33 protein-coding genes, 1 tRNA gene and 1 pseudogene are annotated in these 46,140 nt (G+C 71.8%); 28 read left to right on the top strand and 7 right to left on the bottom strand.

What is annotated here, in order from left to right:
• Positions 1–174: 174 nt before the first annotated feature.
• Entirely contained in the window at positions 175–2,037 is a 1,863-nt protein-coding gene (locus ABZ780_RS31450) for a hypothetical protein (protein WP_357488365.1), read from the bottom strand.
• Between ABZ780_RS31450 and ABZ780_RS31445 the strand changes: the two genes are divergently transcribed.
• Together ABZ780_RS31445 and ABZ780_RS31440 are read left to right on the top strand one after the other, a co-directional pair.
• Complete coding sequence (locus tag ABZ780_RS31445; RefSeq protein WP_357488367.1) at positions 2,026–2,982, top strand: Replicase polyprotein 1ab; 957 nt, start codon at positions 2,026–2,028, stop codon at positions 2,980–2,982. The two genes, ABZ780_RS31450 and ABZ780_RS31445, sit on opposite strands and share 12 nt — an antisense overlap.
• Positions 2,979–4,004 carry an HAD-IIA family hydrolase gene (locus ABZ780_RS31440; RefSeq protein WP_357488364.1) on the top strand — a complete coding sequence of 342 codons (1,026 nt, stop codon included), beginning with the start codon at positions 2,979–2,981 and terminating at the stop codon, positions 4,002–4,004. Before ABZ780_RS31445 ends, ABZ780_RS31440 begins: the two co-directional genes overlap by 4 nt.
• Before the next feature lie 12 nt (positions 4,005–4,016).
• Here the strand turns inward: ABZ780_RS31440 and ABZ780_RS31435 are convergent, their stop codons facing one another.
• Positions 4,017–4,355, bottom strand: a complete 339-nt coding sequence (locus ABZ780_RS31435; RefSeq protein ID WP_357012846.1) for an SCP2 sterol-binding domain-containing protein — start codon at positions 4,353–4,355, stop codon at positions 4,017–4,019.
• A 111-nt stretch (positions 4,356–4,466) separates the two neighbouring features.
• Here ABZ780_RS31435 and ABZ780_RS31430 point away from each other — a divergent pair, with 111 nt between their 5' ends.
• The 5 genes from ABZ780_RS31430 (at position 4,467) to ABZ780_RS31410 (ending at position 11,153) form a co-directional block, all read left to right on the top strand.
• Positions 4,467–5,093: a hypothetical protein gene (locus tag ABZ780_RS31430; RefSeq protein WP_357488363.1), complete on the top strand. Its 627-nt coding sequence runs from the start codon at positions 4,467–4,469 to the stop codon at positions 5,091–5,093.
• Positions 5,090–5,392 (top strand): hypothetical protein, encoded by a 303-nt coding sequence (locus ABZ780_RS31425; protein WP_357488362.1) that lies wholly within the window; start codon positions 5,090–5,092, stop codon positions 5,390–5,392. The genes ABZ780_RS31430 and ABZ780_RS31425 overlap by 4 nt, the downstream gene beginning before the upstream one ends.
• A gap of 37 nt (positions 5,393–5,429) precedes the next feature.
• Complete coding sequence (locus ABZ780_RS31420) at positions 5,430–6,290, top strand: TlyA family RNA methyltransferase (RefSeq protein WP_357488361.1); 861 nt, start codon at positions 5,430–5,432, stop codon at positions 6,288–6,290.
• A 100-nt stretch (positions 6,291–6,390) separates the two neighbouring features.
• Positions 6,391–7,275, top strand: coding sequence for an NAD kinase (locus tag ABZ780_RS31415; RefSeq protein WP_357012850.1), 885 nt, complete (start codon positions 6,391–6,393; stop codon positions 7,273–7,275).
• A gap of 158 nt (positions 7,276–7,433) precedes the next feature.
• Positions 7,434–11,153: a S8 family serine peptidase gene (locus ABZ780_RS31410; protein ID WP_357488360.1), complete on the top strand. Its 3,720-nt coding sequence runs from the start codon at positions 7,434–7,436 to the stop codon at positions 11,151–11,153.
• A gap of 49 nt (positions 11,154–11,202) precedes the next feature.
• On the opposite strand, the gene ABZ780_RS31405 is transcribed toward ABZ780_RS31410, so the two are convergent.
• The gene (locus tag ABZ780_RS31405; protein WP_357488359.1) at positions 11,203–12,222 is read right to left on the bottom strand and encodes a helix-turn-helix domain-containing protein; all 1,020 of its coding nucleotides are present in this window, start codon (positions 12,220–12,222) and stop codon (positions 11,203–11,205) included.
• 112 nt (positions 12,223–12,334) lie between these two features.
• On the opposite strand from ABZ780_RS31405, the gene recN reads away from it, so the two are divergent.
• From recN to ABZ780_RS31360, 9 genes are all read left to right on the top strand, one after another.
• Complete coding sequence (gene recN / locus ABZ780_RS31400; RefSeq protein ID WP_357488358.1) at positions 12,335–14,092, top strand: DNA repair protein RecN; 1,758 nt, start codon at positions 12,335–12,337, stop codon at positions 14,090–14,092.
• Between the two features lie 119 nt (positions 14,093–14,211).
• Complete coding sequence (gene steA, locus ABZ780_RS31395) at positions 14,212–15,390, top strand: putative cytokinetic ring protein SteA (protein WP_357488357.1); 1,179 nt, start codon at positions 14,212–14,214, stop codon at positions 15,388–15,390.
• Between the two features lie 27 nt (positions 15,391–15,417).
• Positions 15,418–16,362: a copper transporter gene (locus tag ABZ780_RS31390; protein WP_357012838.1), complete on the top strand. Its 945-nt coding sequence runs from the start codon at positions 15,418–15,420 to the stop codon at positions 16,360–16,362.
• 121 nt (positions 16,363–16,483) lie between these two features.
• Entirely contained in the window at positions 16,484–17,350 is an 867-nt protein-coding gene (locus tag ABZ780_RS31385) for a hypothetical protein (RefSeq protein WP_357488356.1), read from the top strand.
• A 1-nt stretch (position 17,351) separates the two neighbouring features.
• Positions 17,352–19,046, top strand: coding sequence for a lipid II flippase MurJ (locus ABZ780_RS31380; RefSeq protein WP_357488355.1), 1,695 nt, complete (start codon positions 17,352–17,354; stop codon positions 19,044–19,046).
• Positions 19,047–19,077: 31 nt separating this feature from the next.
• Positions 19,078–20,244 (top strand): glycosyltransferase family 4 protein, encoded by a 1,167-nt coding sequence (locus ABZ780_RS31375; RefSeq protein ID WP_357488354.1) that lies wholly within the window; start codon positions 19,078–19,080, stop codon positions 20,242–20,244.
• On the top strand, positions 20,244–22,772 hold the full coding sequence (locus tag ABZ780_RS31370) for a hypothetical protein (protein ID WP_357488353.1): 2,529 nt from the start codon (positions 20,244–20,246) through the stop codon (positions 22,770–22,772). The genes ABZ780_RS31375 and ABZ780_RS31370 overlap by 1 nt, the downstream gene beginning before the upstream one ends.
• Before the next feature lie 163 nt (positions 22,773–22,935).
• The gene (locus tag ABZ780_RS31365) at positions 22,936–24,687 is read left to right on the top strand and encodes a CTP synthase (RefSeq protein WP_357488352.1); all 1,752 of its coding nucleotides are present in this window, start codon (positions 22,936–22,938) and stop codon (positions 24,685–24,687) included.
• A gap of 37 nt (positions 24,688–24,724) precedes the next feature.
• Entirely contained in the window at positions 24,725–25,330 is a 606-nt protein-coding gene (locus tag ABZ780_RS31360; RefSeq protein WP_357012832.1) for an NUDIX hydrolase, read from the top strand.
• A 79-nt stretch (positions 25,331–25,409) separates the two neighbouring features.
• On the opposite strand, the gene ABZ780_RS31355 is transcribed toward ABZ780_RS31360, so the two are convergent.
• Entirely contained in the window at positions 25,410–25,742 is a 333-nt protein-coding gene (locus ABZ780_RS31355) for a TM2 domain-containing protein (RefSeq protein WP_357012831.1), read from the bottom strand.
• Between the two features lie 217 nt (positions 25,743–25,959).
• On the opposite strand from ABZ780_RS31355, the gene ald reads away from it, so the two are divergent.
• The 9 genes from ald to ABZ780_RS31310 all read left to right on the top strand — a co-directional run bounded on the left by ald (position 25,960) and on the right by ABZ780_RS31310 (position 34,710).
• Positions 25,960–27,075, top strand: a complete 1,116-nt coding sequence (gene ald / locus ABZ780_RS31350) for an alanine dehydrogenase (RefSeq protein WP_357012830.1) — start codon at positions 25,960–25,962, stop codon at positions 27,073–27,075.
• A 38-nt stretch (positions 27,076–27,113) separates the two neighbouring features.
• Entirely contained in the window at positions 27,114–28,079 is a 966-nt protein-coding gene (locus ABZ780_RS31345) for a site-specific tyrosine recombinase XerD (RefSeq protein WP_357012829.1), read from the top strand.
• A gap of 209 nt (positions 28,080–28,288) precedes the next feature.
• On the top strand, positions 28,289–29,212 hold the full coding sequence (locus ABZ780_RS31340; protein WP_088990243.1) for a ParA family protein: 924 nt from the start codon (positions 28,289–28,291) through the stop codon (positions 29,210–29,212).
• A 23-nt stretch (positions 29,213–29,235) separates the two neighbouring features.
• Positions 29,236–30,258 carry a segregation/condensation protein A gene (locus ABZ780_RS31335; RefSeq protein ID WP_357488351.1) on the top strand — a complete coding sequence of 341 codons (1,023 nt, stop codon included), beginning with the start codon at positions 29,236–29,238 and terminating at the stop codon, positions 30,256–30,258.
• A 397-nt stretch (positions 30,259–30,655) separates the two neighbouring features.
• Positions 30,656–31,411, top strand: coding sequence for an SMC-Scp complex subunit ScpB (gene scpB / locus ABZ780_RS31330; RefSeq protein ID WP_357488350.1), 756 nt, complete (start codon positions 30,656–30,658; stop codon positions 31,409–31,411).
• A complete protein-coding gene (locus ABZ780_RS31325; protein WP_357488349.1) occupies positions 31,398–32,168 on the top strand; it encodes a pseudouridine synthase in 771 nt (256 codons plus the stop codon). Before scpB ends, ABZ780_RS31325 begins: the two co-directional genes overlap by 14 nt.
• 194 nt (positions 32,169–32,362) lie before the next feature.
• Positions 32,363–33,043 (top strand): (d)CMP kinase, encoded by a 681-nt coding sequence (gene cmk, locus ABZ780_RS31320; RefSeq protein WP_357488348.1) that lies wholly within the window; start codon positions 32,363–32,365, stop codon positions 33,041–33,043.
• Positions 33,040–34,446 carry a ribosome biogenesis GTPase Der gene (gene der / locus ABZ780_RS31315; RefSeq protein ID WP_357012824.1) on the top strand — a complete coding sequence of 469 codons (1,407 nt, stop codon included), beginning with the start codon at positions 33,040–33,042 and terminating at the stop codon, positions 34,444–34,446. Before cmk ends, der begins: the two co-directional genes overlap by 4 nt.
• A gap of 190 nt (positions 34,447–34,636) precedes the next feature.
• Positions 34,637–34,710, top strand: a tRNA-Pro gene (locus ABZ780_RS31310).
• Between the two features lie 75 nt (positions 34,711–34,785).
• Here ABZ780_RS31310 and ABZ780_RS31305 read toward each other — a convergent pair.
• Both ABZ780_RS31305 and ABZ780_RS31300 read right to left on the bottom strand, forming a co-directional pair.
• Positions 34,786–36,069: a tyrosine-type recombinase/integrase gene (locus tag ABZ780_RS31305; RefSeq protein ID WP_357488366.1), complete on the bottom strand. Its 1,284-nt coding sequence runs from the start codon at positions 36,067–36,069 to the stop codon at positions 34,786–34,788.
• A 16-nt stretch (positions 36,070–36,085) separates the two neighbouring features.
• Positions 36,086–37,485 (bottom strand): annotated as a pseudogene (locus tag ABZ780_RS31300) (IS3 family transposase).
• 442 nt (positions 37,486–37,927) lie between these two features.
• Between ABZ780_RS31300 and ABZ780_RS31295 the strand changes: the two are divergent.
• Positions 37,928–38,215, top strand: coding sequence for an NIPSNAP family containing protein (locus tag ABZ780_RS31295; protein ID WP_357488347.1), 288 nt, complete (start codon positions 37,928–37,930; stop codon positions 38,213–38,215).
• Here the strand turns inward: ABZ780_RS31295 and ABZ780_RS31290 are convergent.
• Positions 38,210–41,731, bottom strand: coding sequence for a WD40 repeat domain-containing protein (locus ABZ780_RS31290; protein ID WP_357488346.1), 3,522 nt, complete (start codon positions 41,729–41,731; stop codon positions 38,210–38,212). The two genes, ABZ780_RS31295 and ABZ780_RS31290, sit on opposite strands and share 6 nt — an antisense overlap.
• A 534-nt stretch (positions 41,732–42,265) precedes the next feature.
• Here ABZ780_RS31290 and ABZ780_RS31285 point away from each other — a divergent pair.
• Positions 42,266–44,506 carry an AAA family ATPase gene (locus ABZ780_RS31285; RefSeq protein WP_357488345.1) on the top strand — a complete coding sequence of 747 codons (2,241 nt, stop codon included), beginning with the start codon at positions 42,266–42,268 and terminating at the stop codon, positions 44,504–44,506.
• 11 nt (positions 44,507–44,517) lie between these two features.
• Positions 44,518–45,696 (top strand): restriction endonuclease, encoded by a 1,179-nt coding sequence (locus ABZ780_RS31280; protein WP_357488344.1) that lies wholly within the window; start codon positions 44,518–44,520, stop codon positions 45,694–45,696.
• Positions 45,697–46,140 lie beyond the last annotated feature (444 nt).

Genomic DNA, 46,140 nt, shown 5'->3' with positions numbered 1-46,140 from the left:
TACATTCCGAACCCGGAAGCTAAGCCCTCCAGCGCCGATGGTACTGCACTCGTGAGGGTGTGGGAGAGTAGGACACCGCCGGACAATCTTCCAGTCGAGGGCCGCCCAATCCGGGTCGGCCCTCGACTGCGTGGCGCCATTGGTGGCGCAATCAGGAAGGATGTACCTGTGAGTTCAGGACCGCAGGGCGGAGATCGTCCCCGTCGTAACGAAGACCGCACCGAGGGCTCCGGCGGGCGCGACCGTGGTGCCCGGCGCGACGACCGACCCCCGTACCGGGGTGACCGCGACAGCGCTGGTGGCGCCCGAGGCGGATACACCGGCGGTTCCCGTGGCGGTGACCGGGACGGCTCGCGGTCCGGTGCTCCGCGCGAGGGTGGCTTCCGCGGCGGTGACCGCCGTGAGGGCGGTTTCCGTGGTGGCGACCGTGATGGTTCGCGCTCGGGTGCTCCCCGTGAGGGTGGCTTCCGTGGCGGCGACCGTCGCGAGGGTGGTTACCAGGGTGGCGGTGACCGTGGTCGTTCCGGTCCGTCCCGTGAGGGTGGCTACCAGGGTGGCGACCGCGGTGGTTCGCGCACGCCGCGTGAGGGTGGCTACCAGGGTGGTGACCGCCGTGAGGGTGGTTACCAGGGTGGCGGTGACCGTGGTCGTTCCGGTCCCTCTCGCGAGGGTGGCTTCCGCGGCGGCGACCGCCGCGAGGGTGGCTACCAGGGTGGCGACCGCCGTGAGGGCGGTTTCCGTGGTGGCGACCGTGATGGTTCGCGCTCGGGTGCTCCCCGTGAGGGTGGCTTCCGTGGCGGTGACCGTCGCGAGGGCGGCGGCTACCAGGGTGGTGACCGCCGTGAGGGTGGTTACCAGGGTGGCGGTGACCGTGGTCGTTCCGGTCCGTCTCGCGAGGGTGGCTTCCGTGGCGGTGACCGTGAGGGTGGCTTCCGCGGTGGCGACCGCCGTGAGGGCGGTTTCCGTGGTGGCGACCGTGATGGTTCGCGCTCGGGTGCTCCCCGTGAGGGTGGCTTCCGCGGCGGCGACCGCCGCGAGGGTGGCTACCAGGGTGGCGACCGTCGCGAGGGTGGTTACCAGGGTGACCGTGGTCGTTCCGGTCCGTCGCGCGAGGGTGGCTTCCGTGGCGGTGACCGCGAGGGTGGCTTCCGTGGCGGTGACCGCCGTGAGGGCGGCTACCAGGGCGGCTCCCGGCCTGGTGCACCGCGTGAGGGTGGCTTCCGTGGCGGCGACCGCGACGGCGGCTTCCGCGGTGGCGACCGTCGTGAAGGTGGTTTCCGTGGTGGCGACCGTGATGGTTCGCGCTCGGGTGCTCCCCGTGAGGGTGGCTTCCGTGGTGGTGACCGTCGTGAGGGCGGCTACCAGGGCGGGGGCGACCGTGGTCGTTCCGGCCCGTCTCGCGAGGGCGGCTTCCGTGGCGGCGACCGCGACGGCTCCCGTGCTCCGCGTGAGGGCGGCTTCCGTGGCGGCGACCGCGAGGGCGGCTTCCGCGGTGGTGACCGTGAGGGCGGCTTCCGTGGTGGTGACCGCCGTGAGGGCGGGTACCAAGGTGGCGGTGACCGTGGTCGTTCCGCCCCGCCCCGCGAGGGTGGCTTCCGTGGTGGCGATCGCGAGGGCGGCTTCCGTGGCGGCGACCGTGATGGTTCGCGCTCGGGTGCTCCCCGTGAGGGTGGCTTCCGTGGTGGTGACCGTCGTGAGGGCGGCTACCAGGGCGGGGGCGACCGTGGTCGTTCCGCCCCGCCCCGCGAGGGCGGCTTCCGTGGCGGCGACCGCGACGGCGGCTTCCGAGGCGGTGACCGCCGTGAGGGTGGTTTCCGTAGCGGGGATCGCGACGGCGGGTTCCGCGCCGACGACCGGCCGCGTCGCGAGGGCGACTTCCGCCGCGACGACCGTGGCGCGGGCTCCGAGTCGCCCGAGGGCGGCCGCAGTTCGGCCCCGACGTTGCCGGATGACATCGTCGCCACGGACCTCGACAAGGACGTACGCGCTGAGCTGCTCTCGTTGAACAAGCCGGTCGCCGAGACGGTGGCCCGGCACCTGGTCGCCACTGGCCAGCTGATCGACGAGGACCCGGCCGAGGCGCTGGCGCACGCGCTGGCCGCCCGCCGGCTCGCGTCGCGCATCTCCGCCGTCCGTGAGGCGGTCGGCTTGGCCGCGTACCACGCGGGGGAGTGGCAGACGGCGATCGCCGAGCTGCGCACGTACCACCGGATGAGTGGATTGCAGAGCCACCTGGCGGTGCTCGCGGACTGTGAGCGCGCTCTGGGTCGTCCGGAGCGGGCCATCGACCTGTTCCGTGGCGCCGACCGGGAGAAGCTGGACCAGGCCGTCGCGATCGAGCTGCTGATCGTCGCCGCCGGTGCCCGGGGCGACCTCGGGCAGAAGGACGCCGCGGTGGCGATGCTCCAGGTCCCGGACCTCACCAGTGAGGCGACGGTGCCGTGGACGGCCCGGCTGCGTTACGCGTACGCCGACGCGCTGCTCGCGGTGGGCCGGCGTGAGGAGGCCCGCGAGTGGTTCTCCCGCGCCGCCGACGTGGACACCGAGGGCGAGACCGACGCCGCGGAGCGGCTGCTGGAACTCGACGGCGTGGTCATCGAGGGCGACGACGAGGACGAGACGGCCGAGGAGACGGTCGCCGGTCCGGGTGCCCCCGGCGCCGTGCCGACCCAGCCCGACACCGAGCTGATCGACGACGAAGACGACGACGAAGACGACGACGACGACGACGACGACGAAGACGACGACGACGACGAAGACGACGACGACGAAGACGAAGACGACGAAGACGACGACGACGACGACGATGACGAAGACGACGATGACGACGACGACGATGACGATGACGATGACGACGACGATGACGACGACGACGAGCCGGCTGCTGAGGATCGGACTCCGGCAGCTACCGACGGCGACGCGGTGAACGGCGACGTGGCCGCCCCGGCCCGGGGCGACGAGTCGGAGTCGACGCAGCGGTGAGTACGGACGCCGGGGAGCGGCTGGTCGACGGGTACACCCTGGTCGTTTTCGACCTGGATGGGGTGATCTACCTGATCGACCGGCCGATCCCCGGCGCGGTCGACGCGGTGGCCCGCCTGCACGCCGAGGGGCGGGCGGTGGCGTACGCCACCAACAACGCCTCCCGGCGGTCCAGCGACGTCGCCGATCTGCTGACCGGGATGGGCGTGCCGGCCCGGCCGGAGGAGGTGCTCACCTCCGCTGCTGCCGCCGCCGAGTTGCTGCGTGACCGGCTGCCCGCCGGCGCGCCCGTGCTGGTGGTCGGCGCGGAGGCGCTGCGCGCCGAGCTGCGCGCGGTCGGGCTGACCCCGGTCAGCCGTGCTGACGAGAAGCCGGCTGCGGTGGTGCAGGGCTACGGCCCGCAGGTCGGCTGGGCCGAGCTGGCCGAGGCGTCGGTCGCGGTGCGGGAGGGCGCGATCTGGGTCGCCACCAACACGGACCGGACGCTGCCCAGCGCACGCGGACCGCTGCCGGGCAACGGCTCGCTGGTCGCCGTGCTGCGTACCGCGTTGGATCGGGACCCCGACCTGGTGGTCGGCAAGCCGGAGTCGGCGTTGTTCGAGACCGCCGCCCGGCGCAGTGACGGCGGGCGGACCCTGGTCGTGGGGGACCGGCTGGACACCGACATCGAGGGTGCCCGTCGCGCCGGGCTGGACAGCCTGCTCGTGCTCACCGGCGTCAGCGGCGTACCCGAGCTGCTGGCCGCCGAGCCGCAGCGGCGCCCGACGTACGTCGCGCGGGACCTGGCGGGGCTCTTCGACCCGGCCGCCGCCGTGCGCGTCCCGGGCACGACGGACGCCGGCGGTTGGTCTGTGACGGACCACGACGGGACGGTGGAGCTGACCGGTTCGGGCCGGCCGCTGGACGCGCTGGCCGCGCTCTGCGCGGCGGCCTGGTCGGCCCCGGCGCTGCCGAAGATCCGCGCCGGAGGGTCGGACGCGGCCCACGCGTTGGAGAGCTTCGGGCTGCCCACCGGCGACTGATGGGGGCGCTCGTCAGAGCAGTTTGCGCAGTTTCATGAGATCGAACGGATTGGCCTTGATCGACACCCGGCGGGAGGTGACCGCCTTGGTGACGTCCAGGTCACCACGGACCAGGGCGAGAAGGTCGTCGCTGGACGTGCTCAGCGCGATCTTGGCCTTCGGGTCGTCGCCATCGGCCAGCTCGACCAGCCGACCGCCGCTGATGCGCCCGTGAAACGCCGTTTCCAGGTCGGTGATCCTGCAGGCCAGCGTCCGCTCCAGGTCGACTTTCTCGCGTACCGTCTCGGCATTGCGGTCGAGGCGGGTGGCCAGGTCCTGCAACGCCTGCCGGCACTCGTCAACGCTGGCCACATCTCCCCCTCGCCGATCACCATGCCGTCCCCGGCACCGTACCGCACGGGACAGTCCGGGGTGCCCGGTAGCGTGACACCTGCACACCCCGCCCGATGGAAGGACTCAGGCATGCAGGACGCGTGGCGCGCCTACCTCGAACTGGCCATGGGCCTGGCGGAGGCGCCCCGGAAGAAAGCCCAGGACGCGGCGCGTCGCCTCGTCGGCTCCGGCGGCGCGACCGCCGCCCAACTGCAGGCACTCGGCGAGGAGTTGGTCACCACCGGCGCGGCCAACCGGGAGGCGCTGACCAAGCTGGTCCGCTTCGAGGTCGACCGGGCCCTCGGCGCGGTCGGTCTGGCCACCGCCGACGAGGTGGCCGAGCTGACCCGACGGGTCCGCGACCTGGAACGGCAACTGCGCGAGGCACGAGCCACCGAGCCGGCCCCGCAGCCAGCCACCGAGCCGGCCGCGGGATCCGCCAGCGGGTCAGCTGCTCCCGCCGGCCCCACGCCGCAGCCCGACCCGACCCTCGCCGCGCAGCCCGGCACCGGCCTGGTGCCCTCGGACGGCCCGGTCTCCGCGCCGGTGGCCAAGAAGGCCGTGGCCAAGAAGGCGGTCGCGAAGAAGGCCGTCGCCAAGAAGGCCGTCATGAAGAAGCCGCCGGCGACGATCAGCACCACCGACGACACTCCGACCCCAGCGGTCATGCCGGCCAAGAAGGCGGTCCGCAAGCGGCGTCCGGCCGGTGACTCGTGAGCGATGGCGCCCGCCCCGGGCCGCCGCCCGGCATCCGTCCGGGGCCGCCGACCGCCGCCCGGCCCGGCCCGCCACCCGGCGGGTCGTACGTCACCCGCCCGGCTCCACCGGTGAGCGCCCGCCCCGGCCCGCCGGATTTCGGGGAGGCCGGGGACGACTCGGCGCGGCACCCGGCGGTGGACGCCGCCGTGCGGGCCATGGCCAACGCGGCGATGCTCGCCCCGGCCGACCAGATCGCGCAGTACGAGGCGGCCTACGAGACGCTGCGGGAAACCCTCGCCACCATCGACCAGACCTGAGCGGGACGACCAGGCCTGACAGACCGGAGAACCACCCATGGCACGTCGCAACCGGCTGGACGCCGAACTCGTCCGCCGCGGTCTGGCCCGCTCTCGCGAGCAGGCCGCCGCGTTGGTGGAGGCCGGCCGGGTCCAGTTGCGCGGGGTGCGGGCGCGCAAGGCCGCCGCGATGGTCGACCCGGCCGATCCCCTGCTGGTCACCGGGGCCGACCCGGCCGAGGAGTACGTCTCAAGGGGCGGCCACAAGTTGGCCGGCGCGCTGGCCGCGTTCGGCTCGGGTGGGTTGCGCGTGGCCGGGCGGCGCTGCCTGGACGCCGGCGCGTCGACCGGTGGCTTCACCGACGTGTTGTTGCGCGCCGACGCCGCCGAGGTGGTGGCCGTGGACGTCGGCTACGGGCAGCTCGCCTGGTCGCTGCGCACCGACGAGCGGGTCCGGGTTCTGGAACGCACCAACGTCCGTACCCTCGAACCGGAGGCGATCGGCGGGCATGTCGACCTCACGGTGGCTGACCTGTCGTTCATCTCGTTGCGGCTGGTGCTGCCGGCGTTGGCCGGCTGCACCCGCGACGACGGTGACCTGGCGCTGATGGTGAAGCCGCAGTTCGAGGTCGGCAAGGAGCGGGTCGGCGCCGGCGGTGTGGTCCGCGATCCGGCGCTGCGCGCCGAGGCGGTGCTCGACGTGGCCGCCGCGGCGGCGCAGCTCGGCCTCGGCCTGGCCGATGTGGCGGCCAGCCCGCTGCCCGGGCCGAGCGGCAACGTGGAGTTCTTCGTATGGTTGCGCCGAGGCGTGCCATCGATCGACCCGCAGCGGGTGCGGGCCGTGGTGGCGGCCGGGCCGGACGGTCCGGCGACGGACGGCGACGTGCCGGACGTGCCGGCGGAGGAGGTCGCAGGGTGAACGCGTGGAGCGAGCGTCCCGCAACGGTGCGCGGGGCGCGCCGCCGCGGTGGGGCGATGGCGGCGGCCTGCCGCCCGGTCGTGCACAGGTGGTCGGGCCGGTGAGCCGGACCGCGCTGCTGGTGACCCACACCGGTCGTCGGCGCAGCACCGAGCACGCCCGGTCGGTCGCGGCCGATTTGATCGCCGCCGGTTTCGAGGTGCGGGTGGTCGCCGAGGAGGCCGAGGATCTCGATCTGCCCGGCGTCCTCCCGGTCGTCGGCCCGGAGGCCGCCGAGGGCGCCGAGATCGTCTTCGCGCTCGGTGGGGACGGCACCTTCCTGCGCGCGGCCGAGCTGGCCCGGCCGGCGAAGGTGCCGCTGCTCGGCATCAACCTCGGCAAGGTCGGCTTCCTGGCCGAGGCGGAGATCAACGACCTGGACATCGCGGTACGCGACGTGGTCGAGCGCAACTACACCGTGCACGAGCGGCTCACGCTGGACGTCACCGCCGAGTTCGACGGCGGCCCGACCATCGAGTCCTGGGCGCTCAACGAGATCAGCGTCGAGAAGGGCGAGCGCGCCCAGATGCTCGAACTGCTCGTCGACGTGGACGGGCGACCGCTGTCGCGCTACGGCTGCGACGGCGTGGTCTGCGCGACCCCCACCGGCTCCACCGCGTACGCGTTCTCCGGCGGTGGGCCGGTGGTCTGGCCGGAGGTGGAGGCGCTGCTGCTGGTGCCGATCAGCGCGCACGCGCTGTTCAGCCGCCCGCTGGTCACCGCCCCCACGTCCACCTTCGTCATCACCGTCGACCCGTTCACCACCCTCGCGGTGCTCTGCTGCGACGGCCGGCGGGTCTACGACCTGCCGCCCGGCGCCCGGGTGACGGTGCGTCGGGGCGCCCTGCCGGTGCGCATCGTGCGGCTGCGTGCCCGCCCGTTCACCGACCGGCTGGTCGCCAAGTTCGGGCTGCCGGTGCACGGGTGGCGCGGCAGCCGCCAGTGACCGTGGGGCACACCGTCGGTGCACGGCGGTTGTCCACCTGGCGACATGTCGCCGCTGCGGCGGCCGACGGCTAGTGACCTGGTGCTGCGTCGCGCCGCAGACTCCGATCGGTCCTCATCTACGGATGGCGGGCCTACCGGAGTGAAGGAGCGCATCGCATGCACTGGTCCCCTCGCTGGCTCACCGTCGGCGTGCTCGGCGCGCTGGTGGTCGGCCTCGCCGCACCGGCTTCCGCCGAGCCGCCCGGCCCGCCCACCGGCCCGAGCCTGGGCGCCCCCGCCCCGGGCGCCGAGCCCGTCCGTATCACCCTCATCACCGGTGACCAGGTGGAGCTGGCGCCCGCGGCCCCGGGTCGGGTCGCCGCCACCGTCCGCCCCGGCCCCGGGCGCGAGCGGATCATCTTCCAGACCCTTGAGGTCGACGGCGGGCTGCGGGTGCTGCCCAGCGACGTCCTGCCGTACGTCTCCAGCGGGGTCCTCGACGCGAACCTCTTCGACGTGCAGGAGTTGGCCGCCGATGGTTACGGCGACGCCGCGCAGGGCTTCGTGCCGCTGATCGTGCGCTACCAGGAGCCTGCCGCCGGCCGGGTCCGGCCGCTCGCCGGCACCACCGGGGCCCGACCGTTGGAGAGCATCAACGGCGCGGCGCTGCGGGTGGGCAAGGGCGACCTCGGCGGCCTGTGGACCTCCCTCGCCGGCAGCCCGGCGGCGCGGACCACCACCACCGCCGCACCTCGACTGGGCGGCGGCGTCGCCCACGTCTGGCTGGACGGGCGGGTCCGTCCCGCGCTGGAGCACAGCGTGCCGCAGATCGGCGCGCCGGCGGCCTGGGCGGCCGGCCGGGACGGTGCCGGCGTGAAGGTGGCGGTGCTCGACACCGGCGTCGACAGCAGCCACCCCGACCTGGCCGATCGGATCGTCGAGGCGCGGGACTTCTCCGGCAGCGGCAGCGCCCGCGACGGCCACGGTCACGGCACCCACGTGGCGGCCACCATCGCCGGCAGCGGCGCGGCGTCCGACGGGCTGCGCAAGGGCGTGGCGCCCGGCGCGCGACTGCTGGTCGGCAAGGTGCTCGACGACGGCGGCTCCGGCAGCTCCTCGGCCATCATCGAGGGCATGGAGTGGGCAGCCCGCTCCGGCGCGAAGGTCGTCAGTATGAGCCTCGGCGGCGAGCCCACCGACGGCACCGACCCGATGAGCCTCGCCGTCAACGACCTGACCGCCGAGACGGGTGCGCTCTTCGTGGTCGCCGCCGGCAACGCGGGCGAGCCGCGTACCGTCGGCTCGCCCGGCGCGGCCACGGCGGCGCTCACAGTGGGCGCTGTCGACCGCAACGACAACCTGGCGACGTTCTCCAGCCGTGGCCCACGCCTGGGCGACAACGGCCTCAAGCCCGAGATCACCGCGCCGGGCGTCGGCATCGTCGCCGCGCGGGCCGCCGGCACCACGATGGGTACGCCGGTGGGCGACGCGTACACGACAGCGTCCGGTACCTCGATGGCCACGCCGCACGTGTCCGGCGCGGCGGCGATCCTCGCCCAGGAACACCCCGACTGGCCCGCCGCGAAGCTCAAGGACGCGCTGGTCAGCACCACGAAGGCCAACCCGGCGCTCACCGTCTTCGAGCAGGGCGGCGGTCGCGTCGACGTGCCCCGGGCGCTCCAGCAGCAGGTGTACGCCTCGGCCACCGCCGACTTCGGCCGGGTCAGCACCGGCGGTGCGGCGGTCGAGCGGACCGTGACGTACACAAACGGCACGAAGGCCGCGCAGACCCTGCGGCTGGCGTTGGACCTGCGCAACGTCGACACCGGCGTGGCCGAGACCGACGGTGTCTCCGTCGCCGGTGAGGTGACGGTGCCGGCGGGTGCCAGCGCGGCGGTGCCGCTGCGCGCCGACCCGGCGAAGCTGGCCCGTGGGCCGCACGGTGGCTGGCTGGTGGCGACCGGCGCGAACGGCGTCGCCGTGCGTACCCCGGTCGGGCTCACCGTCAGCGGCCCGCTGCACGAGGTCACGGTGAAGGTGCTGGGCCGGGACGGGCAGTTGACGCTGTCGCCGGGGTTGACGCTCTTCGGTGAGCAGCCCGAGTCGGACTACTGGGGTTGGTGGCCGGGCGAGGGCACCCTGCGGGTCGAGGAGGGCACGTACCTGCTGACCGCGATGGTCGAGCACGGCGCCCCACTGGACGAGCAGTTGACGGAGGTCATCGAGCCGGAGTTGACAGTCGACCGGGACCTGACGGTGGTGCTCGACGCGCGCAAGGGCACGCCGGTACGCATCGAGACGCCGAAGCCCAGCGAGCAGCGGGCCACGCTCAGCTACTACGTGCACCGGGTGCTGGGCAACGGCCGGCAGATCGACCACGGTGTGATGGCTTTCAGCGCGGTGCAGCAGGTGAACGTCAATCCGACCCGGCGGGTACGTCAGGGCGAGTTCGAGTTCGCCTCGCGCTGGCAGCTCGTCGCGCCGATGGTGGACGCGAAGATCAGCGGGGTGTCCGGTCCGTCGGACATCAACCTCATGGGCACCTCGCCGGCGCCGACGGGCCGGCGCAAGCTGCCGCTTGTCTGGGCCGGCACCGGCAGCCCGGCTGAGCTGACCCGGGTTCGGGGAGCCGCCGCGCTGCTGACAAGCGACCCGGACCGCTCCGAGGAGGAGCAGGTCGCCGCGGCCGCGGGGGCCGGCGCCGCAGCGGTGCTGATCGTCCGGCCTGCGGACTTCAGCGCGTGGACGGTGTGGCGACCCGACGGGGACCGCCTCGCGATCCCGTCGATGGTGGTGGCGTGCGACGACGGGCAGCGGCTGATCGCGGCGGCCCGCAAGGGTCGGACGACGCTGGACCTGACGTTGACAGTGGACAGCCCCTACCTCTACGACGTGTGGCAGGTGTCGAAGGACCGGGTGCCGGAGCGGGTCGTGCACACGGTGACGGCGAAGAACACCGCCGAGGTGACAGCGAGCTACGGCGACATGGGCGCGGGCTGGGCCACCGAGCAGCGGTTCGGCTGGCGTCCCTGGCAGGAGTTCTCGTGGAACGACGACCAGCGCCTGGTCCGCAACGGCACCACCCGCCAGGAGTTCGTCAGCTCGGGGGACAGCTGGTGGCAGCACCGGGTGCTGCACAAGTCGATGTTCATGCAGTGGGGGCAGCTGATCGGCGGTCTGACCCAGGAGCCCCGGCGGTACGCCGCCGACGACCGGGAGGTCGAGACCTGGCACGCGCCGGTGGTCCGTCCGGCCGTACCGGCCAGCGGGGCGAAGGTGCCCAGCCGCACCGGTGACAACCTCGACCTGCGGGTGCCCGAGTTCGTCGACGCGGCCGGCCACGTCAGCGCGGGCGGCGCCAGCGAGGAGTCGGACACGGTCCAGGTCCGGGTCAGTCGCGACGGGCGGCAGATCGCTGACCTCTCCGACGGTTGGGCGTCGGTGCCCACCACGGCCGGGTCGGCCCGCTACCGCCTGGAGATGACCACCCGGCGGTCCTCGCCCGCGTGGCGTTACGCGACCCGCACCGAAACGGCCTGGCAGTTCAGTTCCGCCCGGCCGGCCGGTGACGCCGCCAAGCCGCTGTCGCTGCTGCAGGTGGACTACGAGGTGCCGGCTGACCTGCTCGGCACGGTACGCGGCAACAAGCCGCACCAGCTGGGCCTGACGCTGCGCCAGCCGGCCGGTGTTGCCGCGCCGAGCGGCGCCAGCGTGACGGTGCAGGTCTCCTTCGACGGCGGCGCCACCTGGCGCACCGTGCCGACCAAGGGGTCGGGCACCCGGTACACGGCAACTGTGCCGGCCGGGCGCGGAACTGTGTCGCTGCGGGTGCACGCCGCCGACCGGGCCGGCAACACCGTCGACCAGACAGTGCTCGAGGCGTACGGGCTGCGTTGATCCTGGACGGGGGCGGGACGGCCAGGTGCCGTCCCGCCCCTGTGCGCGTTCAGAGCCAGCCGCGCCGGGCGACCTGGAACGCCAACCCGGGTCGCGTGTCCACGCCGGCGGCGGCCATCAGGTCGGCGATCCTGCGCTGCACGGTCCGCCGGCTCACCCCGAGTTGGGAGGCGATGGACTTGTCCGGTACGCCGGCCACGAACAGCGACAGCAGCCGTGCCTCGTCGGCGTCCGGCTGGTAGCTGTCCGCGTGCCGGCCGTCGGCGTCGGCCCGCCGGCCGTCGGTGGCCGTGACGCCGAGTGGGTCGTCCAGCCGCAGCGGGGTGGCCACCCGCCAGTGGCTCTCGAAGAGGGCGAGCAACGCGTCGAGCAGTTGACTGCGGCCGATCACCGCGGCGCTCGGCTCGCCGCCGTCGCGGTCGGGCACCAGGGGGCAGATCGCGGTGCGGGCGTCCACGATGGCCAGCCGGACGGGCAGGCGGTCGAGGACCCGGGCCTGCTCGCCGGCGGCGACCCCCTTGGCCAGGTCGGCCAGCGCGCCCGGTTCCAGCAGCAGATCCCGCTCGTAGATGGCCCGGTAGCTGACCCCGCGGGCCAGCGCGTCGAACTCCTCGACGTTCTCCGGCCCGGCCATGGCCAGGGGGTTCGCCCGGCAGAACCAGAGCACCTCGGTACGCGCCGAGTTCTGCAGGTCCCGCAGCCGGTCCCGCAGCACCCGGGTGCCGCTGATCACCTCGACCAGGTGGTCGACGTGGTGGCGGCGCAGCCCGGAGCGGTACTCCTCGGCCAGTTGGGTGACCCGCCGCCGGGCCGCCTCCAGGTCCTCCTGGCGGCGCAGCAGCGTCGCGCCGAGGGCGACGTCCGGGGCGGTCGGGCGCAGCGGGGCGTCCGGGTCGCTGTCGGTGGGCTGCACGAGACCCTTGGCCCGCAACGTCTCGACCTGCTCGAGCACCTGTGCCCGCGGCCGTCGCAGCTGGTCGGCCAGCTCGTCAATGCGGGCCGTGGTGAGCTGGAGCAGGCAGCGGTACAGCTCCTCCTCGGCCGAGGTCAGGCCAATCACGTCCAACACGGGGCAAGACTGTACGTCGCCTGCGTGTCGGCCCTGCCGGGGCCTGTCGGGCGGGCCGTCGGCGGGCTCGTCGGCTGGTCACTGTCGGCCCACACGTCTACTGTCGGGTGCTGTGCTGGAAGAGCTGCGCATCACCGGACTCGGCGTCATCGAGGACACCACGCTGCCGTTGACCGGCGGGATGAACGTCATCACCGGCGAGACCGGTGCGGGCAAGACGATGGTGGTGACCGGCCTCGGCCTGCTCTTCGGCGGCCGGGCCGACGCCGGGCGGGTCCGTGCCCAGCCGGGCCGGGCGGTGGTGGAGGGGCGGCTGCGCCTGCGCGGTCGGGCCGCCGACGCCGTGCACGCCCGGATCACCGACGCCGGTGGCGAGCCCGACGAGGACGGGTCACTGCTGTTGAGCCGCACGGTGACGGTGGAGGGCCGCTCGCGGGCCCACGTCGGCGGCCGGAGCATGCCGGTGTCGATGCTTGGCGAGGTCGGCGAGCAGGCGGTGGCCGTGCACGGCCAGTCCGACCAGCTGCGGCTGCTGCGCCCGGCCGAGCAGCGTGCCGCACTCGACCGGTTCGCCGGCCCGGCGCACGAGAAGCTGCTCGACGCGCTGCGCGAGGCGTACACCGGGTGGCGGCGGGTGGTCGACGACCTGGCCGACCGGCGGCGCAACGCCCGCGAGCGCAACCAGGAGGCCGACCTGTTGCGGCTCGGCCTCGACGAGATCACCCGGGTCGATCCGCAGCCCGGTGAGGACGACGAGCTAAAGACCGAGGCGCAGCGGCTGGAGCACGCCGAGGGCCTGCGGACGGCCGCGCAGGTGGCCCAGATGTGTGTGGCCGGCGGCGCGGACGCGGCCGACGAGACACCGGACGCGGCGGCGCTGCTCGGCACCGCCCGGCGCACCCTCGAGGCGCAGGCCGGCACCGATCCGGCGCTCGGTGAGCTGGCGGCCCGGCTGGAGGAGGCCGCCACGCTCGTCACCGACGTCTCGGCGGAGCTGTCGACGTACCTGGCGGCGCTTGACGCGGACCCGGCCCGGTTGCAGCACGTCTACGAGCGGCGGGCCGCGTTGCGGGCGTTGACCCGCAAGTACGCCGACGACGTCGACGGGGTGATCGCCTGGGCCGAGCGGGCCCGTACCCGGCTGTCCGATCTGGACACATCCGACGATCTGCTCGACGAGTTGGCCGCCGAGGGGCAGCGGTTGGCCGTCGAGGTAGCCGACCTGGCGTCGCGGGTGTCGGTGTCCCGGCAGGAGGCGGCGGTCCGCTTCGCCGACCAGGTCACCGTCGAGCTGGCCGGGCTGGCGATGCCGCACGCCCGGATCGAGGTGGCGGTGCTGCCGCGGCCGGCCGGGCGGGCCGAGCCGACGCTTTCGGTCAACGGTGTCGAGGTGGGTGTCGCCCCGGACGGCGGTGACGAGGTGGAGCTGCGGTTGCTGGCCCACCCGGGCGCGCCGTCGTTGCCGTTGCAGAAGGGCGCGTCGGGCGGTGAGCTGTCCCGGGTGATGCTCGCCATCGAGGTGGTGTTCGCCGGTTCGGGTGGCCCACCCACGCTTGTGTTCGACGAGGTCGACGCCGGGGTCGGCGGTCAGGCCGCGGTGGAGATCGGCCGCCGGCTGGCCCGGCTGGCCCGCACCCACCAGGTGCTTGTCGTCACCCACCTGCCGCAGGTGGCGGCGTTCGCCGATCGGCATCTCGTGGTGGCAAAGGACACCGGCGGCGCGGTGACCACCAGCGGCGTCCGGGTGGTGGAGGACACCGAACGCGCCCGGGAGTTGGCCCGGATGCTCGCCGGTTTGCCGGACTCGGATCTGGGTATCGCCCACGCGGAAGAGCTTCTCGCAGTGGCGGCGAAGGAAAGGCGGTTGTGACGCCGCGTATTGTGAGCGCAAGCACACCGGCTTGTGCCGGTGTGTGCTTCCCTGGGTAGGCGGCCCTGCTCAGGCATGTCGCGACAGAAAAGCCTGCCTCACATGCCAGGATGGTCACGATGCGTCTACCCACGTTGCGCCGGAACCGACACGCGGAGCCGGGCCGAGTCCTCGGCACCGCTCGCCTCGACCGCCGGACAAAGCGCCTGGTCGGCCGGCTGCGTCCGGGTGACATCGCGGTCATCGACCACGTCGACCTGGACCGGGTGGCGGCCGACTCGTTGGTCGCGGTCGGTGTCGGGGCGGTGCTCAACGCCAAGCCGTCGGTCTCCGGCCGTTACCCGAACCTCGGGCCGGAGGTGTTGATCGCCGCCGGCATTCCGCTCCTGGACGACCTGGGGGAGGGCGTCTTCGAGCGGATCCGCGAGGGCGACCAGGTCCGTATTGAGGGCAACACGGTGTACGCCGGTGACGAGCCGGTGGCGCACGGCGCCCTGCAGGACGCCGAGTCGGTCGCCAAGGCGATGTCCGACGCCCGGGAGGGGCTGTCGGTGCAGTTGGAGGCGTTCGCCGCCAACACGATGGACTACCTCCGTCAGGAACGCGACCTGCTGCTCGATGGTGTGGGCGTACCGGACATCGAGACCCAGATGCAGGGTCGGCACTGCCTGATCGTGGTGCGCGGCTACGACTACAAGGCCGACCTGGACGTGCTGCGCCCGTACATCCGGGAGTTCAAGCCGGTGTTGATCGGCGTGGACGGCGGCGCCGACGCGCTGGTCGAGGCGGGCTACACCCCCGACATGATCATCGGGGACATGGATTCGGTCACCGACGACGTGCTGCGCTGCGGCGCCGAGGTGATCGTGCACGCCTACCCGGACGGGCGGGCGCCCGGCCTGCCCCGGGTCAACGGTCTCGGTGTGCCGGCGATCACCTTCCCGGCCGCGGCGACCAGCGAGGACCTGGCCATGCTGCTGGCCGACGAGAAGGGCGCCTCGCTGCTGGTCGCGGTCGGCACCCACGCCACGCTCGTCGAATTCCTCGACAAGGGTCGCGGCGGCATGGCCTCGACGTTCCTGACCCGCCTGAAGGTCGGCGGCAAGCTCGTCGATGCCAAGGGTGTGAGCCGGCTCTACCGGCAGAGCATCTCCGGGTCGTCGCTGCTGCTGCTCGTGCTCTCGGCGATCGCGGCGATGGCCTCGGCGGTGGCCGTCTCCACAGTCGGTAAGGCGTACCTGGGCGTGGTCGCCGAGTGGTGGGACAATTTCGTGTTCCAGCTGTACCGGCTCTTCTAGTTCCCGACCGATCAAGAGGCTGCAAGCGTGATCAACTTCCGCTACCACGTGGTGTCCCTCACCGCGGTGTTCCTGGCTCTGGCGATCGGGCTCGTGGTCGGCACAGCCGCCCTCAACGGCCCGGTCGCCGACTCCCTCAAGGAGCAGGTCACCGGGCTGCGCAAGGACAACCAACAGTGGCGCCAGCAGGTCAACAGCATGGAGAAGCAGCTCGCGCTCGAGGAGGAGTTCGCCGAGCAGGTGTCCCAGGTCGTCCTCCCGGGCACCCTCACCGGGCGCCGGGTCGTGGTGCTGAGCCTGCCCAACGGCCGTGACCACACCGAGGGTGTGCTCAAGAAGATCCAGCAGTCCGGCGCCACCGTCACCGGCCGCGTCGACCTGCAGGACAAGTTCATCAACCCGGACAACAACTCCAACCTGCTGGAGCTGGCCGTCACCGCCGCCCGCCCGACCGCGCAGACCACCGGCCTGCCCGGCAACGGGCACGGCGTGGAGACCTCCAGCGCGCTGCTGGCCAGCGTCCTGCTGGACCGGCCGCAGGGCACCGCGCCGGTCAGCGACGCCGACCGGCGGGCGGTGCTCGCCGCGTACAACAACGCCGGTTATCTGACCACCGACAGCAACAAGGTCACCGGGCCGGCGGAGGCCGTCGTCGTGGTCAGCGGCCAGCCGTACGTGGACAAGGACTCCGAGCGGCGGGACGAGTCGGTGGTCAAGGTCGTCGAGCAGTTCGACCGGACCGGAGCGATCGTGGTGAGCGGCAACGGCTCCGCCGGCGGCAACGTCGTGGCCGTGGTGCGCGGCGACCCGGTGCTGTCGCAGACCATCTCCACGGTCGACAACGCCAACACGGTGCAGGGCCAGTTCGTCAGCAGCCTCGCCCTGGCGGAGCAGCTCACCGACAAGAAGGCCGGCCAGTACGGCGTCGGCGACAACGCCGCCTCCGGTCTGTTGCCTACACTGCCCAAGTGAGCGAACGACGTACCCGTGTGTCCGTAACTGACGAGGTGGTGCGTGAGCGAGCGCAGCGAGTGAACCTGAGGCGCGGTAGGGCGGCGTCCCACGCCGCTGCCGAGCGGAGCGAGGTGGTGGCGTGAGGGCCCTGGGTCGACTGCTGATCGCCGGCGCCGGTGCCGCCGCCGCCCGGTACGCGCTGCGGGAGGTGCGTACCTCCCCGGCCGGGCCCACGCTGGAACGCACCAACTTCCGGGGCCGGACGGTGACCCTGGCCGCCGGGCCGGCGCTCGCCGCCGGTGCGACCGCCGTGGGCGCGTTCGGTGCCACCAGCGCCGCCTCCGGTGGTGCCGCCCTGGTCGCCGGCCTCGGCGCCGGCGGCGTCGGGCTGTACGACGACGTGGTCGGCTCCCGGCCGGAGCAGAAGGCGGCCAAGGGCTTCGCGGGCCACCTCGCCGCGCTCCGCGAGGGCCGGGTCACCGCCGGCATGGTCAAGGTCGTCGGGGTGGGCGCCGCCGGCCTGGGCGCCGCCGCGCTGCTCGCCGCGGACCCCCGGGTCGCCGCGCATCCGCGCCGCCGGCGGCACGGCGCGTTCGGCCGGGGCGTCGACGTGCTGCTCGGCGCCGGGGTGATCGCCGGCACCGCCAACCTGCTCAACCTGCTCGACCTGCGGCCCGGCCGGGCCATCAAGTCCGGCCTGCTGCTCGGCGCGCCGCTGGCCGGTGGCCCGCACGGCGGGATCGCCGCCGGTGCCGCCGGTGCCGCCGCCGGCCTGCTCCACGACGACCTGTCCGAGGACGTCATGCTCGGCGACAGCGGCGCGAACGCGCTCGGCGCGCTGCTCGGCGTCGCGCTCGCCGCCCGGACCGGCCCGCTCGGCCGCGCCGGGCTGCTCGCCGTGCTCGCCGGCCTCACCGCCGCCAGCGAGAAGGTCAGCTTCACGGCGGTGATCCAGCGGACGCCGGGGTTGCGGGAGCTCGACGCACTGGGCCGGCGCGCCGACTGACGTGACCAGACCGGCACCCCTCGCCGGCGCCGGCCGGCTGGCCGGGGCAGCCGCGCTCATCGCCGTCCTCACCGTGCTCAGCCGGCTCGCCGGCTTCGGCCGTACCGCCGTGTTCACCTGGAGCCTGGCCCCCACCGACCTCGGCGGCGCCTACGTGGTGGCCAACGCGGTGCCGAACTTCATCTTCGAGATCGTCGCCGGTGGGGCGCTGGCCAGCCTCGTCGTGCCGCTGCTCGCCGGGGCGGTCGAGGTCGGCGACCGGGCGGCGGTGGCGCGGACCACGGGCGCGTTGCTGACCTGGACGCTGGCCCTGCTGGTGCCGCTCGCGCTGCTCGTGGTGCTGTTCGCCGGGCCGCTGATCGGGACGCTGGGCGACGGACTGACCGCCGCCCAGCAGCAGAGCGGCGCCCGGATGCTGCGGGTCTTCGCACCGCAACTACCGCTGTACGGCATCGGCATCGTGCTCACCGGAGTGCTCCAGGCGCATCGCCGCTTCGCCTGGCCGGTCCTCGCCCCGCTGCTGTCCAGCCTCACCGTGATCGTCGTCTACCTGGGGTTCACCGCCAGCCAGGGCCGGCTGGCCACCGTCGGCGGGGTGAGCGCCGACGGCGAGTTGCTGCTGTCGGCGGGCACCACCCTCGGGGTGGTGGTGCTGTCGCTGTCGCTGCTCGTCCCGGTCCGCCGGCTACGCCTGGGGCTGCGGCCCGGGTTCGGGTTCCCCGGCGAGGCGCGGGCCCGGGTCGGTGGGCTCGCGGTGGCCGGCGCGGTCACCGTCACCACCCAGCAGATCGCCCTGATCGTCAGCCTGAACCAGGTCACCTACGGCGCGGCCACCAACCCGGGCGTCTACAACCTGGCCCAGACCGTCTACCTGCTGCCGTGGGCGGTGCTGGCCGTGCCCCTCGCGGTGGCGGCGTACCCGACCCTGGTCGCCGCCCAGGCCACCGGCGACGAGGACACCTACCGGGCGACCCTGGCGCCGGCGGTCCGGGGCGTGCTGCTCTTCGGCTGCCTCGGCGCGGCCGCGCTGATCGGCACCGCCGGGCCGGTCGGGCACTTCTTCTTCCCCGCCGCCACCGCGCCGACCGCCGCCGCCGCGATCATCGGGTTCGCGCCCGGCCTGCTCGGCTACGGCCTGTTCGCGGTCCTCACCCGGGCGCTCTACGCCCGGCGGGAGACCCGGGCGGCGACCGTCGCCACCGCGATCGGCTGGCTGGTGGTTCCCGCCGCCGTCCTGCTGCTCGGCGCGCTGCTGCCGCTGGGGGACCGGGTGCTCGCGGTGACAGCCGCCAACTCGGTCGGCATGCTGCTGCTCGGGGCGCTGCTCGTCGCGGCGGTGCTGCGCAGCGCCGGGCGTCCCGCACTCGCTGGCGCGGCCCGCGCCGGGTCGGCCGGTGTGCTGGCCGGGGTGGTCGCCGCGCTCGCCGGGCTGGGCCTCGGCCGGTTGCTCCACTCGGTGGGCGACGGCACCCCGACGATGGCCGCGGCACTCGGTCAGGGCATGCTGTCCGGAGTTCTGGTCGGTGTCGTGTTCCTCGTCGTGGTCTGGTTCGTCGACCGACGGGACGTACAGCCGCTGCTGCGCGGGGTGGCGCGCCGGCTCAACCGGCGAGGATCGCGGGACCGGACCGGCACGTCGGCACCGGACACGGCGCCCCCGGAGCGGGGCGACGGGAAGGAGACGGCGGTTCGGTGAACGCTGTGAACGGGGACCGACGGGGGTCGCGATGACGGAGCCCAGCCTGCCCACCCGCTGGACGGGGACGGTGGCGCTGCTGCTCGCCTCCAGCACCGGCGGGGTCGGCCAGCACGTCCGCTCGGTGGCGCGCGGGCTCGTCACCGCCGGCGCCACCGTGGTGGTCTGCGGGCCGGCGGCGACCCAGGAGCAGTTCAACTTCACCGGCGTCGGTGCGCGTTTTGCGCCGGTGGAGATCCCGGCCAGCCCCACCCCCGGCGACGCGCGGGCGGTGCTCGTCCTGCGGCGGGCGCTCGCCGACGCCCGGGTCGACGTGGTGCACGCCCACGGCCTGCGCGCCGGGCTGGTCGCCGTGCTGGCCCGTCCGGCCGCCCCGCTGGTCGTCACCTGGCACAACGCGGTGCTCGCCTCCGGGCTGCGCGGCGGCGTCTCCCGCCTCGTCGAGCGGGTGGTGGCCCGGGGTGCCCGGGTGGCCCTCGGCGCCTCCACGGACCTGGTGCAGCGGGCCGCCGCGCTGGGCGCCGCCGATGCCCGGCTCGCCCCGGTCGCCGCGCCGACCCTGCCCGCCCCGCACCGCCGTCGCGCCGCCGTCCGGGCCGAGTTCGGCGTGCGACCGGACCAGCCGCTGATCGTCTCGGTCGGCCGGCTGCACCCGCAGAAGCGCTACGACGTGCTGATCGACGCCGCCGCCCGCTGGCGTACGCGTACCCCACCGCCGGTCGTGGTGATCGCCGGCAGCGGCCCGGCGTACCTGCCGCTGGCCGCCCGGACCTCCGCGGCCCGCGCCCCGGTGACCCTGCTGGGGCACCGCACCGACGTGGCCGACCTGCTCGCCGGCGCCGACCTCGCGGTGGTGACCAGCGACTGGGAGGCCCGGCAGCTCTTCGCCCAGGAGGCGATGCGGGCCGGCGTGCCGCTGGTGGCCACCGGGGTGGGCGGTTTGCCGGAGCTGGTCGGCGACGCCGCCGCGTTGGTCCCCGCCGGTGACGTGGACGCGGTCGACACGGCGGTACGCGCGCTGCTGGACGACCCGCAGGCGCGGGCCGAGCTGGGCCGGCGCGGCACCGAGCGGGCCGCGACGTGGCCCACCGAGGCGGACACGGTGGCCGCGCTGGCCGCCCTGTACGCCGAGCTGGCGGCGGACCCCACCGGTCCGGCGGCCCCGGGCTCCGACGCGCCGATGACAGGACACCGGTGATGCTGCGCCGCCTCGCTCCCGCGCTGCTGACGGTGCTCGTGGTGGCGCTGGGCGTCGCCGCGCTGTCCGCCCGACCGCCCCGGGGCGCCCCGCAGCGCACGGCGGACTTCGTGGTGCTCGCGGGGGTCGCCGGGCTGCGCTGGGAGGACGTGTCTGCGCAGGACACCCCGACGTTGTGGCGGATGGCCCAGGACGGCTCGATCGGCTCGCTGTCGGTGCGGTCCGCGCACCGGCCAACCTGCCCGGTGGACGGCTGGCTGACCCTGGGCGCCGGCAGCTTCGCCGGGTGGAACGGCAGCCGAATCGCTGGCGGCTGCCCGCCCGCCGGGGTGGTCGTGGAGCAACCGGACGGCATCGGCGCGAACCTGCCCCAGCAGGAGAGCGTGGTCCAGTACAACCAGCAGCAGCTGCCCTGGGGCACCGTGCCGGGGTCGCTGTCGGAGTCGGTGCGCTGCTCGGTCGCGGTGGGTCCCGGCGCGGCCGTGGCCGCCGCCCGACCGTTCGGCCGGGTCGACCGGTACGCCGCCGGGCTGCCGGCCGATCCGAGCGCGCTGCTCGGCTCGTGCGTGCTGAGCATCGTCGACCTCGGCACCGTGGACGGGGTCGACCCGGCGGCGCGTGCCGAGCAGGCGCGGGAGGCGGACGCCCAACTGGCCCGGGTGCTGGCCGCCCGGCCGCCGCGGTCTCTGGTGCTGGTCGCGGGGATCTCCGACACCGCGCAGCCGTCGCGGCTGCACGTGGCGGTCGCCGACGGGCCGGGCTGGGAGCGCGGCTGGCTCACCTCGGCCAGCACCGGCCGGGACGGCTACCTGCAACTTGTCGACCTCGCGCCGACCGCGCTCGCCGCGTTGGGCCGGCCGATGCCGGAGCGGCTCTTCCTCGGCCGGCCCGCCATCAGCACCGGTGAACGCACCGGCGACCTCACCGACGCGATAAACGCGCCGGCCGACGCCGACCGGGAGGCGGCCGCCCAGCGGACCGTCTCCGGTGGTTTCTTCACGCTGCTCGCCGGGGTGCAGGTGCTGCTGGCCCTGGCGGTGCTGCCGTTGCTGCGGCGGGCTCGCCCGCACGCGGGGCCGACCGGCCCGACCCGGGTGTCCGCGCGGGTCGTGGGGGTGGTGGAGGTGTTGCTGGTCGCGGCCGCGCTGACCCTGCCGGCCGCGCTGCTCGCCGACGCCGTCCCCTGGTGGCGCGGCGAGCACCCCGGGTGGCTCTTCGCCGGGGTCACGGCTCTGCTGGTGGCCGGCGGCACCGCGGCGGTCCGGTTCGCCCCCGGGTACGCGAACACGCTCGGCCCGTTCGGCGCGGTGGCCGGCCTCACCACACTCGTCGTCGGGCTGGACGTGTTCACCGGAGCCCGCCTGCAACTCAACGGCGTGGTCGGCTACTCGGCGTTGCAGGGCGGCCGGTACTCCGGGCTGAGCACGGTCGGGCTGGGCGTGTTCCTCGCCGGTGCCCTGCTGACCGGCGGTTGGCTCGCCCAGCGGGTGCACCGGGGCTGGCGACCGGCGGTGATGGTCGCCGTGGGTGGCCTCGCCGTGGTGGTGGTGGGCAGCCCGTACCTGGGCGCCGACCCGGTCGGGGCGATCGCGTTGACCGCCGGGCTGAGCGTGGCCGCGGTGATCAGCGCGGGCGGCTGGTTGACCATCAGCCGCCTGGCGTGGGCCGCCATGGCCGCCCTGGCGGTCGGGATCGGCTTCGCCGTGGTGGACCTGCGCCGCCCGGCGGCCGAGCGCGGCAGTCTGGGACGCTTCCTGTCCGCCGTGGGCGACGGCACCGGCGGGTTCACCGTGCACCGGTCCAGCACCGCCAACTTCGAGACGCTGGTGAACAGCCCGTTGACCGTGCTGGCCCTGGTCGGCGCGCTGGTGGTGTGGTTCGCCCTGCTACAGCCCTGGGGTGGGCTGATGCGGCTGTTCGGCATCTACCCGGCCGTGCGGGCCGCGCTGGCGGGCACGGCGGTCGCGGCGGTGCTCGGTGGCCTGCTCGACGGCGCGGCACTGGACGTGGCCGGCGCCGCCGCCGCCCTGGTGGTGCCGATGGCCGCGCTGGCGTCGCTGCGGGTCCTGGGGCACGCCGCCGACCGGACCCGCCCCGGCACGGGCCGTACCCGTGATGACGGCGCCGACGACGATCGAGGGTCCGGCGGCGCCGGCCCGGCCGGTGGGGGCGACGGTCCGACGGGCGGCGGAGGGCCCCTCGGGGCGGTGCACCCCCGGCCGATCAGCGGCCCACCCGCCAGCCCACCACGGTCCGTGACGCCGCCGCTCACTCCCGCCCCGGACACCCTGGACGCCCCGGACCGGCCGGACGCCCCGGACCGGCCGGACGCCCCGGACCGGCCGGACGCCCCGGACGGGTCGGCGCGTCCGGTCACGGACGGGGCCGGTGTCGACGCGCAGCCGACTCCCGAGCGTCCGGCGGACGGCGCGGCCGGGTCGCCCGTCGCCCCGGCGCAGCGCCTTTCGAGTGACCCGGAGCCGCCCGCGCGGGCCGACCGAGGATCGACCGGGGTTGCGGCTCCCTGACCGCCGGGCGTCGTCGCGGTGGCCCGGTGGTGGCCCACTCGGGGTGCGGCCTGCGAGTACCCGCCGTAGAGGTGTTACCGTGGAATCCCGTGGATCGCGTGATCACTTTGGTGATCGAGCACGGCGGTCTGCACGACCGCGACAGACGACACGGGAGCAGGCCTTGGCCCCATCAGCACGGACGACCAGGCACATTTTCGTCACCGGGGGCGTCGCCTCCTCGCTGGGTAAGGGCCTCACCGCCTCCAGCCTCGGCAATTTGCTGACCGCGCGCGGTCTGCGTGTGGTGATGCAGAAGCTCGACCCCTACCTCAACGTCGACCCCGGGACGATGAACCCGTTCCAGCACGGCGAGGTCTTCGTCACCGAGGACGGCGCCGAGACCGACCTCGATGTCGGGCACTACGAGCGATTCCTGGACCGGGCGTTGTCCGGCAAGGCGAACGTCACCACCGGCCAGATCTACTCCGACGTGATCGCCAAGGAGCGGCGCGGCGAGTACCTCGGTGACACCGTCCAGGTCATCCCGCACATCACCAACGAGATCAAGTCGCGGATCCTGGCGATGGGCGACCCGGACGACGACGGCGTCCTGCCCGACGTGGTGATCACGGAGGTCGGTGGCACGGTCGGCGACATCGAGTCCCTGCCGTTCCTGGAGGCGATCCGCCAGGTCCGCCACGACCTGGGCCGGGACAACTGCTTCTACCTGCACGTGTCGCTGGTGCCCTACCTGGCGCCGTCGGGTGAGCTGAAGACCAAGCCGACCCAGCACTCCGTGGCGCAGCTGCGCAACATCGGCATCCAACCGGACGCCATCGTGCTGCGCTGCGACCGGGAGATCCCGGCGAAGCTCAAGGAGAAGCTGTCGCTCTACTGCGACGTGGACACCGAGGCGGTCGTCGCCGCACCGGACGCGCCGAGCATCTACGACATCCCGAAGGTGCTGCACCGCGAAGGGCTCGACGCGTACGTGGTGCGCCGGCTCGGGCTCTCGTTCCGGGACGTGGACTGGGCCAGCTGGGACGACCTGCTGGAGCGGGTGCACCGGCCCCGGCACACGGTCACCGTCGCGGTGGTCGGCAAGTACGTCGACCTGCCCGACGCGTACCTGTCGGTGAGCGAGGCGATCCGGGCGGCCGGCTTCGGTCACCGGGCCCGGGTGCAGCTGCGCTGGGTGCCCAGCGACGAGTGCGTCACCCCGGCCGGCGCCGCGGCGGCCCTGGCCGGCGTCGACGGCATCCTCATCCCGGGCGGGTTCGGGGTACGCGGCATCGAGGGCAAGATCGGCACCGCCCGGTACGCCCGGGAGAACGGCATCCCGCTGCTCGGCCTCTGCCTCGGCCTGCAGTGCATGACCATCGACGTGGCCCGGCACCTGGCCGACCTGGACGGCGCCAACTCGCTGGAGTTCGACGAGCAGGCCGCGCACCCGGTCATCGCCACGATGGCCGACCAGGAGGACATCGTCGCCGGCAAGGGCGACCTGGGCGGCACCATGCGGCTCGGGGCGTACCCGGCCACGTTGACGGCGGGCTCGATCGTCGCCGAGGCGTACGGCAGCACGGACATCAGCGAGCGGCACCGGCACCGCTACGAGGTCAACAACGCCTACCGGGACGCGTTGACCAAGGCGGGCCTGCACATCTCCGGCACCTCGCCGGACGGTCGGCTGGTCGAGTTCATCGAGTTGGACCGGAGTCTGCACCCGTTCTTCGTGGCCACCCAGGCGCATCCGGAGCTGAAGAGCCGCCCCACCCGGCCGCACCCGCTGTTCGCGTCGTTCGTGAAGTCCGCCGTGGCGTACTCGCAGGCCGACCAGTTGCCGGTCGACCTGGACCCGGCGACGGAGGCCCCAACGGCGCGCAAGGCCGCCCGTAACGGCGCGTCGACGAAGGCAGGGTCCGCGTCGTGAGCGAGCGCGCCGGCGGGCACCGCGGCGAGGTGACCGCGTGAGCGCCGTCGAGCACCGCTACGAGGTGCGCTCCCGCGAGGAGCACTACCGGGGGCGGATCTTCGACGTGGTCAGCGAGGAGGTCACCATGCCGGGCGGCGGGACCGCCCTGCGGGACCTCGTCCGGCACGTCGGGGCGGTGGCCGTGGTCGCGCTCGACGACGCCGGCCAGGTGGTGCTGATCCGGCAGTACCGGCATCCGGTCGGGCGGCACCTGTGGGAGCTGCCGGCCGGGCTGATGGACGTCTCCGGCGAGGAGTTGCCGGCCGCCGCGCTGCGGGAGCTGGCCGAGGAGGCCGACCTCACGGCCGGGCGGATCGACGTGCTGGTCGACCTGCACAGCTCGCCGGGGTTCACCAACGAACTGGTCCGGGTCTACCTCGCCCGGGACCTGGCCGACGTGCCGGCGAGCGAGCGCCACGAGCGCCACGACGAGGAGGCCGACCTGCAGATCGTCCGGATCGACCTGGACGAGGCGGTCGGCATGGTCCTGGCCGGCGAGATCACCAACGCCTCGGCGGTGGCCGGTCTGCTGGCCGCGGCCCGCGCCCGCGACACCGGTTTCTCGGCGCTGCGCCGGGCGGACACGCCGCTGCCGCGCTGAACCACCACCCCGCTGAGGGGTACGCGCGAAAGGGCCCCGCGGCAAGCCGCGGGGCCCTTTCGGCGCTTGAGGTGGGGGATCAGTCGCGCAGCGGGCGGCCCTGCGCGTCCGTGCCGCCGTTGACCAGGATCATGATGCCGTCGATGACGCCCCAGAGCGCGCCGACGCCGCAGGTCACGATGCTTACCACGAGCTGGAGAACAGCGATCTTGGTGTGTCCGGTGTAGAACCGACCGGCACCGAAGGTGCCGAGCAGGATGCCGAGGATGCCCGCGACAACCTTGCTCTTGTCGGACTGGCCCGAGGCGTACCCGGGCTGATAAGGAGGAGTGGTCATGGGCGGACACATTAGTGATCCACTCAGCCGCTGTCCGCATACACGCCCGACAGATGGGACGATAATGGCGAACACTGTCCTGACGGCTGAGGTGGGATCACACCGCCGGCCTACGGTCGCTGCCCTGACACACCGTCAGGACACCCGAGCACCGGATGTCACAGTGCTGGCTCTCGGTGGGGCCGGGCGCGCCTAGACTGCCGCCGACGGGACCGGTGGACCGTGGCGGCAATGGGGCCGTCGCGGCACCGAGCAGTCGGGGGAAGCCGCCCCGGAGAGAGGTGTCTGCATCGTGAAGGTCGGAATCCCCCGCGAGGTCAAGAACCACGAGTACCGCGTGGCGATCACGCCCGCGGGCGTGAACGAGTTCACCCGCAGCGGCCACCAGGTCTTCGTCGAGGCCGGCGCCGGGCTCGGCTCCAGCATCACCGACGACGAGTTCGCGGCGGCGGGCGCGAAGATCCTGGCGACCGCCGACGAGGTGTGGGAGACCGCCGAGCTGGTGCTCAAGGTCAAGGAGCCGATCGCCGAGGAGCACCACCGGATGCGTGCGGGGCAGGTGCTCTTCACCTACCTGCACCTGGCCGCCTCCAAGGAGTGCACCGACGCGCTGATCGACCGCAAGGTCACCGGCATCGCGTACGAGACCGTCGAGCTGCCGGACCGCTCACTGCCGCTGCTCGCCCCGATGTCCGAGGTCGCCGGCCGGCTCGCCCCGCAGGTGGGCGCCTTCTACATGATGCGTACCGGCGGCGGGCGGGGCGTGCTGCCCGGCGGTGTCTCCGGTGTGTACGCGGCCAAGACCGTCGTCATCGGCGCCGGCGTCTCCGGCATGAACGCCGCCGCCATCGCGCTGGGTCTGCAGTCCGAGGTGCTGCTGCTGGACAAGAACGTCGCCCGGCTGCGCCAGGCCGACGCCATCTACCGCGGCCACCTGCAGACCGTCGCCTCCAACGCGTACGAGGTCGAGCGGGCCGTGCTCGACGCCGACCTGGTCATCGGCGCGGTGCTGGTGCCCGGCGCCAAGGCGCCGACGCTCATCTCCAACGAGCTGGTCTCCCGGATGAAGCCGGGCAGCGTGCTGGTCGACATCGCCATCGACCAGGGCGGCTGCTTCGAGGACTCGCGCCCCACCACGCACGCCGACCCGGTCTACAAGGTGCACGAGTCGATCTTCTACTGCGTCGCGAACATGCCCGGCGCGGTCCCGAACACCAGCACCTACGCGCTGACCAACGTCACCCTGCCGTACGCCCTCGAACTGGCCAACCAGGGCTGGCGCGAGGCGCTGCGCCGCGACCCGGCCCTCGCCCTGGGCCTGAACACCCACGACGGCCAGGTCACCTACGGCCCGGTCGCCGAGGCGCACGGCATGGACGTGCTCCCGCTGGCCGACGCGCTGGCCTGAGCGGTGGCGGGCTGACCGGCAGCACGGACTCCGCCGGCGTGGGCGACGAGCCCACGCCGGCCCTGCGTCGTGCCGTGCGCGGCTACCTCGACCACCTCACCGTCGAACGTGGCCTGTCGGCGAACACCCTGGCCTCGTACCGCCGGGATCTGGACCGCTATCTCACGACGCTGGCCGCCGCCGGCGTCGCCGACCTCGCGTCGGTCGGCGCCGGCGTCGTCGAATCGCATCTGGCCCGGCTGCGCGCCGGCGACGACGCGCACCCGCCCCTGGCGGTGTCGTCCGCCGCCCGCGCGGCCAGCGCGGTACGCGGCCTGCACCGCTTCGCGCTGCGCGAGGGGCTGGCCGGCGCCGACCCCAGCCGCGACGTCCGACCGCCCACCCCGCCCCGCCGGCTGCCCCGCGCGCTGCCGGTCGACGACGTGGTCCGGCTGTTGGAGACCGCCGGGCCGATCACCGCGACCGGCGACGACGCGCCGCTCGCGCTGCGTGACCGGGCGCTGCTGGAGTTCCTGTACGGCACCGGCGCGCGGATCTCCGAGGCGGTCGGCGCCGCGATCGACGACCTCGACACCGACGAGGGCACGGTGCTGCTGCGCGGCAAGGGCGGCCGGGTGCGGCTGGTGCCGATCGGCGGGTACGCCGTCGAGGCGGTCCGTGCCTACCTGGTCCGGGCCCGCCCGGGGCTGGCCGCCGCCGGGCGCGGCACCCCGGCGGTCTTCCTCAACGCGCGTGGGGGAGCGCTGTCCCGGCAGGGCGCCTGGGCCATCCTGCGCCGCGCCGCCGGGCGGGCCGGCCTGCCGGTCGACGGGTCCGCCGCCGTGTCCCCGCACACCCTGCGCCACTCCTACGCCACCCACCTGCTCGACGGTGGCGCCGACGTGCGGGTGGTCCAGGAACTGCTCGGCCACGCCTCGGTGACCACCACCCAGGTCTACACGCTCGTCACCGTCGAGCGGCTGCGCGAGGTGTACGCCACCGCCCACCCGCGCGCCCGCGGCTGAACCCCGGCCGGGGTCGGCGCCGACACGCCGGGCCGGTGCCGAACGACCTGCTGGTCGGTGGCGTACAGTCGGCATCGGCGCGGACCTCCTGGGGCGATACGACCGGGGTGCGCAGCGGCGCCGCGAAGGACGTCGGACGGCTCCGACGCCGGGTGGGTCGTCGGACGGCTCCGACGCCGGGTGGGTCGTCGGGAGGGGGCAACGAGCACATGGCTGGCAACGGTGACCGTGCCGAGACCTGGACGTCGGAGCTCCGCGAGCAGCAGGCCACGCTCGGCGCGGACCTCGGTCCTGCGGACCCGGCTGCCTACACGATGCGCAAGCCCATTCCGGAGCCGATGCCCACCGATCGGCACGGCCCGGCGCGCATCATCGCGATGGCCAACCAGAAGGGCGGCGTCGGCAAGACCACCACCACCATCAACCTGGGCGCGGCCCTCGCGGAGTACGGCCGCAAGGTGCTGCTGGTCGACTTCGACCCGCAGGGCGCGCTCTCGGTGGGGTTGGGGGTCAACCCGCACAACCTCGACCTGTCCGTCTACAACCTGCTCATGCAGGACGACGTGACCGCCGAGGACGTCCTGATCAAGACCGACGTGGCGGGCCTGCACCTGCTGCCGGCCAACATCGACCTCTCCGCCGCCGAGATCCAGCTCGTCAACGAGGTCGCCCGGGAGATGGCCCTGGCCCGGGTGCTCCGCTCGGTGCGCAAGGAATACGACTACATCCTGATCGACTGCCAACCATCACTCGGCCTGCTGGCGATCAACGCGCTGACCGTCGCGCACGGTGTGCTCATCCCACTGGAGTGCGAGTTCTTCAGCCTGCGCGGTGTGGCGCTGCTGCTGGACACCATCGACAAGGTGCGTGAGCGGCTCAACTTCGACCTCGAGCTCGAAGGCATCCTCGCCACCATGTACGACAGCCGCACCACCCACTGCCGGCAGGTGTTGCAACGGGTGGTGGAGGCGTTCGGCGACAAGGTCTACCAGACGGTCATCACCAAGACGGTGAAGTTCCCCGAGTCCACGGTGGCCGGTGCCCCCATCACCACGATGGATCCGGCGTCGTCCGGGGCGCGCAACTACCGTCAGCTGGCCCGCGAGGTGATCGCCGCCCAGTCGGAGCGGTAGCCGGAACGCCCGGTGCCCACCCCGTGGACTACGGTCGTCCGGTGACCGCGCCACCCCTCGACCCGCCCGAGGCCGCTGCTCCGGCCGCGGTCGTTGGTGTGCCGCCCGCCGACCCCGCCGCCACCGGGTTCACGGTGCGACTGGCCAACTTCACCGGCCCGTTCGACCTGCTGCTGCAACTCATCGGCAAACACAAGCTCGACGTCACCGAGGTGGCCCTGCACACGGTCACCGACGAGTTCATCGCCTACATCCGGGCCATGGGCGACAAATGGGACCTCGACGAGGCCAGCGAGTTCCTCCTCATCGCGGCGACCCTGCTCGACTTGAAGGCGGCCCGGCTGCTGCCCTCCGCCGAGGTGGAGGACGAGGCGGACCTCGCCCTGCTGGAGGCCCGGGACCTGCTCTTCGCCCGGCTGCTGCAGTACAAGGCGTACAAGGAGGCGGCGGCGCACATCGCCGAGTTGGAGGCGGTGGGCGGCCGGCGGTATCCACGGGCGGTCAGCCTGGAACCCCGGTACGCCGAGGCGCTGCCCGACCTGGTGCTCGGCATCGGTCCGCAGCGGCTGTTGAAGCTGGCCGTCAGGGCGATGACCCCGAAACCCGTGCCGGAGGTCTCCATCGCCCACGTGCACATGGTCCGGGTCAGCGTCCGGGAACACGCGGCGATCCTCGCCTCCCGCCTGCGCCGGGCCGGAACGGCGACCTTCTCGCTGCTCTGCGCCGACTGCGAGGCGACCCTGGAGGTGGTGGCCCGGTTCCTGGCGCTGCTGGAGCTGTACCGGGAAGGGCTGGTGGCCTTCGTGCAGGAGCAGGCCTTGGAGGAGCTGACAGTCCGCTGGACCGGCCCGACCGACGGCGAGACCGAACTGCACGTCGACGAGTACGCCGGCACCCCCGCCGACCCGGAACCGGGTTCGACGGCGGCGCCGACTGGCGAGCCGCGGCCGGAGCCGGCGCTTGCGCCTGAGCCTGAGCCGGGGCCGATTGGCGAGGCCGGGGTAGTGGACGGGACGGGAATGACGGAGGGCGAGCGCAATGAGTGACGAGCAGCGCCGGGATTCCCTGGCCGACCAGGCCGCCGCCTGGATCCCTCCATGGGAGCGCCCTCGCCAACCGGCCCCCACCCCCGAAGCCCTCGAACCGCCGGGCGCCCCCGAAGCCGTCGACTCTCCGGGCGCTCCCGAAGTCGCCGCGTCCCCCGAAGCTGTCGCGTCTCCCGAAGCTGTCGCGTCTCCCGAAGCTGTCGCGTCTCCCGAAGTCGCCGAGTCGCCCAGCGCCCTCGAAGTCACTCAGTCACCTGGGACCCCCGAAGTCGCTGAGTCTCCCAGCGTCCCCGAGGCTGCCGAGTCTGTTGGGTCTACCGGCACCGCCGAACCCGGCGAGCTTGGCGAAGAACGCGCCACGGACCGACCCGGACCGGCGTCCGTCACCGCCCCGCCGGTGGCCCCGGAAGATATTGGAAGCAAACTGCCCCTCCAGGGGCCGGATTCTTCCAAGATCTCGGGCGAGCCTGGTGCGGGCGAGCCGGGTGCCGGCGGGCTCGGGGTGGGTGAGCCTGCGGGGGAGTCGGACGGTGCTGAGGGCGTACCCCGGCGGGAGGCGGGAGGCCGACGGCGCGTGACGGTCGTCACGCAGCCCGCGCCGGAGCTGGCCGACGCCGAGCTGCGCGGGGCGCTGGAGGCGATCCTGCTGGTGGTGGACGAGCCGGTCAGCGAGCTGGTCCTGGCCCAGGTGTTGGAGCAGCCGGCCGAGCGGATCGGGCCGATGCTCGACGAGATCGCCGCCGGTTACACCGCCGCCGGGCACGGGTTCGAGCTGCGGCGGGCGGCCGGCGGTTGGCGGTTGTACACCCGGCCGGAATACGCTACGTACGTCGAGCGGTTTGTCCTGGACGGGCAGTCCGTGCGGCTGACCCAGGCAGCGCTGGAGACTCTGGCTGTGGTCGCTTACAAGCAGCCGGTGACCCGGTCGCGGGTCTCGGCCATCCGGGGTGTGAACTGCGACGGTGTCATCCGTACGCTGGTGAGCCGCGGTCTCATCGAGGAGTGCGGCACCGAACAGGACAGCGGGGCTTTCCTGTACCGGACCACCACACTGTTCCTGGAGAAGCTCGGGCTGAACACCGTCGACGAGCTGCCGCCCCTGGCCCCCTTCCTGCCCGACGACGTAGAAGAGCTTGCTGATGCGACCCGATAACCGTTCCCCCAAACCCGACGCGCCCGTCTTCGAGGGGGCGGAGCGCCTGCAGAAGGTGCTCGCCGCCGCTGGCGTGGGCTCTCGGCGCGCCTGCGAGGACCTGATCTTCCGTCGCCGCGTCACGGTCGACGGGCGCGTCGCCAAGCTCGGCGACAAGGTCGACCCGGCCATCGCGGTGATCCACGTGGACGGGGAGCGCCTCCAGGTCGACGTCCGCCTGGTCTACGTGGCGATGAACAAGCCGCGCGGCGTGGTCACCACGATGGCGGACGAAAAGGGACGCAACGAGCTGTCCGACTTCATCGGTGCCCGGCTGGAGCAGCGGGTCTACCACGTCGGGCGGCTCGACGCGGACAGCGAGGGCCTGCTGCTGCTCACCAACGACGGCACCCTCGCGCACAAGCTCATGCACCCCTCGTACCAGGTGTTGAAGACCTACCTCGCCGAGGTGGTCGGGCCGATCCCGCGCAACCTGAGCAAGCGGCTGCTGGCCGGCGTCGAGCTGGAGGACGGGCCGGTGAAAGTCGACTCGTTCCGGGTGGTGGACACCTTGGGCAAATCCGCCCAGGTGGAGCTGAGCCTGCACGAGGGGCGCAAGCACATCGTCCGGCGGCTGATGGAGGAGGTCGGCCACCCGGTCACCCGGCTGGTGCGTACCTCTATCGGCCCGATCCGGCTGGGTGACCTGCGCACCGGGCGGATTCGGCGGCTGACCAACGCGGAGGTCGCCGCCCTGTTCAACGCGGTGGGTGACTGACCCCCGAGTTCGGGGTACGGCTGCCGGTAGGCTCCGTGACGGCCGAGACGCGGCCGTCCAGGTGGCGTGGATCGCCTCCGGCGGCGTCGCACGTGGGTCCGACGCGGACCCCGGGCATGATGGATAACGATGGACAACCGCTTGCGGCGCCGAATCACCGGGCGATCCGCGAGGTACGGGCTGAGGAGGACACGGTGGAGGAAAACGTACGGGCCGGGCGATGTGTGGTCGCTGTGGACGGGCCGTCCGGTTCGGGTAAGTCCACCGTGTCGCGGCGGCTAGCCGCCGGCATCGGTGCGCGCTACCTGGACACCGGGGCGATGTACCGGGCGATCACCTGGGCCGTGCTGCGCTCCGGCGTGGATCTCACCGACGCCGCGTCGGTGGCCAAGGTCGCCGGCGAGGTCGACCTGCGCATCGGCACCGACCCCCAGGGGTACGGCGTGACCGTCGACGGCGTGGGCGTCGACGCGGAGATCCGTGGCGCCGAGGTGACCGGGGCGGTCTCCGCCGTCGCCGCGGTACCGGCGGTCCGCGAGCTGCTGGTCGCCCGGCAGCGCGAAATGATCGTCAACGCCGGTCGGATGGTGGTCGAGGGCCGTGACATCGGCTCGGTCGTGGCGCCGGACGCCGACCTGAAGGTCTTCCTGACCGCCTCCGAGGCCGCCCGTGCGGCCCGGCGCAGCGCTGAGGACGCCGCCGACGTGGCGGCCACCGCCGCCGACCTGGCCCGCCGGGACCGGCTGGACTCGACCCGCAAGGTCAACCCGCTGGCGCAGGCGCCGGACGCTGTGGTGCTGGACACCACGGAGCTGGGCATCGACGAGGTCGTGGCGCGGCTGCGTGACCTGCTCACCGAGCGGGGCGTGGCATGAGTAGCGATGGCGGTGGGTGGGTCGAGCTGCGGGAGCCCGACGTCGCCGTAGAGGAGCAGACCGGCCCGCAGCCGGTGGTGGCCGTGGTGGGCCGTCCCAACGTGGGCAAGTCCACATTGGTCAACCGGATCATCGGCCGCCGGCAGGCGGTCGTCGAGGACATTCCCGGTGTGACCCGGGACCGGGTGCCGTACGACGCCCAGTGGAACGGCCGGGCGTTCACCGTGGTGGACACCGGCGGCTGGGAGCCCGACGCGAAGGACCGGGCCGCGGCCATCGCGGCGCAGGCCGAGATCGCGGTGGTCACCGCCGACGTGGTGCTGTTCGTGGTCGACGCCATGGTGGGCTCCACCGACGTGGACGAGGCCGCGGTGAAGATGCTGCGCCGCAGCGCCAAGCCGGTGATCCTGGTGGCGAACAAGGCGGACAACACCTCCATCGAGATGGAGGCCACGTCGCTGTGGTCGCTGGGCCTCGGTGAGCCGTTCCCGATCTCCGCGCTGCATGGCCGGGGCTCCGGCGACCTGCTGGACGCCATCCTCGCCGCGCTGCCCGAGGCGCCGACGATCGTGGAGAACCGGCCGCGCGGGCCACGGCGGGTGGCGCTGGTCGGCCGCCCGAACGTCGGCAAGTCGAGCCTGCTCAACCGGTTCTCCGGCGAGGAGCGGGCAGTCGTCGACTCGGTCGCCGGCACCACCGTCGACCCGGTGGACAGCCTGGTCGAGATCGGCGGTCAGACCTGGCAGTTGGTGGACACGGCCGGGCTGCGCAAGCGGGTCGGCAAGGCCAGCGGCACCGAGTACTACGCGAGCCTGCGTACCGCCGGGGCCATCGACGCCGCCGAGGTGGCCGTCGTCCTGCTGGATGCCAGCGAGCCGATCAGCGAGCAGGACCAGCGGATCCTGTCGATGGTGACCGAAGCCGGCCGGGCGCTGGTCATCGCGTTCAACAAGTGGGACCTGGTCGACGCCGACCGTCGGTACTACCTGGACAAGGAGATCGACCGGGAACTGCGCCGCATCCCCTGGGCGATCCGGTTGAACCTGTCGGCGATGACCGGCCGGGCCGTGGACAAGCTGGCCCCGGCGCTGAACAAGGCGCTCGCCAGCTGGGAAACCCGGGTGCCGACCGCGCACCTCAACCAGTGGCTGACCGCGCTGGTGCAGGCCACCCCGCACCCGGTGCGCGGTGGTCGGGCGCCGCGCATCCTGTTCGCCACCCAGGCCGGGGTGGCGCCGCCGCGGTTCGTGCTCTTCACCACCGGCCCGCTGGACGCCGGCTACCAGCGCTTCGTCGAGCGCAAGCTCCGCGAGGAATTCGGGTACGAGGGCAGCCCCATCGAGATCTCCGTCCGCCCCCGTAAGAAGCTCGGCCCCGGCGGCCGAGGCAAGGCGCACGGCTGATCTGTTCGCAGAGGAAAATGCCGGATGGACCACCTGGTCCGTCCGGCATTTCCCTACCCCCACCCTCCTAGGACGCTGTAGGGGTTGTGTGGTGGTTCAGTGATCCCGCGACCCGGGTGGGGCCTGTGCGGACGAGCAGAGGCTGCTGCGCTAAGCTGTACCGGCTGTCGCAGGGGAAACCTTGTGAGGGCGGGACGTGGCGCAGCTTGGTAGCGCACTTGACTGGGGGTCAAGGGGTCGTCGGTTCGAATCCGGCCGTCCCGACGCAGGTCAGAGGCCATTCGGAATCTTCCGGGTGGCCATTTCTGATCTTGTACAGCAGCGAAGTACAGCAACGGCTCATTGATCGAGGCTCTGACCGAGCTTCCGCAGGGCTTCCCGTGTCGCCTTCGATGAGACCTGGCTGTAGATCTCCATCGTGATTGAGAAGTCCGCGTGGCGCAGGATCGCCATCGCGATCCGGGGATGAACGTCCAGGTCGACCAGCAGGGAACCGCAGGTTCGTCGGGCGTCGTGGACCGTGATCTTCGGGACTCCCGCGCGGACGATGCGGCTGTCGTAGGAGCGGTTGAAGTTGCGAGGTTCGACTGGCAGTCCGTAGCGGGTCGTGAAGATCATGCCGGTGTCGTGCCAGGCGTCGCCGGCATTCTCTCGTGCGGCTTGCTGTTGTTGGTGGCGGTGCCGCAAGGCGGCCACGCAGATCGCCGGTAACGGTAGGGGAGCGTCGGACTCTTCGGTCTTGGTGTTTCGGTGTAGCAGTTGGCCGCGTACCCGTTGGAGCTGCTTGTCGATGACGAGGCTGATGTCGTGGTGGTCGCGGCAGTGCTCGCAGAACTTCTCGCCGTGGGTGGTGCACGGCTTCTGCCAGCCGTCCCAGTTGATGTGCTCCCAGGTGAGGCCGAGGACTTCACCCTTGCGTAAGCCGAGCACGAGGACCAGGACGTAGGCGGCGTAGAGGTAATCGTCGTCGTCGCGGGAGGCTTCCAGGAACGCCCGAGCTTCTTCACTGCTCCATGACTTGCCCTTGCGGCTGCGGATCGGTGGGAGCTTCACCAGGGCCGCGACGTTCTTTGCGATCAGTTCCTCCACTTCGGCTTGAGAGAGCGCCGAGCGGAGGACGGCGCGGATTCCCTTGACGGTGCGAGCCGCGGGGAGGTCCTGGCAGCACCGGCCAACCCCGCAGCACTTGCGGCTCTTCGGCGGCCGGCGTTCGTCTTTCCCCTGCGCGCAGCACTGGCAGGTCTTCGCGACCTTGTTGAGCCAGGTCTGAACGTCTCGTACCGACAGCCGCCCGTCGAGTCGCTTAGTGCCGATGCCGGGAACGATGTACAGGCGGTTCAGCGTCTCGTACGTGGCGTAGGTCAGCGGGGCGAGATTTGGCTCCACGACCTCGGCGAGCCAGTACGTCATATAGCTCGCCACGGTGGGGACGTTCGTAGCGACAGGACCGGCCTTGGCTTGTTGGTGCAGCCTCACCCACTTGTCGTGGACCTCGTCGCGGGTCTTTCCGTAGACGTACTTGCGGTCCCGTTTGCCATCGGGCTTGGTGACCCAGACGTAGGCGGCGAACCCGTTGCGGTACGGGAAGATGGAGCCTTCGCCGTTGCGGAACGTGTCAAGGATTTGAGGCCAGCGGGAGTTATGCGGCTTGAGGTTCCGGCTGTGGTTTGTTGATCCAGACCTGTTTGGGCAGATCGAGGATTTTGGGCAAGGGCCGGTTGGCGCTGAAGCGTTCCGGGTGTGCTGCGCGGGCTGCGGCGAGGGTGTCCTCTCGGCCGGCGCGCACGGTGTGGTGGCGGCCGTGGTGGACCTCGGCGGGGGTGTGTAGGCCGATCCCGGAGTGTCGGTGGCAGTTGTTGTACCAGGTCACGAAGTCGGTCATGAACGCCCGGGCCTGGGCCAGGGACGCGAACCGGTCCGGGAAGACCGGCGCGTACTTCAACGTCTTGAACCAGGCTTCGCTGTAGGGGTTGTCGTTGGACACCTTCGGCCGGGAGTGTGACCGGGTCACGGTCAGGTCTTCGAGCAGGTCAGCCACTGATTTCGACGTCATCGACGTGCCGCGGTCGGCGTGCACGACGTGCGGCACGCCGTGAACGCCGAACACCTCGCGCATCATTGACTCGGCAAGGGGACCGGACTCGCGGGCGTGCACACGGGCACCGACGATGTACCGGGAGTAAATGTCGATCATTACGTAGGCGTCGAAGTAGGTGCCCTTCACCGGGCCGGCCAGTTTCGTGATGTCCCAGCTGAACACCTGCCGCGGCGCGTCGGCGACCAGCTCCGGGCGCTGACGGGCCGGATGCCTGGCCAGCCGGCGACGTTCTCTGACCTGCCGGTGTTCCCGCAGAATCCGGTACATCGTGGCGATCGAGCCGACGTAGACGCCCTCATCGAGCAGGGCCGCGTAGATCTGCGCCGGAGCGGCGTCGACGAACTGCGGGCTGTCCAGCAGCCGCAACACGTGCTCCCGCTCCGCCGCGGTGAGCGCGTTCGCCGGCGCCGGACGCGGCCGGTGTGACGGACTCGGCCGGCGCCGGTCCCGGTCAACGCTGGACCGGGCGATCCCGGTCATCGCCGCCGCGGCCCGCGTCGTCGCCCCCGCACCGATCAGCTCCCCGAAGGCGTCCATCAGCGCTTGCCGAGCCCGAACACGTCCGGACCGTCCGGCTCGCTCCTGGAGATGTCCTCCAAGAGCTCGCGCGCTTTTCCCATGATCGTCAACGCCGTCTCCGTCCGCGCCAGCCTCGCCTGAGCCTGCGCCAACTCACGCCGCAACCGGGCGATCTCGGCCTGCTCCGCGCTGGGCCGCCCGACCGTCTCACCAGCCGGTTTGCCCTGCAACAACCCTGCGTCCCGCGCCCGGCGCCACTCCGACATCAACGACGAGTACAAACCCTCCCGCCGCAGGAACGCCCCACCCTCACCAGCCGCGACAGCCTGCTCGTAGGCGGCCAACAACTCCAACTTCTGCCCCGGAGTAAACGACCGGCGTGCCCGCGGACCACCCGAACGCGGACCCTTCTCACGACTCATGACCCCATCCTGGGCCGTCACGACGTCAACAGCAGTATTCAACGACTCTCGATCCTGAACTCGCCCTGTCCGACGGACTTGCTATGAGCCGCTGGCCTCAACTCACCCTGACAGACAGGGGCCGGCTCCGAGGGTGGTGGTGGTAGGCCCATCCTGTCTGCCATCGACCCGGGCAAGCCGAGCAGTCCGCCGCCCGACCCGCCAGCGTCCGTACGAGCCGTCAGGGTCCGCGGGCCGTGGCGGGCCGGGCGGCGACCCGCTCCCCGGGCGGGCGGGTCGATGGCAGACAGGATGGCGTTCGGGGGAGGTGTACGTCGCCTCGCTGCCCGACGTCGGCCGGTGCTGGACCGTGTGCCCAGCTTGGTTTCACGGCTTCGGCTAGGGTCGATGGCGCAGCGCCCTGGGTCCCGCCACGGATGAGGTGACAGGTATGGCAAGGACTGTGCAGATCCGTACCTACACGGTCCGAGCGGGGCTGTTGGATGAGTGGGTAGATAGGTGGCAGCGCCTGGTCGTCCCGCTGCGTCGTGATCTTGGTTTCGAGATCCATGGGTCGTGGAAGGACCGCGCGCGGAATCAGCACGTCTGGGTGATCTCCCATGAGGGCCCTGAGTCATTCGATGAGGCCAACGCGGCCTACTGGGCCTCGGAGCGTCGTAAGACGCTCGGCTTGGATCCGGACGACTACCTGGTGGGCGAGGAGACCCGCGAGGTCGAGCAGACGCTATGAGTCCGCCTCGCCGGGCAGTAGGTGCGCCTGCCGCTCCTCCTCACTAAGCGCGCGGAATACCCGTGAGCGCGCTACTGCGGTCAGCTCGGCCAGGTCGACGGAGTCTTCCCAGACGCGGGCAGTGCCGTCCGTTGAGCCAGTGACGACCGTCCGCCCGTCCGGCAACCACGCGAGGCTGGTTACGCCGTCGCGGTGTACGCCGATCACCTCACCGTGGTTGTCGTCCGCGCTGCCCCAGATCCGTACGGTGCGGTCGTCGGAGCTGGATGCGAGGCGCTGGCCGTCCGGTGCCCATGCCACTGCACGGACGCGCTTGTCGTGGCCGGTCAGAACCCGCGGCTGGTTGGTGCCGGTGAGGTCCCAGACTCGGATGGTCCAGTCGGCGGAGCAGGTGGCGAGCCGGCTCTCGTTGGGTGCCCAGCTGATCGCGTCGACGTAGTTCTGGTGGCCGGAGTGGATGGTGCTGTTGCCGGGGTGTTCGATGTCCCAGACGTGGACGGTTCGGTCGTCGGAGCCGGAGGCGAGGTAGCGGCCGCTCGGGGACCAGGCGAGCGCGCCTACCCAGTCGGCGTGTCCGCGCAGGACGCCAGCGGAACTGCCTGTGCGGACGTCCCACACTCGTACTGCGTTGTCCTTGCAGCCTGCTGCCAACCGGGACCCGTCCGGTGACCAGGCCAGCGATTCGACCTCAGCACCGAAGCGCACGTTGCCGTCGGCGCCGATGAGGTGAACCGAGCCGTCGCGCAGGGCCACGGCGAGCACGTCGGCTGTCGGCGAGCAGGCAAGGGCCACGACCGGTTCCGGCCACGTCGTGACGCCCGCCGTGCCGTCCGGCTGCCAAGTTCGTACGGTGCCGTCCGCGCCACCGGTCACGATCCTTCCCGTCCGATCCAGCGCGAGCGCGGTGACCGGTCCGTCGTGTCCGGCGAGGAGTCGGTGTTCAGCGCCATGCGGCTGGATCGTCCACAGCCGGGCGGTGCCGTCACCGGAGCCGCTGAGCACCCGTCGTCCGTCCGGGGACAGTGCGACGGACCAGGCGACCTGGGAGTGCCCGCGTAGCTCGGCTACCTCACGCAATCTGCTGACGTCCCAGGCGCGGATGCTGCCGTCGCCGCTGGCGATCACGACGGTACGACCGTCGGGGGACCAGGCGACCGACCAGACGGGTGATCCTTGACTGCCGATGACGTGTCGGGTCGCGCCGGTCGCCAGATCCCAGATTCGCACGGTCTGGTCGCCGGACCCGGTGACGAGCTGGCTGCCGTCGGGGGACCAGGCGACGGCCTCGACGAAGTCCCCGTGCCCCGTCAGCCGTTGCTCCGCTTTAGCGGTGGTGAGGTCCCAGACGATGACGGACCGGTCGTGGGAGGCGGAGGCCAACCGGCGGGAGTCGGGGGCGAACCGCAGGCCCCACACGTCCCCTTCGTGACCGACCAGATGAGCGGCAAGCTCCCAGGTGGCGGTGTCCCATACCTGGACCGTCCGGTCCCGGCTCGACCCGGCGAGGCGGGACCCGTCGGGTGACCAGGTAACACCGCGTGCCACGTCTCCGCAGGGCAACACCGCGACCGTTTCCGCCGTTGCCGCGTCCCACACCCGGACCGTGCCGTCCCGGGAGGCGGTAGCGAGCTGGGTAGCGTCGGGGGACCAGTCAACGGCGTCCACCATGCCGGTGTGCCCGCGCAGCACCCGGACAACTGTGCCGGTGTTGGCGTGCCAGATCCGCGCGGTGCCGTCCCTGGACGCGGTTGCCAGATGCGCACCGTCGGGCGACCAGGCGACCCCACGGACGGCATCGGTGTGCCCGGCGAGTACCGCCTCGGTGTGGCTGAACGCCAACGCTGCCATCAGCGCCCGGCGGGCGACCGGCGTCGGCGGGCATTCCTGCAGGGCGGCCGAGGTCAGCAGCACCGCGAGCTCCGGGTACCGGTCGACGTTGCCGAGCGCAAACTGGCCGATCGTCTCCGACACCCGGTGCAGGAACGCGGCGTCCCGGCTCCGGGAGGCGTTCACCAGGGCGCGTGCGGCGGGGCTGTCCTGGCCGGCCGACTCCATCGCCTCCAGCCACTGCCCGGCCAGCTCAAGTCGTTCCCCGGTGAGCAGGTAGTCGGCGCTTCGCCCGGCGTGCACCCAGTCCGCGGCCCATCGTTCCAGCTCGGTACGGCGGCGCAGTTGCTCCGCCCGCGCTTCGACCTGCTGCCGCAGCGGCGCCCACCGGCGGAACAACGCCTCGTGCGCGACCTGCGCGTACGGCTCACCGTCGATCACGTCGGTGGTGAGCAGCCGAGCGTCGGTGAAGACGGCGACCACCCGACGCTGACTGTCGGACAGGTCCCGCAGCGGCACCCGGCGTCGGGTCGGCTCGGCACCCTCCATCGCTACCAGACGGAGCAGGGCGTCCAGGACGTCCTCGGTGCTGCTCTCGCGGCGCACCTCCGCCATCACACCGTCGGCTTGGCGGCCCAGCGCCCCGGCGACGCCGCCGAGTGCCTGGTACGCCTGGCGGGTAGCCGTCTGGCCCGGCCCCGCCGCACGGTGCAGCTCCTGAAGAAGGTACGCCAGCAGCGGCAACGCGTCCGGTGTAGCAGTGTCGGCGACGATCTGGTCGACGAGTCCGTCTTCGAAGCGCAGTCCGGCGAGCTGGGCGGGCTGCTCCACGACCGCGACGAGGTCCGCCGACCGCATGGTCCCCAGCGCTACCGGGTTGGCGAACAGCTCCGGGCGCAGACCCGCGAGGAGATCGGCGAGGAACTCGACGCGGAGCGTCGCGACAACCCAGAGCCGCCGGTCGGCGTCGAGCGCCGTCGCGATCTGCTCCAGGAACGTGGCCTGTTCGGCGGCGCTGGAGAGGGTTATCAGTTCCTCGAGTTGGTCGAGGATCAGCAGGACGCGCCCGTGCCGGTGGCCCTTTCGAGCCCGCCAGATGGTCAGGTGGCGGGCGAGGCTGTCCGGGCGGGACCGTACCTCCCGCAGCGCGGAGGCTCGGTCGGCTGCGCCCAGTGTGACCGCCAGGTCCGCGAGCACGCCGAGGGGTTCTCCCGCAGGCGTGACCGCTGGCAACACCTGCCACCGTCCCTCTCTCAGCCGGGGAACGATGCCGGCGTGGACCAGGGAGGATTTGCCGCTGCCGGAGGCGCCGGTAACGCAGACGAACCGGGCGGACGCGTCCAGGCCCAGTTCGTGTAGGCGTCGCACCAGCTCAGTGACCTGCTCATCTCGGCCGAAGAACACCGACGCGTCCTGCTCGGTGAAGGCGGAGAGCCCGGGATAGGGGCTGCGATCCGAACGCCACGTCGGCCGTGGACTGCGAGGTGCCTGCCACCACAGCACCAGGCCGTTCCCGACGATCAGCACCACCAGCAGGACGATCAGCGCCGGACCGGCGACCTGACGGATCCCGGCGGTCAGCGGTGACGTGTCGGCGTTGGCGAAGAAGTTCGCCGCGATCTCCAGCAGGACGGCGATGATCAGCAGGGACAGCTGAAGAGCGATGGGTGGACGTCGACTCGGCCGCACCAACCCCCCCCAACGATGATCCCCGACAGGATCACGGTAGCGGGTATGTGCCAGCATCAATAGGTCGTGGCAGCGCCTTGCGAACGCACGGCTCGTAGAGCGTCATCGCATCGCCCTGGGGGAGGCGGGCTCCAGTCGTCCGGCGCTACTCATCCTCATGCAGCCGAATAGTCCGCCCGGAGCTTGCGTCGGGCCCTGCGCGTTGAGCGGCAGATGTTGACGCTGCAAGATCGATTAGTGCTTGGCGAGAAGGTGCTCGCCGGGGTGATCTTGAGCCCGCCGTACGTGGCTATACCCGTATCGTGCCGGCAGCTACCCCTGCCCAACGACAACCCATCCAGCCGCTCTCTTGTAGAGCTTGACCGGTCGGCTCCAGCGGATATTCTTTCGACCTCGGTTCTGTCTGTGTGCCTGCGGTTGGTGTAGAGCAGGCGGTTCGTCAAGCTGGTCGCCCCTCACCGGTCGACCTAGCCTCAGCCGACCTGAGCTTTGCGCCCTATGGACCTGACGATCAGCTAGGGGAGTAAGCGGATCATGAACGATAGTGCTGCGATTATCCCTCCCCGCGACGACGAATTGGTCCGCCGTGTTGGCTGGGAGCTCCTCGAGCAGGGCTTGAATCGAGGCGGATCCCTTTTCACGCCCGGGCGCCCAGTCTGGAGTGCGGAAACAGCGAAAGAGCTGTTTCACCTGTACAACGAACGGGTCGATACCGGCACGGATTCGTTCATGGTCAAGCTGCACAGACAGCTCGACACTGGATCCGACCTCGCGATCCAACTGGCAGCGGAGCTGTTGACGCTCCAGGGACTACCGTTGATGAACCTGAGCGCCGGCAAGCTGCGCGAACGGGTAAGCACAGTGCTCGGCTGGATGAAGGAACCAGTTGCCATCCCTGAGCAGGTGCTGGCCGCGTTCGAGCAGGGGACATGGAACGGTGGCATCGGCGGCCACACGATGATCTGGAAGTGGCTGGCGGACGCAGTCGTTCTCCTGCGCGAGTGGTGGACCATCTCGCCCGACCGCCGGCATCGCGCGCTGGCCGACCCCTGGGAGTGGCAGGCCCTGGTGGACGAGGCCAGCATCGTTCCATCCCTGCGAGAGTCGTTGCTCTATCTGCGATTTCCCACGCACTTCCTGCCGATCGTTAACACTGGACACAAGCGGGCGATCCGCGACGCCTTCAGCGATCCAGGCGATCGCACGCCATCTATCAACCGCGATCTGCTCGGGATCACCGCCAGAATCCAGAGCGAGACCGGCCAGCCAGTGGACTACTACCTGCCGCCATTCGTGAATCAGTGGCGAGTCAAGGAGAGGCCGTCCGGTGAACGGCGAGCCTGGCTGATTCGTCCGGGTCAAGGTGGTCCTAGCCTGTTGGCTGACTGGCTAAAAGAATCGTTCGTATCCCTCGGCGCCGCGCATCTCGGGGAGGTCGCGTTAGGCGCGTCCCGAGCCGACATTCGGTCGGCCGTGGAAAGCGGATACCAGCATCTCGACTACGCCCAACGTGTCAGCCACGCCAACGAGTTCCATGCTTTCCTGAGTCAGATGGAAAGTGAAGATATCGTGACGACCCTCATCGACGACCGGATGTATCTGGGAATCCTGGCCGGCGGGCCGGAGTTTCGTCTGGCCGCAGCCGGTAGTGAGCTGCGCCGGCCGGCCGAGTGGGCCGTCGCGTCGCTCGAGGCTGCCGCGCTTCCCGCGCCCCTGCCAGCGGAGCTGGATCAGCAGGGCAACGTGGTTGATCTGACGGGTGCACTGCCAGTGCTGATCGAGCTCTTCGAGTCGATCAGCCAGGTAGAGCAGGAAACCGGCACGGCAAGTACGGCGAATGTCGTGGACCGAGCGGTCGGCCCCACCACCCTGGAGCTCAACGCCGCCACCGTGGCGTTGGCGGAGCATGTACACATGAGCACCGACTGGCTCACCCAGCTGATCGAGCTCTGGCAAGAACGGTCGCAGATTATTCTGTACGGCCCACCAGGCACCGGCAAGACTTACCTGGCCCGAGCACTGGCGGGCCACGTGGCCGAGCGGGACGCGATACGCCTCGTGCAGTTCCACCCGTCGTACGCCTACGAGGACTTCTTCGAAGGGTTCCGGCCGGTCGAGAACGTCGACGGCGGCGCAGTGAGCTTTGTTAAGACACCAGGCCCGCTGCGGGAGATCGCTTCGCAGGCAAGAAACGACCGGCACCGCCCGTACGTGCTGATCATCGACGAGATCAATCGGGCGAACCTGGCTAAGGTCTTCGGTGAGCTGTACTTCTTGCTCGAGTACCGCGAATCCACGGTGCGGCTGCAGTACTCGCCGTCCGAGGCCTTCAACTTGCCGCCCAACGTGTTCATCATTGGGACGATGAACACCGCTGATCGGTCGATCGCGATGATCGACGCGGCCATCCGACGCCGCTTCGCGTTCATCGAACTACACCCCGACGAGGAGCCGGTTCGCGATGTGCTCGGGAGCTGGCTCGCCGCCAACGGCCGCGAGGACGACGAGCGTGCCGGGCTGTTGGTCTCACTCAACACCCTGATCGGTGCCCAAGACCACGACTTCAAGATCGGGCCGTCGTACCTCATGCGGCCCGGCCTCGACGATGAGGCTGCGCTCCAGCGCGTCTGGCGGCACGATCTGCTGCCGCTGCTCGAGGAGCACTACTACGGTCGACTCAGCCGGGCGCAGGTGCACAGCCGATTCGGACTGGCTGCGGTCCGTGCCCAAACCGCTTCCGTCGACGTTGCCGATGATTCGGATGACGTGCAGTAGCAGTGGACAGCGTGGAAGCGATCATCCTGCCGGAACTGGATACCAGCGGTGTGCTGCGGCCCCTCGACGACGCTCAGGTTCGGATACTCCGGGCGTCCGGCCTGGTCAAGCTGACCCCCGAGGGCAGGAGTTGGCGTATTCGACCCGGCGGCAAGGTGGGCGCGGTCCGCGCCGGAGACCTCGACGTCCAGGTGCAGCCGAAGGTCGGCGTGGTAAGGCTGCTGTTCTTTCTCGGGTACGCGAAAGATCCGCGGTTCCGCCCGGAGGACGTAACTGCGGCACCGGCGTCAGGACTCTGGCCGGCAATGGCCGAGTCATTGATCCGGCAGGCCGAGCGGGCCCTCGCTGGTGGTCTCCTGCAGGGGTACACCTCGTTCGAGGAGGCACTCCCTCTGATCCGGGGGCGCGTTCGATTCGCCGAGCAGTTCGCCCGTCGGCCAGCCATACCGCTGCCGATCGAGGTGCAGTTCGACGACTGGACCGTCGACATCATCGAGAATCGCCTGCTCCGCACCGCTGTACGGCGAATGTTGGCCGTGCCCCGACTCCTGCCGTCCGCACGGGAGCGGCTAGAGCGGCTGGACGCACGCCTTGCCGGGGCCCCCATCCTTCCACCCCATGCGCCGGTTCCCCTTTGGAGCCCCAGTCGGATCAACATGAGGTATGTGCCCGCACTCCGGCTGGCCGAGCTGATCCTCGATAACCAGTCCGCTGAGCCCGATGCCGGCGGCATCGCAATCGCTGCCTTCGCCGTCAACATGGCCACAGTCTTCGAAAACTTCGTCGCCGCCGCGATCCGCGAGGCGCTCGGATCCTGTCCGGGAGTGGTGGAGGAGCAGTATCGGACGTATCTGGATGCCGAACAGAGCATCCCGATTCGGCCCGACCTGGTCTACCTGGTCGACGGCCGACCCGTCGCGGTGTTCGATGCAAAGTACAAGCTTGAGCATCCAACGTCGGGTTTTCCGAACGGAGACACCTACCAGATGCTCGCCTACTGTGCTGCCCTCGATGTGCGAACTGGATGGCTGGTATACGCGAAGGGAACGACTCCGCCGGAGCGTAAGCACATCCGGAATACGACGATAGAGATCATTCATCACCCGCTCGATCTATTGAGGCAGCCGCACGAGATTCTCGATGACGTTGCGGCGCTGGTCCGGCGTGCAGCCGCGCCGAGCGCCTACTGAGGAAGGCGACGACTTGTGCACGGCCGGTTAACGACAGAGCGGCGCCGCAGCTGATCGCCGCGGACTGGGTCATCGTCGTCCGACGACATCGCCGGCTCGTTGCCGACGATGACATGCGCCGTTACGGCGGTGCGACTCTGTGAACAGGATCCGATCACCAACGTGCGGAGAGGCGCTGGCTGATGACCTCCAACGCCTCTCCCGGCCTAGGCTCCCGTGATATCTCACAACCGTCTCACGGACGGTTTGGCAAGGCCCGACAGAGCCTGACGTGACGCGGACCTCCGATCGTCCATCGACCTGCGTGTTCGGCACGAGCCGGGATCGTCCGGCAAGCCCCGGCAGACCCGCTAGTGCCTCGTCTTTGAACGTTGATCGTGTAATCCGTTGGTTCTGAGGATGTGTCGGGCAGGCTGTCTCCCATCGTTTCTGGTCTGGGAGGTG

This window comes from Micromonospora sp. NPDC047467 (assembly GCF_040643095.1).
GTDB lineage: Bacteria > Actinomycetota > Actinomycetes > Mycobacteriales > Micromonosporaceae > Micromonospora.
The sequence above is the reverse complement of the archived record's forward strand: the minus strand, read 5'-3'. Positions and strand labels throughout refer to the sequence as shown.

Excerpts from the sequence above, each read along its gene's own strand:
- ABZ780_RS31285 (WP_357488345.1), top strand. The coding sequence starts at position 42,266 with ATGAACGATAGTGCTGCGATTATCCCTCCCCGCGACGACGAATTGGTC.
- der (WP_357012824.1), top strand. The coding sequence starts at position 33,040 with ATGAGTAGCGATGGCGGTGGGTGGGTCGAGCTGCGGGAGCCCGACGTC.
- steA (WP_357488357.1), top strand. The coding sequence starts at position 14,212 with ATGCGTCTACCCACGTTGCGCCGGAACCGACACGCGGAGCCGGGCCGA.
- ABZ780_RS31375 (WP_357488354.1), top strand. The coding sequence starts at position 19,078 with ATGACGGAGCCCAGCCTGCCCACCCGCTGGACGGGGACGGTGGCGCTG.
- ABZ780_RS31410 (WP_357488360.1), top strand. The coding sequence starts at position 7,434 with ATGCACTGGTCCCCTCGCTGGCTCACCGTCGGCGTGCTCGGCGCGCTG.
- ABZ780_RS31325 (WP_357488349.1), top strand. The coding sequence starts at position 31,398 with ATGCGACCCGATAACCGTTCCCCCAAACCCGACGCGCCCGTCTTCGAG.
- ABZ780_RS31370 (WP_357488353.1), top strand. The coding sequence starts at position 20,244 with ATGCTGCGCCGCCTCGCTCCCGCGCTGCTGACGGTGCTCGTGGTGGCG.
- ABZ780_RS31420 (WP_357488361.1), top strand. The coding sequence starts at position 5,430 with ATGGCACGTCGCAACCGGCTGGACGCCGAACTCGTCCGCCGCGGTCTG.
- ABZ780_RS31430 (WP_357488363.1), top strand. The coding sequence starts at position 4,467 with ATGCAGGACGCGTGGCGCGCCTACCTCGAACTGGCCATGGGCCTGGCG.
- ABZ780_RS31340 (WP_088990243.1), top strand. The coding sequence starts at position 28,289 with ATGGCTGGCAACGGTGACCGTGCCGAGACCTGGACGTCGGAGCTCCGC.